At 55.4% G+C, this 57671-nt stretch carries 58 protein-coding genes, 1 pseudogene and 2 riboswitches (1 of these 61 running past the window's edge); of the genes and pseudogenes, 46 read left to right on the top strand and 13 right to left on the bottom strand.

What is annotated here, in order from left to right; all coding sequences use genetic code 11:
- Both SDD30_RS00295 and SDD30_RS00290 read left to right on the top strand, forming a co-directional pair.
- Positions 1 to 1209, top strand: partial view of an amidohydrolase gene (locus SDD30_RS00295; protein ID WP_434072927.1) — the 3' portion only. 78 nt of this gene lie to the left of the window's left edge; 1209 of the gene's 1287 nt are visible here — the last part of the coding sequence; the start codon falls outside the window, past its left edge; the stop codon is at positions 1207 to 1209.
- 119 nt (positions 1210 to 1328) lie between these two features.
- Positions 1329 to 1509: riboswitch (cyclic di-AMP (ydaO/yuaA leader) on the bottom strand.
- Positions 1510 to 1784: 275 nt separating this feature from the next.
- Positions 1785 to 2723, top strand: coding sequence for an aldo/keto reductase (locus SDD30_RS00290; protein WP_434072926.1), 939 nt, complete (start codon positions 1785 to 1787; stop codon positions 2721 to 2723).
- Between the two features lie 123 nt (positions 2724 to 2846).
- Here the strand turns inward: SDD30_RS00290 and SDD30_RS00285 are convergent, their stop codons facing one another.
- The 3 genes from SDD30_RS00285 to SDD30_RS00275 all read right to left on the bottom strand — a co-directional run bounded on the left by SDD30_RS00285 (position 2847) and on the right by SDD30_RS00275 (position 5917).
- Complete coding sequence (locus tag SDD30_RS00285; protein WP_434072925.1) at positions 2847 to 3071, bottom strand: UPF0158 family protein; 225 nt, start codon at positions 3069 to 3071, stop codon at positions 2847 to 2849.
- Positions 3072 to 3215: 144 nt separating this feature from the next.
- A complete protein-coding gene (locus tag SDD30_RS00280; RefSeq protein ID WP_434072924.1) occupies positions 3216 to 4898 on the bottom strand; it encodes a bifunctional lysylphosphatidylglycerol flippase/synthetase MprF in 1683 nt (560 codons plus the stop codon).
- Positions 4895 to 5917: a lysylphosphatidylglycerol synthase transmembrane domain-containing protein gene (locus SDD30_RS00275; protein WP_434072923.1), complete on the bottom strand. Its 1023-nt coding sequence runs from the start codon at positions 5915 to 5917 to the stop codon at positions 4895 to 4897. The genes SDD30_RS00280 and SDD30_RS00275 overlap by 4 nt, the downstream gene beginning before the upstream one ends.
- A 262-nt stretch (positions 5918 to 6179) precedes the next feature.
- On the opposite strand from SDD30_RS00275, the gene SDD30_RS00270 reads away from it, so the two are divergent.
- From SDD30_RS00270 to SDD30_RS00140, 27 genes are all read left to right on the top strand, one after another.
- Positions 6180 to 7094, top strand: coding sequence for an N-acetylmuramoyl-L-alanine amidase (locus SDD30_RS00270; RefSeq protein ID WP_434072922.1), 915 nt, complete (start codon positions 6180 to 6182; stop codon positions 7092 to 7094).
- 120 nt (positions 7095 to 7214) lie between these two features.
- Positions 7215 to 7380, top strand: a riboswitch (M-box (ykoK) riboswitch).
- A 146-nt stretch (positions 7381 to 7526) separates the two neighbouring features.
- Positions 7527 to 8816, top strand: coding sequence for a magnesium transporter MgtE N-terminal domain-containing protein (locus tag SDD30_RS00265; RefSeq protein WP_434072921.1), 1290 nt, complete (start codon positions 7527 to 7529; stop codon positions 8814 to 8816).
- A 2-nt stretch (positions 8817 to 8818) separates the two neighbouring features.
- Positions 8819 to 10075: an Nramp family divalent metal transporter gene (locus tag SDD30_RS00260; RefSeq protein WP_434072920.1), complete on the top strand. Its 1257-nt coding sequence runs from the start codon at positions 8819 to 8821 to the stop codon at positions 10073 to 10075.
- A 285-nt stretch (positions 10076 to 10360) separates the two neighbouring features.
- Complete coding sequence (ylxM, locus tag SDD30_RS00255) at positions 10361 to 10729, top strand: YlxM family DNA-binding protein (RefSeq protein ID WP_434072919.1); 369 nt, start codon at positions 10361 to 10363, stop codon at positions 10727 to 10729.
- A gap of 207 nt (positions 10730 to 10936) precedes the next feature.
- Positions 10937 to 12280 (top strand): signal recognition particle protein, encoded by a 1344-nt coding sequence (gene ffh, locus SDD30_RS00250; protein WP_434072918.1) that lies wholly within the window; start codon positions 10937 to 10939, stop codon positions 12278 to 12280.
- Between the two features lie 110 nt (positions 12281 to 12390).
- Positions 12391 to 12663, top strand: a complete 273-nt coding sequence (rpsP, locus tag SDD30_RS00245) for a 30S ribosomal protein S16 (protein WP_434072917.1) — start codon at positions 12391 to 12393, stop codon at positions 12661 to 12663.
- Positions 12664 to 12674: 11 nt separating this feature from the next.
- A complete protein-coding gene (locus tag SDD30_RS00240) occupies positions 12675 to 12905 on the top strand; it encodes a KH domain-containing protein (RefSeq protein ID WP_434072916.1) in 231 nt (76 codons plus the stop codon).
- 2 nt (positions 12906 to 12907) lie between these two features.
- Complete coding sequence (rimM, locus tag SDD30_RS00235; protein WP_434072915.1) at positions 12908 to 13438, top strand: ribosome maturation factor RimM; 531 nt, start codon at positions 12908 to 12910, stop codon at positions 13436 to 13438.
- A gap of 12 nt (positions 13439 to 13450) precedes the next feature.
- Positions 13451 to 14206, top strand: a complete 756-nt coding sequence (trmD, locus tag SDD30_RS00230; RefSeq protein ID WP_434072914.1) for a tRNA (guanosine(37)-N1)-methyltransferase TrmD — start codon at positions 13451 to 13453, stop codon at positions 14204 to 14206.
- Between the two features lie 284 nt (positions 14207 to 14490).
- On the top strand, positions 14491 to 14832 hold the full coding sequence (gene rplS / locus SDD30_RS00225; RefSeq protein ID WP_434072913.1) for a 50S ribosomal protein L19: 342 nt from the start codon (positions 14491 to 14493) through the stop codon (positions 14830 to 14832).
- Positions 14833 to 14919: 87 nt separating this feature from the next.
- Positions 14920 to 15474 carry a signal peptidase I gene (lepB, locus tag SDD30_RS00220; protein ID WP_434072912.1) on the top strand — a complete coding sequence of 185 codons (555 nt, stop codon included), beginning with the start codon at positions 14920 to 14922 and terminating at the stop codon, positions 15472 to 15474.
- A 9-nt stretch (positions 15475 to 15483) separates the two neighbouring features.
- Complete coding sequence (gene ylqF / locus SDD30_RS00215) at positions 15484 to 16296, top strand: ribosome biogenesis GTPase YlqF (RefSeq protein ID WP_434072911.1); 813 nt, start codon at positions 15484 to 15486, stop codon at positions 16294 to 16296.
- A complete protein-coding gene (locus SDD30_RS00210) occupies positions 16241 to 17479 on the top strand; it encodes a sensor histidine kinase (RefSeq protein ID WP_434072910.1) in 1239 nt (412 codons plus the stop codon). Before ylqF ends, SDD30_RS00210 begins: the two co-directional genes overlap by 56 nt.
- A complete protein-coding gene (locus SDD30_RS00205) occupies positions 17469 to 18137 on the top strand; it encodes a response regulator (RefSeq protein ID WP_434072909.1) in 669 nt (222 codons plus the stop codon). The genes SDD30_RS00210 and SDD30_RS00205 overlap by 11 nt, the downstream gene beginning before the upstream one ends.
- Positions 18138 to 18147: 10 nt before the next feature.
- A complete protein-coding gene (gene rnhB / locus SDD30_RS00200) occupies positions 18148 to 18774 on the top strand; it encodes a ribonuclease HII (RefSeq protein WP_434072908.1) in 627 nt (208 codons plus the stop codon).
- Positions 18775 to 18874: 100 nt separating this feature from the next.
- Complete coding sequence (locus SDD30_RS00195) at positions 18875 to 19234, top strand: NADH-quinone oxidoreductase subunit A (RefSeq protein WP_434073117.1); 360 nt, start codon at positions 18875 to 18877, stop codon at positions 19232 to 19234.
- A 5-nt stretch (positions 19235 to 19239) separates the two neighbouring features.
- On the top strand, positions 19240 to 19725 hold the full coding sequence (locus SDD30_RS00190) for an NADH-quinone oxidoreductase subunit B (RefSeq protein ID WP_434073116.1): 486 nt from the start codon (positions 19240 to 19242) through the stop codon (positions 19723 to 19725).
- A gap of 2 nt (positions 19726 to 19727) precedes the next feature.
- Positions 19728 to 20171: an NADH-quinone oxidoreductase subunit C gene (locus SDD30_RS00185; protein WP_434072907.1), complete on the top strand. Its 444-nt coding sequence runs from the start codon at positions 19728 to 19730 to the stop codon at positions 20169 to 20171.
- 22 nt (positions 20172 to 20193) lie between these two features.
- A complete protein-coding gene (locus SDD30_RS00180; protein ID WP_434072906.1) occupies positions 20194 to 21309 on the top strand; it encodes an NADH-quinone oxidoreductase subunit D in 1116 nt (371 codons plus the stop codon).
- Between the two features lie 29 nt (positions 21310 to 21338).
- A complete protein-coding gene (nuoH, locus tag SDD30_RS00175; protein WP_434072905.1) occupies positions 21339 to 22379 on the top strand; it encodes an NADH-quinone oxidoreductase subunit NuoH in 1041 nt (346 codons plus the stop codon).
- 1 nt (position 22380) lies between these two features.
- A complete protein-coding gene (locus tag SDD30_RS00170; protein WP_434072904.1) occupies positions 22381 to 22785 on the top strand; it encodes a 4Fe-4S binding protein in 405 nt (134 codons plus the stop codon).
- Positions 22778 to 23284, top strand: coding sequence for an NADH-quinone oxidoreductase subunit J family protein (locus SDD30_RS00165; protein ID WP_434072903.1), 507 nt, complete (start codon positions 22778 to 22780; stop codon positions 23282 to 23284). Before SDD30_RS00170 ends, SDD30_RS00165 begins: the two co-directional genes overlap by 8 nt.
- Complete coding sequence (gene nuoK, locus SDD30_RS00160) at positions 23281 to 23589, top strand: NADH-quinone oxidoreductase subunit NuoK (RefSeq protein ID WP_434072902.1); 309 nt, start codon at positions 23281 to 23283, stop codon at positions 23587 to 23589. The genes SDD30_RS00165 and nuoK overlap by 4 nt, the downstream gene beginning before the upstream one ends.
- A gap of 28 nt (positions 23590 to 23617) precedes the next feature.
- Positions 23618 to 25492, top strand: coding sequence for an NADH-quinone oxidoreductase subunit L (gene nuoL, locus SDD30_RS00155; protein ID WP_434072901.1), 1875 nt, complete (start codon positions 23618 to 23620; stop codon positions 25490 to 25492).
- A complete protein-coding gene (locus SDD30_RS00150) occupies positions 25489 to 27018 on the top strand; it encodes a complex I subunit 4 family protein (RefSeq protein WP_434072900.1) in 1530 nt (509 codons plus the stop codon). The genes nuoL and SDD30_RS00150 overlap by 4 nt, the downstream gene beginning before the upstream one ends.
- Positions 27018 to 28448: an NADH-quinone oxidoreductase subunit N gene (locus SDD30_RS00145; protein WP_434072899.1), complete on the top strand. Its 1431-nt coding sequence runs from the start codon at positions 27018 to 27020 to the stop codon at positions 28446 to 28448. The genes SDD30_RS00150 and SDD30_RS00145 overlap by 1 nt, the downstream gene beginning before the upstream one ends.
- Before the next feature lie 61 nt (positions 28449 to 28509).
- A complete protein-coding gene (locus tag SDD30_RS00140) occupies positions 28510 to 28872 on the top strand; it encodes a YraN family protein (RefSeq protein WP_434072898.1) in 363 nt (120 codons plus the stop codon).
- Positions 28873 to 29277: 405 nt separating this feature from the next.
- Here SDD30_RS00140 and SDD30_RS00135 read toward each other — a convergent pair whose 3' ends face one another.
- Together SDD30_RS00135 and SDD30_RS00130 are read right to left on the bottom strand one after the other, a co-directional pair.
- Positions 29278 to 30591, bottom strand: a complete 1314-nt coding sequence (locus SDD30_RS00135; protein ID WP_434072897.1) for a histone deacetylase family protein — start codon at positions 30589 to 30591, stop codon at positions 29278 to 29280.
- 309 nt (positions 30592 to 30900) lie between these two features.
- Positions 30901 to 32634 (bottom strand): hydantoinase/oxoprolinase family protein, encoded by a 1734-nt coding sequence (locus SDD30_RS00130; RefSeq protein ID WP_434072896.1) that lies wholly within the window; start codon positions 32632 to 32634, stop codon positions 30901 to 30903.
- A gap of 332 nt (positions 32635 to 32966) precedes the next feature.
- On the opposite strand from SDD30_RS00130, the gene SDD30_RS00125 reads away from it, so the two are divergent.
- The 4 genes from SDD30_RS00125 (at position 32967) to SDD30_RS00110 (ending at position 36383) form a co-directional block, all read left to right on the top strand.
- Positions 32967 to 33866 (top strand): N-acetylmuramoyl-L-alanine amidase, encoded by a 900-nt coding sequence (locus SDD30_RS00125; RefSeq protein WP_434072895.1) that lies wholly within the window; start codon positions 32967 to 32969, stop codon positions 33864 to 33866.
- On the top strand, positions 33859 to 34509 hold the full coding sequence (locus tag SDD30_RS00120; RefSeq protein WP_434072894.1) for a coenzyme F420-0:L-glutamate ligase: 651 nt from the start codon (positions 33859 to 33861) through the stop codon (positions 34507 to 34509). The genes SDD30_RS00125 and SDD30_RS00120 overlap by 8 nt, the downstream gene beginning before the upstream one ends.
- A gap of 151 nt (positions 34510 to 34660) precedes the next feature.
- Entirely contained in the window at positions 34661 to 35668 is a 1008-nt protein-coding gene (locus tag SDD30_RS00115; RefSeq protein WP_434072893.1) for an isocitrate/isopropylmalate dehydrogenase family protein, read from the top strand.
- A gap of 34 nt (positions 35669 to 35702) precedes the next feature.
- Positions 35703 to 36383 carry a metallophosphoesterase gene (locus tag SDD30_RS00110; RefSeq protein WP_434072892.1) on the top strand — a complete coding sequence of 227 codons (681 nt, stop codon included), beginning with the start codon at positions 35703 to 35705 and terminating at the stop codon, positions 36381 to 36383.
- 45 nt (positions 36384 to 36428) lie between these two features.
- Here SDD30_RS00110 and SDD30_RS00105 read toward each other — a convergent pair whose 3' ends face one another.
- The 3 genes from SDD30_RS00105 to murJ are packed head-to-tail and all read right to left on the bottom strand — an operon-like array spanning position 36429 to position 40094.
- Positions 36429 to 37169 carry a type 1 glutamine amidotransferase gene (locus SDD30_RS00105; RefSeq protein WP_434072891.1) on the bottom strand — a complete coding sequence of 247 codons (741 nt, stop codon included), beginning with the start codon at positions 37167 to 37169 and terminating at the stop codon, positions 36429 to 36431.
- Complete coding sequence (locus SDD30_RS00100) at positions 37129 to 38496, bottom strand: Mur ligase family protein (RefSeq protein ID WP_434072890.1); 1368 nt, start codon at positions 38494 to 38496, stop codon at positions 37129 to 37131. The genes SDD30_RS00105 and SDD30_RS00100 overlap by 41 nt, the downstream gene beginning before the upstream one ends.
- 14 nt (positions 38497 to 38510) lie before the next feature.
- A complete protein-coding gene (gene murJ, locus SDD30_RS00095) occupies positions 38511 to 40094 on the bottom strand; it encodes a murein biosynthesis integral membrane protein MurJ (RefSeq protein ID WP_434072889.1) in 1584 nt (527 codons plus the stop codon).
- Positions 40095 to 40498: 404 nt separating this feature from the next.
- On the opposite strand from murJ, the gene SDD30_RS00090 reads away from it, so the two are divergent.
- The 12 genes and pseudogenes from SDD30_RS00090 to SDD30_RS00035 all read left to right on the top strand — a co-directional run bounded on the left by SDD30_RS00090 (position 40499) and on the right by SDD30_RS00035 (position 51504).
- Positions 40499 to 40993, top strand: coding sequence for a MarR family winged helix-turn-helix transcriptional regulator (locus SDD30_RS00090; protein WP_434072888.1), 495 nt, complete (start codon positions 40499 to 40501; stop codon positions 40991 to 40993).
- Positions 40994 to 41150: 157 nt separating this feature from the next.
- Positions 41151 to 42422, top strand: coding sequence for an MFS transporter (locus SDD30_RS00085; RefSeq protein ID WP_434072887.1), 1272 nt, complete (start codon positions 41151 to 41153; stop codon positions 42420 to 42422).
- 43 nt (positions 42423 to 42465) lie between these two features.
- Positions 42466 to 43146 (top strand): DUF2680 domain-containing protein, encoded by a 681-nt coding sequence (locus SDD30_RS00080; protein WP_434072886.1) that lies wholly within the window; start codon positions 42466 to 42468, stop codon positions 43144 to 43146.
- A gap of 70 nt (positions 43147 to 43216) precedes the next feature.
- Positions 43217 to 43555, top strand: a pseudogene (locus SDD30_RS00075) (response regulator); the annotation flags it as partial.
- Positions 43556 to 43600: 45 nt separating this feature from the next.
- Positions 43601 to 43963: a winged helix-turn-helix domain-containing protein gene (locus SDD30_RS00070; protein WP_434073115.1), complete on the top strand. Its 363-nt coding sequence runs from the start codon at positions 43601 to 43603 to the stop codon at positions 43961 to 43963.
- A gap of 19 nt (positions 43964 to 43982) precedes the next feature.
- The gene (locus SDD30_RS00065) at positions 43983 to 45434 is read left to right on the top strand and encodes a sensor histidine kinase (RefSeq protein ID WP_434072885.1); all 1452 of its coding nucleotides are present in this window, start codon (positions 43983 to 43985) and stop codon (positions 45432 to 45434) included.
- A 15-nt stretch (positions 45435 to 45449) separates the two neighbouring features.
- On the top strand, positions 45450 to 46970 hold the full coding sequence (locus tag SDD30_RS00060) for a hypothetical protein (protein ID WP_434072884.1): 1521 nt from the start codon (positions 45450 to 45452) through the stop codon (positions 46968 to 46970).
- A gap of 42 nt (positions 46971 to 47012) precedes the next feature.
- Complete coding sequence (locus SDD30_RS00055) at positions 47013 to 47291, top strand: EscU/YscU/HrcU family type III secretion system export apparatus switch protein (RefSeq protein ID WP_434072883.1); 279 nt, start codon at positions 47013 to 47015, stop codon at positions 47289 to 47291.
- Between the two features lie 136 nt (positions 47292 to 47427).
- On the top strand, positions 47428 to 48267 hold the full coding sequence (locus SDD30_RS00050) for a DNA adenine methylase (protein WP_434072882.1): 840 nt from the start codon (positions 47428 to 47430) through the stop codon (positions 48265 to 48267).
- A 295-nt stretch (positions 48268 to 48562) separates the two neighbouring features.
- Positions 48563 to 49570 (top strand): extracellular solute-binding protein, encoded by a 1008-nt coding sequence (locus SDD30_RS00045; protein WP_434072881.1) that lies wholly within the window; start codon positions 48563 to 48565, stop codon positions 49568 to 49570.
- A gap of 72 nt (positions 49571 to 49642) precedes the next feature.
- Complete coding sequence (locus tag SDD30_RS00040) at positions 49643 to 50392, top strand: ABC transporter permease (protein ID WP_434072880.1); 750 nt, start codon at positions 49643 to 49645, stop codon at positions 50390 to 50392.
- Positions 50389 to 51504: an ABC transporter ATP-binding protein gene (locus SDD30_RS00035; protein ID WP_434072879.1), complete on the top strand. Its 1116-nt coding sequence runs from the start codon at positions 50389 to 50391 to the stop codon at positions 51502 to 51504. Before SDD30_RS00040 ends, SDD30_RS00035 begins: the two co-directional genes overlap by 4 nt.
- A 169-nt stretch (positions 51505 to 51673) precedes the next feature.
- Here the strand turns inward: SDD30_RS00035 and SDD30_RS00030 are convergent, their stop codons facing one another.
- Positions 51674 to 52492 (bottom strand): copper amine oxidase N-terminal domain-containing protein, encoded by an 819-nt coding sequence (locus tag SDD30_RS00030; RefSeq protein WP_434072878.1) that lies wholly within the window; start codon positions 52490 to 52492, stop codon positions 51674 to 51676.
- A 281-nt stretch (positions 52493 to 52773) separates the two neighbouring features.
- Positions 52774 to 53448, bottom strand: coding sequence for a sporulation membrane protein YtaF (gene ytaF / locus SDD30_RS00025; protein ID WP_434072877.1), 675 nt, complete (start codon positions 53446 to 53448; stop codon positions 52774 to 52776).
- Between the two features lie 166 nt (positions 53449 to 53614).
- On the opposite strand from ytaF, the gene SDD30_RS00020 reads away from it, so the two are divergent.
- Positions 53615 to 53851, top strand: coding sequence for a Sec-independent protein translocase subunit TatA/TatB (locus SDD30_RS00020; RefSeq protein ID WP_434072876.1), 237 nt, complete (start codon positions 53615 to 53617; stop codon positions 53849 to 53851).
- Between the two features lie 44 nt (positions 53852 to 53895).
- Here the strand turns inward: SDD30_RS00020 and SDD30_RS00015 are convergent, their stop codons facing one another.
- From SDD30_RS00015 to SDD30_RS00005, 3 genes are read right to left on the bottom strand one after another with little or no spacing between them, the layout of a single operon-like run.
- Entirely contained in the window at positions 53896 to 54663 is a 768-nt protein-coding gene (locus SDD30_RS00015) for an acyl-CoA dehydratase activase (protein WP_434072875.1), read from the bottom strand.
- A 28-nt stretch (positions 54664 to 54691) separates the two neighbouring features.
- Entirely contained in the window at positions 54692 to 55957 is a 1266-nt protein-coding gene (locus SDD30_RS00010; RefSeq protein ID WP_434072874.1) for a 2-hydroxyacyl-CoA dehydratase subunit D, read from the bottom strand.
- A complete protein-coding gene (locus SDD30_RS00005; protein WP_434072873.1) occupies positions 55957 to 57012 on the bottom strand; it encodes a 2-hydroxyacyl-CoA dehydratase subunit D in 1056 nt (351 codons plus the stop codon). Before SDD30_RS00005 ends, SDD30_RS00010 begins: the two co-directional genes overlap by 1 nt.
- Positions 57013 to 57671: the final 659 nt, after the last annotated feature.

Raw genomic sequence — 57671 nt, 5'->3', positions numbered from 1 at the left:
AACGACGATCGCCTCGATTATGTTGGTCCGGCGCAGGGGATAGCGGCGGACTGGCAGGCCGATACTGTCATTGCAGCCGGGGGGATGGTCGCCCTGCCGGGCTTGGTCAACGCCCACACCCACGCCGCCATGACTCTACTGCGCAGTTACGCCGACGACCTGCCCTTAAAGCAATGGCTGGAAGAAAAGATCTGGCCGCGGGAAGCAGAACTCGACCGGGAAGATATCTACTGGAGCACCCAGCTCGCCCTGCTGGAGATGATCCGCTCCGGGACCACCACCTTTGCCGATATGTATTTTTATATGGATGCCGTGGCGGAAGCGGTGGTGGCGGCCGGCCTGCGGGGCTGCCTCAGCCAGGGGTTAATTGGTATTCAGGATGGTGCTGGTAAGCGCCTGGCGACGGGCATCAGCCTGGTTAAAGAATGGCAGGGCGCCGGTGAGGGCCGGGTGACCACCATGCTGGGTCCCCACGCTCCCAACACCTGTGCGCCGGAATACCTAACTAAGGTGGCGGAAACCGCGGCCGGACTGGGAGTGGGCCTACATATCCACCTGGCGGAAACCCGGGGAGAGGTCGAAGAAATTAAAGCCCGTTATGGGGCTACCCCGGTAGCCCTGGTGAACAAGTTGGGCCTCCTGGACTTGCCTGTCCTGGGCGCCCATTGCGTCCATCTAACCACCGAGGATATCGCCATCCTGGCCGCGAAAAAGGTCGGTGTGGCCCACTGCCCGGAGAGCAACTTGAAACTGGCCAGCGGCGTGGCTCCGGTAAAGGAGATGCTGGCTGCCGGCGTCAATGTAGCCATCGGCACCGACAGCGCCGCCAGCAACAACAATCTGGATATGATAGCCGAAATGCGCACCTGTGCCCTGCTGGCTAAAGGCATTACCGGGGATCCAACGGCCATACCCGCCCACCAGGCCCTGACCATGGCCACTTTGAACGGGGCTAAAGCCTTGGGCTTAGATAAAAAAATCGGCACCCTGGAAGCAGGCAAGAAGGCTGACCTGATCCTGGTCAACTTGCGCCAGCCCCACCTGATGCCGCCCAACGACGTCGAGGCCAACCTGGTCTACGCCGCCCGGGGCAGCGATGTGGATACCGTCATCGTTAACGGGAGGATTCTCATGGCCGGGGGCGAGGTCAAGACCCTGGATGCGGAAGAAATTTATGCCATGGTTACGACGCGGGTAAAACAAGGGTAAAGATGCCCATACAGCCAGGTGGTGCAAGCACAAGGAAAATCACAGGGTAGACGCTTATGTAAGTTTGATAGTCTACCGGGGGAGGGGTAAGCTTCCTGCAGGCAATAAGGGCAAAAAAATTCCACCCCCTTCCACGCCTACGAGGTTAGCTGCCGGGTGCGGACCAAGGATGGCCCTACCTCGCCCTGGACTTCCTGGAGGAACCCTGTCAACTGGTTCCTGACTCACGGGCCGGGCGGGGATTAACCCCTCTTACCTGGTTCCCCCGTTTCCTACGAGGAAATTCGGCGATCTGGTGGAAGAAGTGGAATTGATGGCAGATATTATTGTAGCACTGGCACCAGGTTTTGTTAACATAAAACTTAATGGTAGATGTAGTTGGTTTATTCCAGGAGATCATACTTTACCCTTAGGTGATGCCGCCTCGGGCGCTACAGGGTCTTGCGCCGGAGGGGGGACTGGCCCCAATGAGAGGTTAATTATGAAAAAAGCCCTGTTTCTCTTTTCATTCTTATCGGTGCCGCGTAGACGGCATTGAAATCTTGTCTTAAATCTTACCTTTGGGGGAGAAACTGATGCAATACCGCCAGCTTGGTCGGACCGGCATGAAAGTTTCCGAGCTTTGCTTCGGGGCTCTGCCCATGGGGCCGCGCCAGAAAAACATAGATGTGGATACCTGTACCAGGATCATCAAGAAGGCACTGGACGGCGGCGTTAATTTTATCGATACAGCTCAAATTTATGAAACTTACGAGCCCATTCGCAGAGCTCTCCAGGGTCATAACAGGGAAGTAGTTATAGCTACCAAGTCCAGCGCCACTACCTACGATGATATGGAACAGGCCATCAGGGAAGCCCGGGAAAAGCTGGCAGTGGATTATATCCATATCTTCCACCTTCACGCCGCCCGGGCTACGGCAAACATTTTTGAGGAAAGGGCCGGCGCTTTCCGCTGCCTCCTGGACGCCCAGGAAAAAGGGCTGATCGGGGCGGTGGGCCTTTCCACCCACGGGGTGGCGGCCGTGCGCAAGGCAGCTACGGTAAAGGAAATAGAAGTCATCTTCCCCTTGTTAAATATCGCCGGCATGGGGATCATTGATGGCAGCCGGGAAGACATGCTGGCGGCCATAGCCGTCGCCGTCGACGCCGGCAAAGGGGTTTACCTGATGAAGGCCCTGGCCGGGGGCAATTTGCTGGGCCGTTACCACGACGCCATGGCCTTTGCCCGCCAGGTACCCGGCATTGCCGCTGTGGCCGTAGGCATGGTCAACGAGACGGAGGTGGATTACAACCTGGGCTACTTTAACGGCGCCGACCCCGGGCCGGTAGAAACCTCCACCAAGGGATTTGCTGTAGTGGAAAGCGTCTGTAGCGGCGACGGTGCCTGCCTGCAGGCCTGCACCAATGAGGCCATCACCATGGTTAACGGCAAGGCCAGGATTAACCCCGACAAATGCCTCCTGTGCGGCTACTGCACTGAAGTCTGTCCGCATTTTGCTATCAGGATGATTTAAACTTTAATGCTTTAATTTATTCTATGATGACAATTCCTTCCTCTTTCAGCCAATCCTTTACTCGCTGGATATCACGTTCTTCCTTGAATTTAAACCATTTTTACCGCCAAGCCGGGTAGCGGGCTAACACCTCCTTAAACCGACGAAAGGCACCCTTACCATTAATATAATAGCCACTTCCAGTAAATCGCGAACATGGGCATCATCTATTTCGCTGATAAAATCCTCCATATCAGCGTATCCCTCATAGCTTTCTATATAGGGAATCCGGAGGTAGTGTTCCAAATTGGCGTCGATTTCCTCCGTTAGTCGCTCATGTTCTTCTGGATCGGTGAAGCTATCGGGCACAGGCCACCGCCGTCCTCTTTACCTGTTCATCTACCGCGGCCAGGCCGTAGCTCCTGTCGATCTGCATCGCCAGGTATAACAACAACAAAATTATCTTTGGATCAAAAGCCTGGACAGAAAGTATTCCGGCTTGTCTACCAAATCTTAAACCAAATTGCGTTTCTTCCACCAGGCCTGTACGTAGCTCCACAGGCTACCGCCTGCATCGGCGGTGACAATAGCTACGGCAATTTTGGGCAAAACCAGGGGATGGGGGTAGATGAGATAGCGGGGCTCCCAGCGGGGAGCATACTTTTCTTTGAACTGGCGTAACCCTTTAAAACTGTAAAGCTGGTTAAAATTCTGGTATAAAAAATAAACCGCGCGTTCTTGCAAGCCGGCGCCGGGATGCTCGCCTACGTTGGCCAGCGGGCAAAGGCCCAGGTTAAAGGTATCATAGCCTTTTTCCTTAAAGTATTCTATGAGCCGGACAAACATAAAGTCGATCAGCCCCCTTTCCACTCCCCGCCGGCGCATAAGATCAATGGTTCCTTCCCGGCGCTGGTATTCAGGAATGATGTTGGCAAAGGCCTGAATTTCTCCCGCTGGGTCCTTAACCACAATCACGGGGCAGGAACGTATGTATTCCGGGTCGAACCATCCCAGGGAAAACCTTTTTTCCCCGCCTTTTTCTGTTCTTAACCATTCATCAGACACCTCTTTTAAGCTCCTTAAAATTTCATCCTTCAATGGCGGAAAATACAGTTCTGTTATATAGCCCTTACGCTCCATACGATTTACCGTTTGCCTCAGGCTCTTGCGACTTTTCCCGGCCAGGGTAAAAGTTGGTAGGTCGACCACTGCCTCTTCGCCAATTTTAAGGGTTTTATAGCCATGGGCTTGATAGACGGCTAAAAAATCAGGTAGAACTTGATAAAAAGCTGGGTACCAATCATTCCGGTTGCAAAACGCCGTGAATTCAGTTACTAGGTGCGGGATATCTTCCTGCGGGCCTACCGGGTCACCCAGAATTACAGCTACATTGCCTATCACCGTGTAGGCTACGAAGCTTTCTCCTGATTGGCTGAAATAATATACTTTGTCCGGCAGTAGAGTCAGGTGGACCAGGGAGGAGCGGCCGTATTTTTGAACGATTGCTGCCGCCCTTTTCCGCTCCGTTAACAGGACGGTACGGCGGTAAACCACCGGGCGTAGCACCATGCCGAGCCCGTAAACTAATCCCCCCATCTGGATAATCGCCAGGGAATCTAAAAACCACTTGGCCAGGCGATTGGGCCGTGCCAACTCCGGCGTACTGAGCCAGGCCAAGTAAGCCATTGTCTGACGTAAAGCCTCAGGGATACTAAAAAATTGGTGGAAATGTTTATCCAACAGGTAAAAACCTAAAAGGCCGTATAAGCAAGTAAAAAGGGTAGTGCCGACAAAAATCGCCAACCCGTGGCGCACTGAAGGCGGGTCACTGGCGGCGGTAAACTCGGACCTTAAAGCCAACAAGATCAGTAAAAGGATCAGGTTGATGGCGGCCATGCCGTAGTGCAAACCCCGTAGCAGGTTGGAACCCGTTGCTACAAGGAGCATAATTACGACAATCCCCCAGGCCTGTCTTTTCCGGCGGGCCAGGCTCCAGGAAAGAAAAAGTTGGACACTTCCGGCAACAATATTGCTGAGCCAGCTACCCCGTAAAACTGACCCTGTTAGGTATTGTCGCAGCCAAATCATCCGGGCCGGATGATAGAGAAGCCAGGCAGAAAGGATGTTACTCAAACCCAGCAAGCCGACGCTAATGGCTGCCAGGGTATGGTGACGAGGAAACTCCTTCCTTATCATTGGGCCACCGACCGTTTAAAAAGGATTAAGCCGCAGAACATCGGCAACCAGAAGCTTAAGCCGCGGTAGATGAAAGTGACCAAAACGGCTTGTTCTAGAGGGATGCCCAGGGAGGCATAAGCGGCAGTCATGGCTCCTTCCATGAGACCGACTCCCTGGGGCGTGAGAGAAACAATCATAAACAATACCCCTATGGCGTAACCAATAATTAAGCGGGCTAAACCGGGGTTTTGATGAAAGGCCAGGAAAAGGGCCTGGAGCTGGAGCAAGCCTATTCCTTCGACCAGCAGGGCGTGGCATGCCGCCCGCCCCAGAGCTGAGCGATCCCGGAGAATGGTCTGCAGTATAGAAGAAAGTCTGCCGGTGAATTCTTCTAGGATTTCGTCCCAGTTCATAGTTTGGGCTATCTTACCTGGTTGAAAACCATTAACTGAATGAACGAGTTTGCGGGCCATCTTTAAAAATATCCCCGGTCTTGTGGCTAAAAGGAGTAATCCTGAGGCCAGAGCGGCAATTAAGGCTACCAGGATGGCGGTGGCGACCAACTCGTATTTTTGCAGGTCGCTCCACCGGCAGAGGTAGATAAAGGCTATGGCGAGTACCAGAAAAAAAGCTAGGTAGTCGAAAAGGAAGAAAAGGATATTGGCTACCAGCACCCTGGCCATATCCCATTGCCGGCGCCGGGCATCATAGAGCATTAACCCCGTTCCCGCCATGGTGCCTCCGGGAACAACTGCCGCTACGAAAGCCGCTGCCACTACCAATGAAGAGAGGTGCCTCATCTTCGCCGGGAGCCCGGCCATCTGATAGACGGCGACATATAAGGCACTTTGATTTAAAAGGAATAGCAACTGCAAAAAGGTGGCCGGGGCTAGCCACCACCAGACACCTTGCTGGAGAGTCTGCCATATTAACCTGCCTTGTCCCAGCTTAATCGCAACTGTGCCGACAGCCAGAAAGAGTATCGCTATATAAAGCACCTTGGAAAGGGGGGCTGGAGAAAAATCCTTTGCGGCCATGATCTCCCTCCAATCTTAATCTCCTTAATCATATAATATTCTCGCGTCAGGCGTAAAGCCTATAATAAAGTTACCAGATAAAGTTACCAGGCCCCTGCCCGGCCACCATGGGAACGCCGCAATAGAAATATCAATAAATGTAGACAGGTTAGAGGACTGGCTTGCATTTGGCCTGGAAAAGGCTATAATTAGTACGGTAAAATACTCCTGTTATGGCCAGCGTTTTTATCATGAACGGGGCATATTTAGCGAGGTGAGGGAGTTGGCCCCCAGGGCCCACTTAACCAACTTGTACAGCAAAATAAAGGAAGAGGGCGGGGAGCAATTCAGTACCGTAACCATCGAGGCCACCGCCCCGGCAGAGGTGAAGCTCAGCTACCCGGCACCGACCCTCTGCCAGGTGCAGGTCCGGGCCGCCCTGACCATGGACCCCGGCCCCCTATACGTTCAGGACGGCATCATCAAAGGAGTAACTATTGCCTCCGGGGAGGAACTGGTAACCTTTAAAATCGACCTGAATGAAGAGGTCCAGGCCCGGCTAACCTGTACGGAAGGGATGCCCTACCGGATTGGCCTGAGCTTCAGCCGCCGGCCCCTGCAGGATTTCTATCAAGGCCGGGTAATCGTTGTCGATCCCGGCCATGGCGGTAGTGATACCGGCCAGCGCGGGCCGGTTAACCTTCTGGAAAGGGATATGGCCTGGAAAACAGCAGGCTACCTAGCTGGTATCCTGGAGGGGTTACAGGCCCGGGTGGTCATGACCCGCAGCCAGGATGAGAATCCCTCCTGGTGCGAGCGCCTGGCCAAAGTCCCTGCCGATGCCTTTTGCTTTATCAGCTGTGCAGCTGCCGTCCTGGGCCGTTTAATCAAGAAAAGGGGCCTTTTCTACGTTGTCGCCGGGCGCCAGTTGTCTTTGATTGACGATATTGCTGGGACCATGTACCCCTACGAGCGCCATATCGTCATGGGACCGAAAAACCCGGGGCAACTGGTGCGGGACATCAAAAAGGCCACCGGTGCCGAGGCGGTGATTGCCGATGTCAACGATAAAAAGTGCGTTGACATCCTGGGCATTACCGACAGGAGCTACCTTCCGGCCGTGACGGAGGCCCTGCGGGCTAACCCCTTTGGCAACGAGGATGAACAAACGCCCATCGTTATTCTCAAACGGCAGTAACTTTACCCAAGCCTTCTGTATTAACCTATGCGAAATAGCGAGGAGCCAAATTCTTTGTTTGGCTATCTTGACTTTTAGGTGTACGCCACGCTATAATTTTTATGGATAAAATTGAATAAGGCTTTCCTTCGTTAGGTGAGGCTTCTGTATAGACAAACGCCACTGCCCGGAAACGTCGAAAGACGCCAATGGGTCAACAGGTATTACCGGCTTAAGGTTTTACCTAATGTGGCTGAGAAAACTCTCTAGCTATGCACGTGCCAAAACTCAACGAGTGGGGGAGAGTAATTTTTTTGTGCATAAAAGACTTCCCCCTAGGGAAGTCTTTTTAATCGTTGTGATAATATGATTTAAAGCTTATCTCTTAATACACCCTGGCTACGGGGCATCCGTGTATTATTACCAACTTGCTCATTCGAGGAGGGAGAATAGATGGAAGGGGTTAAGATACTAGGTGAATTCTTTTTGAGCCAAGTTTTAGGTAAGGTTATCATGGATAAAGAAGGAAGAGTTGTTGGGCGGCTAAGGGATATGGCTATCCGTTGGGATACACTCTATCCGATAGTGACCGGTATCAAATATGCCAAGGATGTTCAGCAACATGTTAGTGTTGATCTAATCGAGCAATGGGATAAGAAAGGATTAAGACTCAAGTCTTCTTTGGCAGCAAGCCATTTGCGTCCCTTATGCGACGATGAAATCTATGTTGGTAAATGGTTGTTAGATAAACAAATCATCGATTTAAAGGGTTTCAAACTGGTACGGGTAAATGATATTAAACTTGCCTGGATCGATCGTGGTAACTCTCAGGATATTGTTTTGTTAGCGGTGGATATTGGCTTAAGAGGTTTGATGCGCCGGATTGGCCTGGAATCCCTGGCCAAAAAACGGGCCCAGCATTTAGTTGGCTGGCAATATATTAAGCCCCTGGAAACCAAAACGGCAAACTTGAGGCTCAACCTGGAACAATCCCAAATCAAAGAGCTCCATCCAGCTGATTTGGCCGATATTATCGATGACCTCGATAGTATCAGGCGTAACCAATTACTAGCTAACTTGGATAATAAGACCACAGCCGAGGCTTTAGCCGAAGCCGAGCTGGATACCAAAATAGAGATCATTGCCAATATGGATAGCACAAGAGCCTCAAAAATATTGGCGGAAATGCCCTATGACGAGGCAGCTGATATCCTGGGCGAACTTTCCGACGAAAAATCAAACGAATTGTTGGGGCATATGGCCCGGGAAAAAGCCCAGGATGTACGCGAACTCATGAAGTACCCCGAGAATACCGCCGGAGCGCTCATGACGACCGAATTTATTGCTTTTCCAGCCGAGATGACTGCAGAAGAAAGTATTGCTAAGTTAAGAGAACTGGCCCCTTCAGCGGAAACTATTTATTACCTTTACGTTATTGATGCCAAAGGGGTTTTAAAAGGGGTGTTATCCTTACGCGACTTGATTGTGGCTCCGCCCCAAACCCCCTTAGAGTCAATTATGCGGACCAAGGTAATAAGTGTTAAGGATCAGGATAATTACGACATAGTACTCGAGACTGTTACCAAATACAATTTATTAGCAGTGCCGGTGGTTAATGCAGATCAAATGTTAGCGGGAATTATTACTATTGACGATGTTATAGATATCATGAAACCTGACCGGAGTGGTTTAAATAATTTTACTGATTTTATGCTACGCAGAAAACCGGGTTGGAGGTTATAACCATGACGGATTTAAAAAAAGTAAGTTTTTGGAAAAACCTTTTTATCTTTTTAGCAGTGTTGGGACCGGGTATTATCACAGCAAATGTTGATAATGATGCGGGAGGTATTACTACCTACTCTGTAGCCGGAGCATCTTTTGGTTATAAATTGCTTTGGGTATTTATTCCCATGACCCTGGCCTTAGTAGTAGTCCAGGAAATGAGTGCCCGTATGGGTGCCGTGACAGGTAAAGGTCTGGCAGATCTAATCCGGGAACGTTACGGTGTTAAAATTATCCTGTTTGTGATGTTGGGGCTTATTTTTGCTGATCTTGGTAATACAGTTTCGGAATTTGCCGGTGTAGCTGCCAGCATGCAAATTTTCGGCTTGAGTAAATACATTGCCGTGCCTCTGGTAGCCCTTTTAGTTTGGTGGATTGTTATTAAAGGTTCTTACAAACAAGTGGAACGGATCTTTTTAATAGCTTCAGCCTTATATCTTTGCTATATCCCTTCGGCGATTCTTGCTAAACCTGCCTGGGGGCAGGTTTTTCAACAAATGGTTATCCCCCATCTTAATTTTAACAATAATTACCTGGCCTTATTAATAGGCTTGATAGGTACAACCATTGCCCCCTGGATGCAATTTTATCTGCAATCGGCTATAGTGGAAAAGGGTATTACCGTAAAGCAATATAACTATTCCCGCTTGGATGTTATCTTGGGATGCTTGATGACAGACATTATCGCCGTTTTTATTGTCGTAGCTTGTGCTGCTACTCTTTACCTTAACAATATCCATATTGAAACAGCGCGGGATGCCGCCCTGGCCCTGGAGCCCCTTGCTGGACACTGGGCTTCCCTCCTCTTTGCTTTTGGTCTCTTTAATGCTTCTGTTTTTTCAGCCTCCATTTTACCACTGGCTACGGCTTATTATGTATGTGAAGCCCTTGGTTTTGAAGCCGGCGTTGATAAGGAATGGCGCGAGGCGCCGGTGTTTTACTGGCTTTATACTTTCCTGGTCTTAGCGGGGGCAGGTTTTATATTAATCCCTGGTTTGCCATTGATCCAAGTTATGCTCTGGTCTCAAGTTGTCAATGGTATTCTCTTGCCGTTTATTCTGATATTCATGCTGATGCTAATCAATAACCGGGATATTATGGGTAATTTTATCAATTCCCCTGGTTTTAATGTTATTTCCTGGCTAACGGTAACGATCTTGCTTATGTTGACAGGCTTGCTTATCTTAATTTCCGTTTTCCCGGGTTTGATGGGGTAAAATATACGCTTGTGCCCACGGCCAAATAAAGGCTAACACGGGTATTCTCCATGCCAATAAAAAGAGAACAAAAAAGTGGTCACTTATACGAAATAGCGAGGAGCCATATATCTGCCCCTCGCTTGTAAACGATATTTCGCTAAAAAATCGTATAATCCTTTTAGCTCAAGATACAAAATTACCAGGATGGAGTAAAAGAGAATATTTTTATGCCTGTTAGAGCTGTCAAAGTCATACCCTTGACAGAGCCGGGTAAGTCCCCTATAATCTTTTATGGTGGTGCTTATGCTCGATGAGCTGGCCCGGGTAGCGCGCCTTTATGACTTTTACGGTCCTCTCCTTACCACCAAACAGCGGCGTTGGTTGGAACTCCACTATCACCACGACCTTTCCCTGGGGGAGATAGCCGACGAAGAGAGGATCAGCCGCCAGGCCGTTTATGACGGCCTGCAGCGGGCCGTCAAAGCCCTGGAGGATTATGAAGCCCGTCTGGGTTACCTGCAGCGGGAACTGACTTTGAGGAAACGACTGACGGAAGCTATCAGTCATCTCGAGAATTATCGCCGTGACGGTTGCCAGGGGGAACTGGTGCAGGTTGGCCGGATCCTGAAAGAACTACTGGATCTACCGGAAGGTTGTACAGGGAAAAATTAAACCCTTTGGTATGCATGTAAAATCAGGTGGGGGTCAGGATGCCCTGAGGAACAACACCAGGTTTAATTCTACTTTATTTAACTATTGTCCATAAAACGGAGAGGGAGCGGAGCAGGTTCGGAAGAAGGCCGGGGTAAATAGTTAAGTATAATTTAACCTGGATAACCCGTAGCTTTATAAATTACCAACTGAGGGGGTGAGCAACAGATGGCTGTCTTTGCTTCCCTGGCGGATAAGCTCCAGGAGACCTTTAAGAAACTGCGGGGAAAAGGGAAACTCACCGAAGCCGATGTGGCGGCGGCCATGCGGGAGATCCGCCTGGCCTTGCTGGAGGCCGACGTCAACTTCAAGGTGGTCAAGGACTTCATTAACCGGGTCAAAGAGCGGGCCGTTGGCCAGGAGGTCATGGGGAGCCTGACTCCCGGCCAGCAGGTGGTTAAGATCGTCCATGAGGAAATGACGGCTCTCATGGGCGGCGGCGAGAGCAAGATTGATTGGGCCAGCCAGCCCCCGACGGTGATCATGCTGGTCGGTCTGCAGGGCGCCGGTAAGACTACTACGGCGGCCAAGCTCGCCCGTCTGGTGCAGAACCAGGGTCGCCGGCCCCTGCTGGTGGCCGTCGACGTTTACCGGCCGGCGGCTATCAAGCAACTCCAAGTCCTGGGGGAGCAATTGCAGGTTCCCGTCTTCAGCATGGGTGAGGGCAGCAGCCCGGTGGCTATCGCCCGGGCGGCAGTAGAACATGCCCGCACCCACGGTAGCAACCCGGTGATCCTGGATACAGCCGGCCGTCTCCATATTGACGCAACCATGATGGGCGAACTGGCCGCAATTAAAGAAGCCGTCCGGCCTCAGGAGATCCTCCTGGTGGTGGATGCCATGACCGGCCAGGACGCTGTCCAGGTGGCCTCCGCCTTTAACGCGCAACTGGGTTTGACCGGCGTCATCTTGACCAAATTGGACGGCGATACCCGCGGCGGGGCCGCGCTATCGGTGCGGGCCGTTACCGGGTGCCCCATCAAGTTTATCGGCATGGGAGAAAAAACAGACGCCCTGGAGACCTTCCACCCGGACCGGCTGGCTTCCCGCATCCTAGGGATGGGGGACGTCCTGAGCCTGATTGAAAAGGCCCAAGCCAACCTGGATGTCGAGCGGGCGAAGGAGTTGCAAAAGAAAATCCGCCAGCAGGAGTTCACCCTGGAGGATTTTCTGGAGCAGATGAAACAGATGAAAAAGATGGGCCCTCTGGATGAAATCCTGGGTCTGCTGCCCGGCGCCGGTAAAATGAAACAGTTTAAAGACCTCCAGATCGACCCGAAAGAGATGCTGCACACGGAAGCCATCATCCAGTCCATGACCCCCGAAGAGAGGCGTAACCCGGCCATAATTAATGGTAGCCGCAAGCGGCGGATAGCTGCCGGCAGCGGTACCAGGGTCCAGGAGGTCAACCACCTGCTGCGCCAGTTCGAGGATGTCCGCAAGCTGATGCATATGTTTAGCGAAGGCGGCGGCAAGAAAAAGCTCAAGGGCCGCCCACCCTTTCCCTTTTAGCTGATTGGACTGCAGACGGTATCTGCATACAAGGTACTAGAATGTAGGGGGTTGGGTAAGGCTTCCAACCTCCCACTTCTCATATCTATCCTTTAGAGGAGGTGAGATGGATGGCGACAAAAATCCGCCTGAAACGAATGGGTGCCAAGAAAGCGCCCTTCTATCGTCTGGTAGTGGCCGATTCCCGTTCACCCCGGGACGGCCGGGTAGTAGAGGAGATCGGGTACTATAATCCCGTCAAGCAGCCGGTCGAGATCAAGGTAGACGAGGAAAAGGCCCTGCGCTGGTTAAACACCGGCGCCCAACCCTCGGAAACCGTCCGGGCCCTATTTAAAAAAGCCGGGGTATGGCAGAAGTATATGACTGCCCGGGAAGCTAAATAGGGGGAAAGCACATGAAGGAATTGTTAATAACCCTGGTCGAGGCCCTGGTAGATCACCCCGACCAGATCAGCGTCAACCAGATTGTCGGCGAGAAGTCAGTTATTCTCGAGCTCCGAGTGGCCCAGGAGGATATGGGCAAGGTAATTGGTAAACAGGGGCGGATAGCCCGGGCCATCCGCACCCTGGTCAAGGCTGCTGCCGCCCATGAAGGCAAGCGCGTTGTGGTGGAGATTATCCACTAGCCATGGCTCAGGAACTGGTCAGTGTCGGTAAGATTACCGGTACCCACGGCGTGCAGGGCGAGGTAAAAATCCTCCCGCTGACGGATTTCCCGGAACGCTTCCGGCCTGGAACCAGGTTAATCCTGGTCCCGGAGGGTGGGGAGGGCCGGGCCTTCCCCGTGACCGTCACCAGGTCTCGCCCTGGCAAGGGGGGCCTGATCCTGAAACTGGCAGAGATTAATGACCGCGATCAGGCCGCAGCCGTCCGGGGGGCAATTTTAAAAGTGGAACCCTGGGCTGTAGAACCCCTGCCGGAAGGGCACTACTATATTTACCAGCTAATTGGTTGCCGGGTCTATACCCAGGCCGGGGATTACCTGGGAACCCTGACCGACGTTCTGACCACCGGAGCCAATGATGTCTACGTAGTTCGGGAGCATGACGCCGGCAATGCCCGGGAGGTTTTAATACCGGCCCTGAAAGAGGTAGTGCGCCAAATAGACCTGAACACCAGGGAGATATGCGTCGCACTTCCGCCGGGCTTACTGGACTAGGGGGTCTCCAGGTTGCGGGTCGATGTCCTGACCATTTTTCCCGAGATGTTTGCCGGGTTTCTGGATACCAGTATGATCAAAAGGGCCCGGGAGCGGGGCCACCTGGAGGTAAACCTGGTCGATATCCGGGCCTATGCCCGGAATAAACATCGCAATGTTGACGATTATCCCTTTGGTGGCGGGCCGGGGATGGTTATGCAGGCCGAGCCTCTCTTCCTGGCGGTGGAAGCCCTGCTCCCTGCTGGTGAGTCAGGCAGGCCGCCTATTATCCTGATGTCACCTCAGGGGGAGGTCTTTAACCAGGAGCTGGCCGGACAGTTGGCCCGGCAGGAGCACCTCATCTTGATCTGCGGCCATTATGAAGGTATTGATGAGCGGGTCAGGATTGGCCTGGTAGACCGGGAGCTTTCCATTGGCGATTATATCCTTACAGGCGGCGAGGTACCGGCCATGGTCGTTATCGACGCCGTGACCAGGTTGTTGCCCGGGGTCCTGGGCGCTCCGGAAGGAGCCCGGGAGGATTCCTTTGCTATGGGCCTGCTGGAATATCCCCAATACACCCGCCCCCGTTCCTTCCGGGGCATGGAAGTCCCGGCAGTCCTCCTTTCCGGCAACCATGAAGAGATCCGGCGCTGGCGGCGGCAGCAGGCCCTGGAGCGGACCTGGCGGCGTCGCCCCGATTTGCTGGCCGGGGTAGAATTAAGCCCGGAAGATCGGCGTTTCCTGGAGGAAATTACCAACCAGGAAAGGGAGAGGGGCCAGGGCTGAAGAAGGGGCAGCGCCCACACCAGCGAGCAATGAAAACGTAGTTGAGGTAAGGGCTGGCGGGTACAGGCGGAAGGCGACTTGGTTCGAGGCGCCAGCAAACTCAGCGCAGTCTCAGCGAGGCGGCGGTGCACGGGATGAACCATTTTTAGTAAAAGCCTATTTACGAAGGAGCCGTTGGCGGGGCAACCAGCTTCGGCTGGAAGGGAACTCCTTAATGTTGTTCCGAAGGAAATATTTTGGTATAATAAGCGCTGGTTTAGCGGTAAGGAAAGGAGGGGTTTAAGGTGAATGTCATCGAAACCCTGGAACAGGAACAATTACGTAACGATATCCCGGATTTTCGACCCGGGGATACGGTGCGGGTGCATGTTAAAGTCGTCGAGGGCAACCGGGAACGGATCCAGGTTTTTGAAGGTGTGGTAATCGGCCGCCGGGGCCGGGGCATAAATGAGACCTTTACCGTCCGGCGGGTATCCTATGGTGTGGCGGTAGAAAGGATCTTCCCTCTGCACTCGCCGCGCCTGGAACGGATCGAGGTAGTGCGCCGCGGCCGAGTCCGGCGGGCCAAACTCTACTACCTGCGGGGTCTAGTCGGTAAAGCAGCCCGCATTAAAGAGGTACGCTAAATCACCCGGTACAGAAAGCCGGAAGAAGTTAAACAGCGGGACTGGTGCGCCATCAGTCCCGTGTTTGACTAATGGGGGGCGCAGCTTTTGCAGTCTTTGGCGGAAAGCAGAGAAGGCAGGGAGGGCAGGGAGACGAACTGGTGGTGGGATTTACTCCAATCACTGGTTGTAGCCGCCCTTTTGGCCCTGATTATCCGCGCCTTTCTTTTTACACCCTTTTGGATTCCTTCCCCTTCCATGGAACCGACTCTCTACCCCGGGGATCGCATTATTGTCAACCGCCTGGCTTACCGCCTGGGCGACCCCCAGCGGGGTGACGTGGTGGTTTTTCATTACCCCCTGGATCCCAGCCGGGATTATATCAAAAGGGTAATAGCAGTGGGCGGCGACACGGTGGAGGCCCGGAATAACGTTCTCTATGTCAACGGGCAACCGCAACCGCCGGCCAACTATCTGCCCCCCGGGGTGGTTTACAGTGATTTCGGTCCGATAAAGGTACCAGCCAACAGCTACTTTATGATGGGCGATAACCGCAATAACAGCGCCGATAGCCGGGTGTGGGGAACATTGGATCGCCGCTTGGTCATTGGCAAGGCTATGTTTATCTTCTGGCCGTTAAATCGCCTGGGACTGATCAGGTAGGTGGCAAAGGTGACCCTGGCCTTAAAATCCCTGCGCTCGTATTTAAAAGTAGTTGATGTAATCCTGGAGGTGGCCGATGCCCGGCTGCCCGCCTCCAGCCGTTACCCAGAGCTAGAGAAGGTTACAGGTTCCCGGAACCGGGTGCTGGTCCTGACCAGGGCGGACCTGGCCGACCCCGGCGCCACCGCCCGCTGGCTGGAAAGCCTGCAAGCCGGGGGCCTGCCGGCCGTTGCCCTGAACGCCCGGACGGGCGAAGGCAGCCGTTTTTTGTACCAGCAACTGAACTTTTTGGCCAGGGAGAAAAGGGCGGCTCGGGCCCGGCGGGGTTTGGGTGCGGCCCCTTTACGGGTTATAGCTCTGGGTATCCCCAATGTCGGGAAGTCTTCCCTGCTCAACCGCCTGGCAGGAAGGAGCGTAGTTCGTACCGGCAACCACCCCGGGATTACCCGCGGCCCCCAGTGGATCCGGATTAAAGATAACCTGGAATTACTCGATACTCCGGGGGTCATCTGGCCCCACTGGCGTGAACCGGCCACGGACCTCTGGCTCGGGGCCATTGGCTGTGCCCCGGAAGACGTCGTGCCGGTGCGGGAGGTAGCCCTCCTGGTAGGAGGTTTTTTGTTGCGGGAGGCCCCCGGGGCCCTGGCCGCCAGGTATGGGATCCAGGAACAGGGGACGGCAGAAGAAGTCTTGGACGCTATCGGCCGGGCCCGCGGCTATCTTCTTCCCGGGGGGGTAGTCGAGCCGGAAAAGACGGCCCGGGCCCTTGTTATTGATTTCCGGGAGGGTTACCTGGGACGCTTTACCCTGGAGATGCCTTGAAGGACGAAGGGGGGGATGTTCCCTGCCGGGGGAAGTTAAAACTGCCGCCACCCTGGAGCAGATAGTTAAAGAAACAGTAAGGACCCTGGAACAGAGCCGGGAGGCAATTTATAATATTGCCGAAACGGCCCGCCAGGAAGAAACCCGGCTACGCCAGGAACTGGACGAGGTACGGCGGGAATTCAGTGAGGCCGCGGCCCGGGTGGACAGGCTGGAAGCAGAAGAAAAGAGGGCCAGAACCCACCTGATGGAAGTCAGCCGTGACTTTATGCGCCATGGCGAAAAAGAGATGCAAACCGCCTATGAACGGGCCCGGGAGTGCCAGGTCCAGCTGGGGCTGTGGCGGGAACGGGAGACCCAGCTGCGCCAGCGCCGGGATCGCCTGGAAAGCAACCTGAAGAGCCAGCAGGAGATGGTCCGGCGGGCCGAGGAACTGGTCACCAATGTGGGAGCCGCCCTGGCCCTGCTGACGGGAGAGCTGGCCCGGGTCGGTAGTCACCTGGAAGAGATGGAACAGCGCCATGTGGTGGTCTTAAAAGTTCTGCAGGCCCAGGAGGAGGAACGCCAGCGCCTGGCCCGGGAGATTCATGACGGCCCGGCCCAGAACATGGCCGGCATCGCCTTTAAAGCGGAATTATGCACTCGGCTGGTGGATATTAAACCGGGGGAATTAAAGAATGAACTCCTGGCCTTGAGTAATCTTGCCCGGGATACCCTGGCGGAAATACGCAAGATTATCTTTTCCCTGCGCCCGATGATGCTCGACGATCTAGGACTGGTCCCGGCCCTGTATCGTTTTACCGGTGAATACCTGGAAAGGTACGGCCTGGAGGTGGAACTGACCATCATCGGCAATGAAGAACGGCTGGACAAGGCCGTGGAAATAGGGATTTTTCGCCTGATTCAAGAGGCGCTAAACAACGTCTGGAAACACGCCGGGGTCAACGGGGCCCGGGTTAAACTGGAGTTCCGGCCGGAAAAGATTAACCTGAATATCAAGGATGAAGGCTGCGGCTTTGACCTGGAAACGGCCCGGGGAGCCGGTTACGGCCTGGCGGGTATGCAGGAACGGATTAAACTTTTAGGCGGTAAGTTGACGATCAATACAGCCCCGGGGCGGGGTACGGAACTGGAAATGGTGATTCCACGGCAGCTAGGATGGAGTGGGGATCTTGCCGGATGAAGGGAAAATTACGGTCTTAATTGCGGATGACCACCCCCTGGTCCGGGAGGGTATACGCAAAATCCTGGAACTGGAGGCTGGCCTGCAGGTAGTGGGGGAGGCCGCCACCGGCCAGGAGGCCATTACCCTGACCAGGCGCTGCCATCCCCAGGTAATTATTATGGATATTAACATGCCAGGTCTCAATGGGATTGAGGCTACCAAAGTAATTAAAAGGGAATGGCCCCAGATTGCCATCCTGGCCCTGACCATTCATGATGATGAAGAGTATATAATTGAACTTTTACGATCCGGGGTTTCCGGTTATGTCCTCAAAGACATCGGTGCCGCAGAACTGGTGCAGGCGGTCTACCAGGTGGCCCGGGGTGTCCAGGTAATTCACCCCGGGGTGGCCCAAAAGGTAATTGGCTGTATCCAGAAACAGGAGACCTTTACGCCAGCACCGGTATCCATACCCTTGACGGAAAGGGAACAGGAGATTCTTATCCAGGTAAGCCGGGGCAAGTCGAACCGGGAAATCGCCCGAGAGTTGTTTATCAGTGAAAAAACGGTAAAAAACCATCTCACGCATATCTTTCATAAAATTGGTGTCGCTGATCGCACCCAGGCGGCCCTTTATGCCTTGAAACATGGCCTTACTAATGGTAAGCTAGAGTAGGTGGTCCAAGTTGCAGTCCTCTGTCGCTGAAAGGGAGCGGGTAGCGTCCCTTTATATCTGGGAACGGCGCTTGCAAAGCCAGGGGGCGACCAGGATCGCCGGCGTCGATGAAGCGGGGCGCGGTCCCCTGGCTGGTCCGGTAACTGCCGCCGCCGTCATTCTCCCGCGGGGGTTGTTTATCGCCGGCCTTAATGATTCGAAGAAAGTTTCCCCGGCTAGGCGTCGGGAACTGGCCACCATAATTAAAAACGAAAGCCTGGCCTGGGGTGTTGGTTGGGTTTCTGTCAAAGAGATTGATAGCCTGAATATCCTGGCGGCCTCCCGCTGGGCCATGTGGCGGGCTCTGACAAATCTAGCTATCCGGCCCGATCACGTGCTCATCGATGGCCTACAGTTACCGGGTTTGGGCATACCCCAGACTCCCTTGGTGGGGGGGGATGCCCTGAGCGCTTCCATTGCGGCGGCTTCGATACTGGCTAAAGTAGCCCGGGATGAACTGATGGTGGCCTATGACGCGGTTTTCCCGGGTTATGATCTGGCCGAAAACAAGGGTTATCCTACCAGGAGTCATCGGGAGGCAATACGGCGCCTCGGACCATGTAACCTGCACCGGCGTAGTTTTAAGGTAAAGGATTAAGTTTTTAACTGCCAGTAAGAAGGAATTTCCATCATGAAGACGAATATGTACTAGAGTATTTTTAAAACCATGGGGAATTTTTGACTGAAGGGGGTTCATGGTGTTGTCGCAATACGGAATTATAGCCGTATTCCTCCTTGGTGGGGCAGCCACGGCCATTGCCGCTCTAGTCGCCAACTGGCTGATTCGCCCGAAAAAACCTCCTGAGGGTGATAAGCTGGCTACCTATGAATGCGGCCTGGAGACCCAGGGGCCGACCTGGATCCAGTTTAAGGTCAGCTACTTTCTTTATGCCCTGATCTTTCTCTTATTCGATGTAGAAACTGTGTTTCTTTATCCTTGGGCCGTTCGTTTTCAAGCCCTGGGGCTTTTTGCCTTTGCCGAGATGATTATTTTTATCGGCATCCTGGTGCTTGGTCTCTGGTATGCCTGGAGGGAGGGTGCGTTGAAGTGGCTATAGCTCGACTGAAACCGCCAGAGCCGCAGATACCCGACAATGTAATTCTTTCTACAGTAGATGCTATGCTCAACTATTGCCGGGCCCACTCCTTCTGGCCGGTGACCTTTGGCCTGGCCTGTTGTGCCATTGAGATGATGGCCGCCGGTGGCGCCCGCTATGATATTGCTCGCTTTGGTTACGAGGTTTTCCGGCCCTCACCGCGACAGGCGGATTTAATGATTGTGGCCGGCACGGTTACCAGGAAGATGGCTCCCCTGTTACGGCGCATCTATGAGCAAATGCCGGCGCCGAAATGGGTGGTGGCCATGGGCAGCTGCGCCATCAGCGGCGGCCCCTTTGTTGACTCTTATAATGTCGTACCGGGCGTAGACACCATTGTGCCGGTTGATGTCTATGTCCCGGGGTGTGCCCCGCGGCCCGAGGCACTGATCAATGGCCTGCTGGAGCTAAAGAAAAAGGTTATTAACCCTAAAGTAGCGTTGGTGAAGTAGAAATGAAAACGGACAATTTTATTCAGGAAATACAGCGCCTTTTCCCGGACCTGGAGGTCAGGGAAGGGGTGGACATGCCGGCCCTGGTTGTACCGGCTGACCAGCTGGCGGCGGTAATGACGACCCTTAAAGAGCAACAGGGTTTTAACTTCCTGGCGGATCTAACAGCTGTTGATTTCCCGGAAGACGCACGGATAGAAATGGTATACCATTTAATGTCTGTACCGGGGATGGCTGAGCTCCGGGTGAAGGTAAACCTGGACCGCCGGCAACCGGAGGTGCCTTCCCTTACGACCCTCTGGCCGGCAGCCGATGTCCAGGAACGGGAAGCCTTTGATCTCATGGGGGTACAGTTTCGGGGGCATCCTAACTTGAAGCGCATCCTGTGTCCCGATGACTTTGAAGGGCATCCCTTACGGAAAGACTTTCAATTTAAAACGGATTAAAACGGAAGGAGGGGAGTAGAGCATGGCTGTCCCGGAGGAAAATTTGCGGACGGAAGAGATTCAGCTCAATATGGGTCCCCAGCATCCCAGCACCCATGGAGTCTACCGCGCCCTGTTAACCCTTGATGGGGAAAAGGTCGTCGGGGTAGAGAATATTATTGGCTACCTGCACCGGGGGATTGAGAAACTGGCCGAGGCCCGCACCTATACCCAGATTATTCCTTACACGGATCGCCTGGATTACCTGGCCGGGATGCTGAACAACTTGGGCTATGTCCAGACGGTGGAAAAGCTCATGGGCGTCGCAATCCCGGAGCGGGCCGAGTACCTGCGGGTAATCATGGCCGAACTCTCGCGGCTGGCCAGCCATATGATCATGCTGGCCTCCATGGCCCTGGATCTCTCCGGTTGGACGGCATGGTTCCCGCCCTTTCGGGAGAGAGAACGCATCCTGGATCTCTTTGAGATGACCTGCGGTTCGCGCCTGACGGTGAGCTATATGCGTATCGGCGGCGTAGCTGCCGATATACCGCCGGAGTTCCTGCCGGCCCTGGAGACTCTTCTCAATGACTTGCCGCGCCTGATCGACGAAATGAACGGGCTGCTTACCGGGAATGAGATCTTCAAGGCCCGCTGCCAGGGGGTGGGCAAAATCGACCTGGAAACGGCCTTGGCCTATGGGGTTACCGGGCCCAACCTGCGGGCCTGCGGCCTGCCCTTTGACCTGCGCAAAGCGAAGCCCTACGGGATTTATGACCGTTTTGACTTTGACATTCCGACTTTAAATAACGGTGATAGCTACGACCGCTTCGTTATTCGCCTGCTGGAGATGGAGCAGAGCGCCCGGATTATCCGCCAGGCTAAGGCTGCCCTGCCGGAAGGGCCTGTCCAGGCTAAAGTGCCGCGGGTGATTAAACTGCCCCAGGGCGAGGTCTATCACCAGATCGAGGGGGCCAAGGGTATCCTGGGGTTCTACCTGGTCAGCGATGGCGGCAGCAGGCCTTACCGCCTGCATATCCACAGCCCATCCTTTGTTAACCTGGGCGCCCTGCCGCAGATTGCGGCCGGTGGTATTATCCAGGATTTTGTTGTGGATATCGCCTCGATTGATATTGTCCTGGGTGAAGTTGATCGCTGAGGATGTAATTACGGGGGAGAGGATAGATAGTGGAAGGTATCTTTACCGGCATTGCCGCTTTCCTGCGGGGCTTCCTTGCCGGAGCACCTCCCTGGGTGATGACCCTGGTCATGGGTGTTTTGTACCTGATCGGCGTCCTGGCCTTTATCTTTTTGAATGCGCTTTATTTAATCTACCTGGAACGTAAAGTCAGCGCCTATATGCAGCAGCGCATCGGCCCCAACCGCCTGGGTCCCCATGGGCTCCTGCAGTCGGTGGCCGACGCGGTCAAACTCCTGGGCAAAGAGGATATCATCCCCCGGGGAGCCGACCGGTGGGTCTTTATCATCGCTCCGGTGCTAATCTTTATCCCGGCGACGATGCTGTATGCTGTCATTCCCTTCGGTAAGGGAATGGTTCCCGCTGATTTAAATATTGGCGTTTTTTACTTCCTGGCGGTGGCCTCAACGTCAACTCTAGCCATCTTGATGGGCGGCTGGGGGGCCAACAACAAGTATGCCCTGCTGGGCAGCATGCGGACGGTAGCCCAGATGGTCAGCTATGAAATCCCCTTGACCTTTTCCATCCTGGGGGTAATAATGCTGGCCGGGTCGTTACAGACCTCGCAGATCGTGGCGGCCCAGCAGCACACCTGGTATATTCTGCTGCAGCCACTGGCCTTTATCATTTACTTCATTGCGGCCACGGCGGAGGTCAACCGGGCCCCCTTTGACCTGGTAGAAGGGGAGCAGGAGATTGTAGCCGGTCCTTATATCGAGTATACCGGCATGCGCTATGCCCTTTTTTACCTATCCGAGTACGCCAACCTGGTCAGTGTTTCCGCCCTGGCGGTGACCCTGTTCCTGGGAGGCTGGCAGGGGCCATGGTTGCCGTCCTGGCTATGGTTCCTGATTAAGGTCTATATTATGATCTTTATCTTCATGTGGGTCCGCTGGACCTTTCCCCGGATCCGTATTGACCATTTATTGAGTTTTAATTGGAAGGTACTCCTGCCCCTGTCCCTGGCCAATATTGTTGTTACCGGGGTGGGTATCAAGATCTACCAGTTAATCAGCCTGGGGAGGTGGTAGGATGTTCGGGCAGGGTTTGCTAAAGGGTTTGAGTATCACCTGGCATTTTTGCTTCGGCAAGGCGGTAACGGAACAATACCCGGAGCGGCGGCCCCATTTGCCACCGGCTTCCCACGGCTCCCTGGTTCTGGACCGGGAGAAGTGTATCGCCTGCGGTATCTGCGCCAATGCCTGCCCCAACCATATCCTTACCGTCGAGAGCGAACGCGACGAGCAGAAGAAGCGCCACCTGACGGGATACAGGGCCAAAATGGGTCAGTGTCTCTTCTGCGGCCTCTGCGTGGAGAGCTGCCCCCAGGGGGCCCTGCACTGGGATGCTAATTTTGAACTGGCCTGTTACCGTCATGAAGATACGGAACATGATTTGCTGGCCGGCCCGGCGGTGGAGGTGAAGAAAGGTGCCTGATATCAGTGCCCTTTTATTCTGGTTACTGGCCGCCATTACCATCGCTGCTGCCCTGGCGGTAGTCTTATTAAAAAATATCGTGCACAGCGCCCTGTACCTGGTCCTGACCTTTGTCGGGGTTGCCGGCCTTTATATCCTCCTCCAGGCCGAGTTCCTGGCGGCGGTGCAACTCCTGGTTTATGCCGGCGCCGTGGCCGTTCTCATTGTCTTTGCCGTCATGCTGACCCGGCGGGGCGATATCAAGGCCAGCAACCTGTTTAATATTAACTACCTGGCTGCCGGTGTTGTCTCCCTAGCCCTCTTTGTTGTTATCCTCCTGGCTACCGGGCGCGTAACCTGGACGGGTAGTCCTGGGATGGCACCTGGCAGTAACGTTGGGGCCATTGCCGGTGCTTTTCTGGGCCGTTTTGCTATCCCCTTCGAAGTGGCGGCAGTTTTACTTTTAGTAGCCATGGTCGGCGCCATCCTGCTGGCGAGGGGAGGGAAACCGGAACGGTGATCACCCTGAATCATTACCTGGCCCTGGGCGGCCTGCTCTTTTGCATCGGCCTCTTCGGCGCCCTGGCCAAGCGAAATGCCATCGCCGTTTTGATGGGAATCGAACTCATGCTCAATGCCGTCAATATTAATCTGGTGGCCTTTAATCACTTCCTGGCGCCGGCTCAGGTTACCGGCCAGATCTTCGCCATTTTTGTCATTGTCGTCGCTGCGGCGGAAGTAGCCGTCGGCCTGGCCCTGGTCCTGAATATCTATCGCCGGCGCCTGGAGAGCAACGTGGACGACCTCGACTGGCTCAAGTGGTAATTTCTTCTAGAAGGCAGGTGATAACCCCGTGATTAATCATGCCTGGTTGATTCCGGTTTTTCCGGCCCTGGCGTTTCCGATAATTATTTTCCTGACCCGTAGAATGCGGCCCTTAAGCGCCCTGGTGGGCATTGCCGCCATCGGCGCCAGCTTTGTTATGGCGGTAGGGGTATTAAGGGAAGTCCTGCTTAACGGGATAACCATGGCCCGGCCGGTGGAGTTTGCCGCCACCTGGCTGGGGATCCCCGGCCTTTTGAAGATTGAAGCGGGCGTCCTGATTGATCCCCTGGCAGCGGTTATGCTCCTGGTAGTCACCCTGGTGGCCCTGCTGGTGGAAATCTACTCGGTGGGTTATATGCACGGCGATCCCGGGTTTTCTACCTTTTTCGGTTACCTGTCCCTGTTCGGGGCGTCGATGCTGGGCCTGGTCCTGGCCAATAATTACTTTATGATCTTTTTCTTCTGGGAACTGGTGGGACTTTGCTCCTACCTCCTCATTGGTTTCTATTATCATAAGCACTCGGCGGCCCGGGCCGGGCTCAAGGCCTTTGTCACCAACAGGGTGGCTGACTTCGGTTTCATGCTCGGCTTCTTTTTCCTCTTCGCCATCTTTGGGACCTTTAATTTCCGGGAGTTGGCGGCAGCCATTCCCACTTACCAGAATACCGGCTTCCTCGCCCTGGTTGCAGCCCTGGTCTTTATCGGCCCCATCGGCAAGTCGGCCCAGTTCCCCCTCCATGTTTGGCTACCGGATGCCATGGAGGGTCCTACTCCGGTGAGCGCCCTGATCCACGCCGCCACCATGGTCGCCGCCGGCGTCTATTTGCTGGCCCGCGCCTTTGTCCTTTTTGCCAGCCTGCCGGGAATTATGCTTGTGATCGCCTATGTGGGCGGTTTTACGGCCCTCTTTGCCGCTACCATTGCCCTGACCCAGCGGGACATCAAGCGTATCCTGGCCTATTCCACCATCAGCCAGTTGGGCTATATGGTCATGGCCATGGGGGTGGGCAGCATGACTGCCGGGATGTTCCACCTCATGACCCACGCCTTTTTCAAGGCCCTTCTCTTCCTGGGAGCGGGGAGCGTTATCCATGCCTTGGAAGAACAGGATATCTTCCGCATGGGCGGCCTGTATAAGGATATGCGGGTTACCGTAAGTACCTTTGTTATTGCCGCCCTGGCCCTGGCCGGGGTACCGCCCCTGGCCGGTTTCTGGAGCAAGGATGAGATCCTGGCCGGCGCCTTCGGCCACGGCTTTACCGGTCTCTATATCCTGGGTACCCTGGTGGCTTTCCTGACGGCCTTTTATATGTTCCGCTTGATCTTTGTCGCCTTTTTCGGCGACCGCCGCGCCGGGCTCCACGCCCACGAATCACCTTTGACCATGACGATGCCTCTGGTCATCCTGGCGGTCCTGTCAATTGTCGCCGGCTTCGTTGGTGCACCCTTTGTCGGCCACGGCTTCAGCAGCTTTGTTTATTATGGTACCCCCCATGAGGTAGAGCCCAACTATGTAGTCATGTTACTCTCAACCGTCGTCGCCCTGGCCGGCATCGGCCTGGCCTGGTTCCTGTACGGCCGTCCCAGCGACATCCCGGAGCAGCTGGTGCAACGCTACCGCAGTATCTATACACTCCTGATCAACAAGTACTATATCGACGAGGTCTATATGTGGCTCTTCCACCGCGTCGCCCTGGGGCTGGCAGAAGCCTTTAACTGGAACGATCGCCATGTAGTTGATGGCGTCTTTGACGGGGTCGGCGATGTAACGCGGTTCTCAGGACGCAAATTGCGCTTAATCCAGACGGGTAATCTCCAGACCTACGCCCTGGTTATATTTACGGCTGTAGTGCTTATCGCCCTCTGGATGGCAGCACCGGTGTTGGGAGGGGTGATCCAGTGAATTTTTCAATTCTGACAGCTATCATGCTGGCCCCGGTAGCCGGGTTGCTGCTGATCCTGGTTATCCCGGAGAGGGAACAGCTGACCATTAAAATTACAGCTGCTGCCGCTACCTTTGTGTCCCTGGTGCTGGCAATTATTGCCTATGTCCAGTATAATCACGCCCAGGGAGGACTGCAATTCTTGCAAGATGTCTCCTGGGTACCGGGTTTTGGCATTAACTATTCCGTCGGCGTCGACGGCATCAGTATGCCCCTGGTATTGTTGACGGCCATTGTTATCTTCACCGGGGTCTTCGCTTCCTGGGATATGACCAAGCGCATTAAGGAATTTTTTATCTTCCTGTTGATGCTGGTGACGGGAGTCTTCGGGGTCTTCATCAGCCGCGACCTCTTTTTCTTCTACCTCTTCTTTGAAGTAGCCGTGATCCCCATGTACCTCCTTATTGGTATCTGGGGCAGTACCCGTAAGGAATACGCGGCCATGAAACTGACCCTGTACCTCTTGGTGGGTAGTGCCTTTGCCCTGATTGGTATTATCGCCCTGTTCCTCTATGCCTCCCAGCAACTGGGCCATGCTACCTTTGACCTCCAGACCCTGGCTACGGTTAAATACGATCTGGGCTTCCAGAAGTTTGTCTTCTTCCTCATGCTTATCGGCTTCGGCGTCCTGGTGCCCATCTGGCCCCTGCACCTGTGGTCGCCGGACGGCCACGTGGCGGCGCCAACGGCTGTTAGTATGCTCCATGCTGGCGTCTTGATGAAATTGGGGGCCTACGGCCTTATCCGCGCCGGGGTGTTCCTTTTTCCAGAGGGAGCCAAATTCTGGGCGCCCTTGATTGCCGTCCTGTGTATTGTGAACGTAGTCTACGGCGCCATGATCGCCATGGTGCAGAAGGATCTGAAGTTCGTTATCGGCTACAGCAGCGTCAGCCACATGGGTTATGTCCTCCTGGGGATCGCCTCCCTGAATATCATGAGCCTGGACGGGGCTGTTTCCCAGATGTTCGCCCATGGCATCATGACGGCCCTCTTCTTTGCCCTGGTGGGTAATGTCTATCATAAAGCCCATACCAGGGAGATTGCCCGCTTCGGCGGCCTGGCCCACCAGATGCCGCGGGTGGCGGCCGGCTTTCTCATCGGTGGCCTGGCTTCCCTGGGCCTGCCCGGGCTGAATAACTTTGTCGCCGAGTTCCTCATTTTTATGGGCTCCTTTACCCGCGACCAGGCCCTGTTCGGGGGTATCCTCCCCTACCGCATCCTCTCGATCCTGGCCATCTCCGGTATTGTCATTACCGCCACTTATATTCTCCGAGTGGTCATGCATACCTTCTTTGGCCCCCGGAAGCCGGAATGGGATCACCTGGAGGATGCCCATGGGGTAGAGATGGTGCCGGTAGTAGTGCTGATTGCGACTTTATTGCTCTTCGGCCTGCTGCCCTCTCTCCAGATTGATATGATCAACAGCGGTATAACCCCGCTGGTAGCCAAGGTTCAAGCGGCGAAGGCGATTGGGGGTATCTTTTAATGGCGGAGCTGTATTTGTTGACAATTGAAATCCTGACGGCAGTTCTGGGTTTGGGCCTCCTGGCCCTGGGCCTCCTGGTCCCCCACGGCGATCGCCGCGGGATAGCCTATGTGGCTACAGCCGGCCTGGCGGGTATTCTCCTGGTAGCCTTCGGGATGCGGGGCACTACCGGTATGGTCTTGGGAGGTTATGCCATTGATCCCTTTGCCACTTATTTCAAGATCCTTTTCCTGGCGGCGGCCCTGCTGACAACTGTTTGTTCTTATGAGTATGTGGAAAAGATGGGATTTAACCAAGGCGAATATTATGCCCTGCTGGTCCTGGCCACCCTGGGGATGATGATCCTGGCCTCCTCAGGGGAACTGATCAGCCTTTACCTGGGCCTGGAACTCATGACCATCACCTTCTGTATCCTAGCGGCCTTTCACCTGGGTGACGCCAAATCGGCCGAAGCAGGCATCAAGTACGTCTTGCTGGGGGCCATGTCCTCGGCCATCTTCCTTTACGGCCTGAGCCTGGTCTACGGCAGCAGCGGGTCCACGGTGATCAAGGAAATCAGCCAGGTGATTGCCGCCAGTGGGGCCAGCCCGGCCCTGCTCCTGGGCACGATTTTCATCCTGGCCGGTTTCGCCTTCAAGGTAACGGCCGTGCCCTTTCACATGTGGTCCCCGGATGTCTACGAGGGCGCCCCGACGCCGGTAACGGGCTTTCTTTCGGTAGCCTCCAAGGCGGCCGCCTTCGCGGCCCTGGTGCGGGTCTTCTTCGGCGCCCTGCCGGACCTGCATAGCTTCTGGGTGCAGCTCTTTATCGCCCTGGCGGTCCTCACCATGGTCCTCGGCAACCTGGTAGCCATTCCCCAGACCAATATCAAGCGGTTGCTGGCCTACTCCAGTATCTCCCAGGCCGGTTATCTGCTATTGGGTATTGTTTCCTTCTCCGTCCTAGGGGTGGGGGCGGTCATGTACTATGCCATGCTCTATGTCTTTGGCAACATGGGCGCCTTCATGGCGGTGACGGCCTTTTATAATAATGGCGGCAGTGACGAGATCAAGGATTACACCGGCCTGGCCCGGCGTTCGCCCCTGGTGGCGGCCGTAATGCTCTTTTCCCTGCTCTCCCTGGCCGGCATCCCCCCCATGGCCGGCTTTGTCGGCAAGTTTTATCTCTTCATGGCGATAATTTCCCGGCAGTATTTCTGGCTGGCCATCCTGGGTATTTTGATGAGTATGGTGTCGGTCTATTACTACCTCCTGGTGGCCAAGGCCATGTACCTGGGCAACCCGCCGGAAGGTAGCAAGCCGTTACGGGTAGCTCCCGGCCTCCAGGTAGCCATGGTGGTATCCCTGCTAATCCTTTTCTTCCTGGGCATCTACCCGACACCCCTGACCAACTATGCCATGAATTCGGCTGTGGCCTTCTTTATGCCGTGATGGTCTCCAGTGCTTTTACTCTAGTGATGGAGGCCGATAGCTAACAGGAGGCTAAGGAATTATGACCATGGCAAGGCAGCGGCGCGGCCTCATCGGCGAGGCTGCCGCCACTGCTTATTTAGAGCAAAAAGGTTACCGGATTGTCGAGCGCAACTACCGCTGTCCCCTGGGGGAGCTGGATATAATTGCCCTTGACGGTAGGGAGATGGTTTTTCTTGAGGTACGGACGCGCTCTTCAACTGCCTTCGGTACCCCCCAGGAATCGGTTGATGCCCGCAAGCAGTTGCGCCTGCGCCGCCTGGCCGCCTACTACCTGATTGCTCGGGGGCTGGCCGGGCAAGCCTGTCGCTTCGATGTGGTGGCGGTAATGCTCGATGGCCGGGAGCAGGTGGCGAGCATAGAGATAATCAAAGGGGCCTTTTAGGCAAGCAAAAGCCAGGGTTTATTTCATCCCTGGCTTTTTAGTTAGATTTTGATTAATGACAGATTTGGTCACAATATGGTAAAATAACTCTCGGGAATACTGGGAAAGAAATGGGCCTCACCTGCCGGGGGATCAGAGATCCTCGAAAGGGGGTGGGGCGGATGCTTTCAGCATCAGATGCTATCCAGCTATTTATAGCGGTAGTACTGTTGCTCACCCTCATAGTGCATATGACCGACCGCCGTAAATAGTCGGCGACCCTTAAAACTGCAGCAACAGTTTTAAGGGACAAAGATTATACCCCGGTCAGGCGAGGCACAGTGAGCTATTTCTACTTTCAGTATTCCCATTTCTATATTTATTATCCCGCTCTTACTCTTTATCGTCAAGAGGTTACGCCCAAAATTATTTCTTTACCAGGCTATCTTCCACCCGGTCCTGGAGGTAGATGCCGTCCGGGTAATCAGTGGTCCGGCTTTTTTCGAAGCGGGCGTGGCCCTCATCCTGGCAATGCGGGCAGGCGCCCCGGGGGATCAGGATGGCCAGGATGTGGCACCCCTGGTCAGTACGGGAATCGATCCAGGTCAGGCCGCCGCAATCGTTACAGACGCGGGTTGTTTCCACCTGGTTTTCCATCAGCCCTTCGGTGTCGTAGAAAATACGGCGCTGGCGGCTGATTTCTTTTTTACCCCGGATATACTCCTCCCGCAGGCGGTCGCGTTGCTGCCAGGCCTGGTAGGTCTCGTCGCACAGGCGGGCGATATACTCGCTGACCCGGGGTGACTGGGCGACTTTTTCCGGGCTATAGTCCGGTTCCCGGATGCCGGAGTAATCGAGGCCGGCCAGAGCCAGGATGATGCCTACATTGACGTAGGGCAGGGCGCCCTCAATAGAATAGCCGCCCTCCAAGACGGCAATATCCGGCTGCAGGCGGTCGTTAAGGCGGGCGTATCCCTGGGCGGAAAAGCGCATGTTAGTTATGGGGTCGGTATAATGGTTATCCTGCCCGGCAGAGTTAATGACCAGGTCGGGTTGAAAGTCAGCCAGCACCGGCAGGATAAAATGCTCCAGGGCGTAAAGGAAGCCTTCCTCGCCGGTATCCGGGGGCAGGGGTAGGTTGAGGGTATAGCCAAAGGCGTTAGGACCGCCGAACTCGTTCAGGAAACCGGTACCGGGGAAGAGGGTGCGGCCGTCCTGGTGCAGGGAGATATACAGGGTATCCTTATCATGCCAGTAGATATCCTGGCTGCCGTCGCCATGGTGGCAGTCGGTATCGACGATGGCGATTCTTTTCGGGCCGTAGCGGCGGCGGATATGCTCCAGCATAATGGCTTCCATGTTGATATTACAGAAGCCCCGGGCGCCGTGGACGATGCGGAAGGAGTGGTGGCCCGGCGGCCGGATAATGGCGAAGGCTTTATCTACCTCCCCCCGTAAAACGGCGTCGGCGGCCACTATAGCCCCGCCGGCGGCAATCAGGTGGGATTCGGTAGTCCGGGCAGCCACATCCGGAACGCAGATATGCACCCGCTCCACATCGCTGCTGTCGGCCAGGCGGGGGCGGTATTCCCTGATGCCCTCGATATCCAGGATGCCTTCTTCGCAGACCTGGTCCAGAGTATAGAGGAGGCGTTCCTCCCTTTCCGGATGGGTGGGGCTAATGGCCCAGTCAAAGGCCGGAAAGAAGACCAGGCCCAGGCGGCGTTTGGCTTTATACATCTTTTATTCCTCCGAAAATAGACTTCTACCAAAAATGGTTACAATTTACAGTAACCGCTGCGGGGCTGGCGGGACAGGTCTCCAAGCTCAGTGGTTCTCGGCGAGCAAACTAGGCGCTCAGCCTTCCTCGGCGTCGGGGGTGGCTCGGCTGTATCTCTTTGAATAAATGCAGCGGGGAGCGGAACTCTTCGAGCCTCAACTTACGTTACGATCCCCATCCCGTTCACCGCCGCCGAGGCTAGCGGCTTCGCTGAGTTTGCTTGCGCCTCGAACCAAGTCGCCTTCCGCCTGTACCCGCCAGCCCTCTACTCAACCAGTATTTTTATATCTTCGTGGCGGGGGCGTCGCTCCCATGGGGGGCTCCTCTAGAAATTGGGTTCTATTTCCTGTATCCAGGGCGGTAACCCGCGGTTTAACCTGGACCTTGACGCGGATGTTTCTCCCGGAAGTATAGAAACCGGCTACCATATTAAAGGATTGTTCCTCTACTACCTCCAGTTCGGCGCCGGCGGCCGCCGGTGCCAGGCGCTGCAGGCGTTCCTGCAGCGCCTGCAGGGCGCGTTGGCGGGCCTGCTCCAGGGTGAAGCCCCGGGGGACCTTCTCCCTGATGCCCTCTTCGGGGATACTCAGGACACCCTGCTGGGTATCGGCCTGCAGGGTGAGTTCGGTGGTAGGCTGGCTGAGGGCGGCGCCAATGGCGTTGGCCACCCCGGCGAGTTCTGGCGCTAGTACCGGCAGGCCGAAGGCGGCTTCCAGGTCGTCTTTAAGGAGTGGTGCCGGGGCGCCGATGACGACGACCTGTGCCGGTTGCAACTTTTTATTTTCCAAGACTTCCCGGACGGTATAAACCGGGCGGCTGTTAATTCTATCAAGGAGGATTCGTGTTTGCGCGGCAATCTCAGCTGCCATTTGTTTAATAATGGCGGCTGCCATCTTTTCAGTACTAATGCCCAATTCATCACCTAAACGGGCTATACCCTGACGAGCGGCTTCCTGGTCCCCCAGGTCCAGGCGGCCCAGGGTAATCAAGGCATCAGTGGGGGTGGGTGCGGGGCCCCCTAGGGCCAGGGCCGGTCCTGAACGGTCAGGGCCAATGGCCAGCCTACCGTCCTGTACCCGCAGGCAGCTGTCACCGCCCCGGCCCAGGGAGTGGCTGTAAAGGGCGCGGACCAGGGTGGGATAACCGGCCAGGTTGATACCCCGGGGTTCAAAGAGGGGGATGCCGTCGGCCAGGAAAGCGATATCAGTGGTCGTCCCCCCGATATCGAGGATAATGGTATCCTGGGAAGAGGGTGCGAGGGCCAGGGCGCCCATAATACTGGCCGAGGGGCCGGACAAGATAGTCTCTACCGGCAGGGAACGGGAGGCCGCCAGGGAGAGGGTACCGCCGTCGGCCTTTAAAATATCGGGTTGTACCGGCAAGCCCCTCTTACCAGCATAAGTATTAATGGCCCTGGCAAAGGTGCCATAAATGGACGCCACGGCGCTGTTAAGGTAGGCGCTAAAGACCCGGCGGGGGTAATTCAAGCGCCCTGACAGGCGATGGCCTAGGGTTATAAAATCATAGGCCGGGGAGAGGGCTTGCTGGATTTGCAATTCATGCTCCGGGTTGCGAGTTGAGAATTTACCAACAATGGCCAGGTGCCGCAGGCCCCCTTGCTGTAGTTTGGCATCGGCAGCGGCAATCTCGGTGGTCACCAGGGGAGCAGTTGGCCGGCCCCGGTGGTCAATGGCGCCGGCGAGGATGAAGTTTTGGGTGCCGCAAGTGAGCTCGGCCGGATTTAAACCTGGTCCCGGTTCCAGGAGCAGGCCCACCGGGCTGATCCGGCCGGTGACAATGGCATTAGTACAAACAGTGGTGCTGAGGTTCAGGAGCTGGATGTTGCCGGTATCTATGCCCTTCAGGACCGCATCCAGGGCCCTGGTAACAGTATGGAGGTAATCTTCCTGGTTAGTCGGTATTTTGCAGTGGCGTTGTACCTGGCCACCGTCGATGAGAACGGCATCAGTATGGGTGCCACCCATATCCAGACCTACAAACATCTACCTCACCTCACGCTCTATTTTAGACCTGCAGGTAGGGGGTTGCAAGTCTTCCTCTTCCGCTAAGTGGCTAAGGAAAAGAACAGTTCGATGCCTGAACGAAGGGTTGGGGCACGAATAGAAACCTGTTGCCGGCAACCCGCCATCCTGGAAAGGCAAGACTGAACTGGCCGGACTTGCTGGTTTTTGCTGAATTGGATGGGGTTGGCTTGCATCTGGCGAAAAAAGGATTATAATTAGAACGGAAAATCCTGGTGCCGGCATTTTTCCTCCCACATCAGGCATAAGATTGATAACAGATGGGTAAGGGCATATTTAGCGAGGTGAGGAAGTTGGCCCCCAGGGCCCACTTAACCAACTTATACAGCAAAATAAAGGAAGAGGGCGGGGAGCAATTCAGTACCGTAACCATCGAGGCCACCGCCCCGGCAGAGGTGAAGATCAGCTACCCGGCACCGACCCTCTGCCAGGTGCAGGTCCGGGCCGTCCTGACCATGGACCCCGGCCCCCTATACGTTCAGGACGGCATCATCAAAGGAGTAACTATTGCCTCCGGGGAGGAACTGGTAACCTTTAAAATCGACCTGGATGAAGAGGTCCAGGCCCGGCTAACCTGTACGGAAGGGATGCCCTACCGGATTGGCCTGAGCTTCAGCCGCCGGCCCCTGCAGGATTTCTATCAAGGCCGGGTAATCGTTGTTGATCCCGGCCATGGCGGTAGTGATACCGGCCAGCGCGGGCCGGTTAACCTCCTGGAAAGGGATATGGCCTGGAAAACAGCAGGCTATCTAGCTGGTATCCTGGAGGGGTTACAGGCCCGGGTGGTCATGACCCGCAGCCAGGATGAGAATCCCTCCTGGTGCGAGCGCCTGGCCAAAGTCCCTGCCGATGCCTTTTGCTTTATCAGCCTGCACGAGTACGGCAGCCGGGATACGTCTATCCGGGGGACGGCGGTCCTGTATAACCCGGCCAGTCCGGGTAATAAGGAGCTGGCCGAGGCCGTGCTGGCCAGGATTGTGGCCAGGGTGAAGACCCCCAGCCGCGGTACCGGGCCAGCTGCCGAGCTGGCGCAACTGGAGCAACTACCGGCCCTGCGGCTGGAACCCGTGGCCATAACCAATTGGGTCGACGAGGGCCTGTTGCGTAACCCGTACTTTCATCAAAAAACGGCCCTGGCCACGGTGGTAGCCATTAAACAGTACTTCCGGCAGAGAGGTCAGGAACATGACTAGAGGAACGGGAGAGCTTTCCTTTGCTAAAATACCGGTGCGCACCCATATTGTCACCGACAAAGACGACGCCGTGGAGCTGGCCCGGAGGTACAGCCGCGGCATAGCCCGGCCGGGGGATGTCATCTGCCTGGCCGAGAGCGTCGTCGCTATTACCCAGCGCCGGGCCATCCTGCCGGAAGAGGTCAAGCCGGGGCGCCTGGCCCGCTTTCTCTGCCGCTTTCCGGGTAAAGACGGCAGCCTGGCCACACCGCCGGCCATGCAGCTGGCTCTGGAAGAGGTGGGCACGGTACGCCTCCTGGCCGGTTGTGCAGCCGCCGTCCTGGGCCGTTTAATCAAGAAAAGGGGGCTTTTCTACGTTGTCGCCGGGCGTCAGTTGTCTTTGATTGACGATATCGCCGGGACCATGTACCCCTACGAGCGCCATATCGTCATGGGACCGAAAAACCCGGGGCAACTGGTGCGGGACATCAAAAAGGCCACCGGTGCCGAGGCGGTGATTGCCGATGTCAACGACAAAAAGTGCGTCGACATCCTGGGCATTACCGACAGGAGCTACCTTCCGGCCGTGACGGAGGCCCTGCGGGCTAACCCCTTCGGCAACGAGGATGAACAAACGCCCATCGTTATTCTTAAACGGCAGTAACTTTAAGAAAACGCAATCGCCCGTGAGGGTGATTTTTCTTCGGTTTTTCGCTGCCGGCATAAAAAGTGCGGCCAGGCTATTTTCTACTTGTACGGAGACCGGAGAAAACTTTATAATAGGGAGGTGACGTATCAACTGGAGGTGGATTTTGTTGCCACATGTAGTAACCCTGATCCCCGGGGACGGTACCGGTCCGGAGCTGATTACCGCCGCCCGGCGCGTCCTGGAAGCCAGCGGTGTGGAACTGGAATGGGAGGTTATGGCGGCCGGGGAGGGTGCCCTGGAGCAATATGGCAGCGTCTTACCGGAGGAGACCCTGGCCTCCATCCGGAAAAACGGCGTCGCCCTCAAGGGTCCCATCACCACGCCGGTAGGCACCGGCTTTCGCAGCGTTAATGTCGCCCTGCGGAAAGAACTCGACCTTTATGCCAATGTCCGCCCTTTCCGCAACCTGCCCAACGTCCCTTCCCGTTATGCGGGAGTCGACCTGGTAATCTACCGGGAGAACACCGAGGACCTCTATGCCGGAGTTGAACATATGGTGGGGGAAGACGCGGCCGAGAGCATCAAGATTATCACCCGTAAGGGTTCGGAACGCATCGCCCGGGCGGCTTTTGAGTATGCCCGGAGCCAGGGCCGCCAGCGGGTGACGGCCGGCCATAAAGCCAACATTATGAAGTTTAGCGACGGCCTTTTCCTGCGGACTTTCTACGACGTAGCCAAGGATTATCCGGAAATAACAGCTGATGATCGCATTGTGGACAACCTGAGTATGCAGCTGGTGCAGAAGCCGGAGCAGTATGATGTCCTGGTGCTACCGAACCTCTATGGTGACATTCTTTCGGACCTCTGCGCCGGTCTGGTGGGCGGCCTGGGTGTAGCCCCGGGGGCTAATATTGGTGAGAAGGCAGCCGTTTTTGAACCCATCCACGGCAGCGCGCCTAAGTATGCCGGCCAGAATAAAGTCAATCCCCTGGCCACCATCCTCTCCGGGGTGATGATGCTGGAACACCTGGGCGAAAAAGAGGCTGCCGCCAGAATCCAGAAGGCCATCCTGGCGGTCCTGGCGGAAGGCAAGTACCTGACCTACGACCTGGGTGGCAGCGCCGGCACCAGCGATATGGCCGATGCCATTGTCCGGTATCTGACGGCAGCATAGTCGGCGTAGAACCTTATTGGCGGAGGAAATAGCAGTGGCCCTGTTTGTTATCGCCGATCTGCACCTGGGCCGCGATATGGCCATGTTCGGGCCAACATGGGAAAACCACCGGGAGAAGCTGGCGGATCACTGGCGGCGGGTAGTTACCCCCGGGGATACGGTCCTGATCCTGGGGGATATCAGCTGGGGGATGCGCCTGGAAGAGGCCCTGCCGGACCTGGAGTTCATCAAATCCCTGCCCGGAATCAAGCGTATCTTGAAGGGGAACCACGATTACTGGTGGCAGACGGAGCGTAAAATGCAAGCTACCATCTTGGATGCCGGTTTCGCCCTGTTAAAGCCGGAAATAATCGCCGGGGTGGCCGTTTGTGGCACCCGGGGTTGGCTGGTTCCCCAGCACCCCCTTTATAGTGAAGCCACTGACGGGAAGGTCTACCGGCGGGAGGTTTTACGCCTGGAGATGGCCCTGGACGGGGTGACCAGGCTGCGCCGGGATGAACCCTTGGCGGTAATGATGCACTACCCGCCGGCGGTAGGGGGCGAGATCACGGATTTTATCACTGTGATGCAGCATTATGGTGTTAAGGATTGCTACTACGGCCACCTCCACGGTACTGATCAGGAGCGAGCTCTGGTAGGTACAGAGTGGGGCCTGAACTTCCACCTGGTGACCGCGGATTACCTGAATTTCACGCCCCTGCTGGTAGCCTGCTAAAAAGGCCTGTCCGGCACCTTGCGGACAAGCCTTTACTATTACTTTTTACCACTTACCTTTCGTACTTAAAAAGCGCTGGTAAACAGCGGCATTGGTAGCCAGCTCCAGGGAGTCTTCCAGGGGTGGGAGCTCCACCTCGCCGTAACGGCGTTGCAGGGCCAGGCGCAGGAGGTAGTCGGCCAGGTGGGGATTTTTGCTTAACAGGGGGCCATGGAGGTAGGTGCCGATGGCGTTTTTATACCTGGCCCCTTCAGTACCATCACTGCCGTTGTTGCCATCACCGTAGATGACCCGGCCCAGGGGCCGGGCGCCTTGCAGGAAGGTGCGGCCGCCGTGGTTCTCAAAACCGATTACCGGGTGTTCTGTCCCCAGCTCCGCCACCTGAATGGCGATATTGCCCTTCAAGCGTTTCTTACCGGCTTCGGTATAAGCGGCAAAAAGGCCCACTCCGGGGAGGGTTTTTCCATTCGCGGTGCGGTAATACTCCCCCAGGAGCTGGTAGCCACCGCAGATGGCCAGGAGGGCAGTGCCCCCTGCGACGGCTTCCTTTAGGGCGGGGCCCTTGGCGAATAAATCGCTGCTGGCGACCCCTTGTTCTTGGTCGGGCCCGCCACCCAGGAACAGGAGATCAAAATCCCCGGGGTCCAGGGGATCGCCCAAGGAGATGGTAGTTACCTCGACATCTATGCCCCGCCACTCAGCCCGGCGGCAGAGGATTAAGATGTTGCCCCGGTCACCGTAAAGGTTAAGAAACTCGGGGTAGAGATGCCCCAGGCGTAACTTCACTTTGAGCCCCCCTTTCCAGGAGCAGGCGGCGGTACAGGGCCAGGTTGGTATAAGTGCAAAGAATCAAGACCTCATTCACCGGTTGGGCGAGTAAAGCAGCAATACTGGCCCCGGGATCGGGGATAACCTCCAGGCCGACCTCTTCCACGCCCTGGTATTTAAGGCAGATGGCCATATCCCCGGCCCGGAGGCCGGCGCAGATGATCCGGTTGCGGGGGGCTGCCAGCAGGGGCGAGAGGTCGGCATCCCAGAGCCAGGAGACATCGCGGCCGTCAGCAGCCAAGTCGTTAATGGCCAACAGGTAGGCCATTTTTTTCTGCCCGGAGGCCAGGGTCCGCAAGGCCACCCCCAAACCGGTGGGGTTTTTGACCAGCATTAGGGTGATCCGCGTGTCCCCCAGGTTGAAGGTCTCCGCTCGGCCTTGGCCGGGGAGGAAAGAGGCTACCACCTGGATGATGGTTTCCAGAGCAACGCCCAGGTAGAGGGCGGCGCCGGCGGCGGCCAGGATATTATATACGTTATAGAGCCCCCGCATGGGCGTCTCCAGGTCAACCGCGCCGTCCCGGTAAACGAGAGCGAACCGGGCGCCAGTAGGGTCTAGCTGGAGCTCGCGGCCTTCGTAATCCGCCCGGGGCCGCCGGTAGGAACAGCGAGGGCAGTAATAATCCCCCAGGTGACTGTAGTGGTAAAAATTAAACTGCAGGGGCTGGTGGCAGTGGGGGCAGATATGCCCCTCCAGGACCTCCCGGGTGGTTGTCTGGCTCCAGGGGGTCCGGGCCAGGCCAAAGTAACGGACACTACCCCGGCCCTCCCCCAGGGAGGTCACCAGGGAATCATCGGCATTGAGGATGAGGGTGGCCTCCGGGTGTCCGGCCAGGGCGCAGCCGATAACGGCGGCTAGCTGGTCTAGCTCGTGGTAACGGTCCAGCTGATCCCGGAGGAGGTTGGTTATGACCACCGCATCGGGTTGTACCTGGCGAGTAACCAAAGCCAGGGTCCCCTCGTCCACTTCCAGGACGGCGACTTCCCCCCGTTGTTCCAGCAGGGCCGTGGCCACACCGGCGGGCATGTTCGCCCCTTCGCTGTTGGTGACGACCCTCAACCCCGCGGCCTGCAGGATACCTGCCAGGAGGTTGGTAGTAGTGGTTTTACCATTGGTGCCGGTAACAATAACCACTTGCCGGTAGCGGTCGCTTAAGTGCTGGAGCAGCAGGGGATCCATCTTCAAGGCGATAAAACCTGGGAGGGACGTGCCACCCCTTTGCAAGCAGCGACATAATAGGGCCACCAGGCGACCAGCCAGGATAGCCAGGATATTCCGGAACATTCCTGCACCCCACTTTAACCTGCCGCCGGCCGGGAGCGATGCAGGCGGCGACCCAGGATATTTATTAACGCGACCAGTTCCTCCATGCGTAGCAGCCAGGCCAGGAGGCTGTAGCTGGCGGCACCAATAGTTACCAGCAGGGAGAGCTCCAGCCCTTCCTTTACCAGGCGGGACCAGGACCCCGGCAGGACCAGGTGGTGGGAGACCAGCACCAGGAGCAATCCCATGAGGGCAGCCGCCAGGATGCTCTTAGCGGCCGTCTGGGCCAGGCGCCGGGCCTCAAACCGGGTGCGAGCTTTCACCTGCAGGTAGTAGAAGAGTAGGGCAACATTGACAAACCCGGCCAGGGAGTAAGCCAGGGCCAGGCCGCGGATACCAAAGGCCGGTCCCAGGGTGAAATTCAAAGCCGTACCCACGGCCAGGGTAGCCAGGCCGATCCACAGGGGCGTAATGGTATCTTTAATGGCGTAAAAGGCCCGGCTTAAGATTTCATAGGCACCATAGGCGGTAATCCCCAGGGAATAAAAGACCAGGGCGGCAGTGGTGGCCGTGGTGTCGGCGCTGGTAAAGTTGCCGTGCTGGAAGAGAATCCGGACCACCGGTTGTCCCAGGACGACCAGGCCCACCGTTGCCGGAATAGAAATAAAGATTACCGCTCGCAGGGAAACGGAGAGGTAGTGGGTAAAGGCGACCTGATCCCGCTCTAGGAACATGCGGGTCAAGGCCGGCAGCAGGGTGATGCCGATGGAGGAGGCAAAAAGGATAGGTACCAGCACCACCCGGCTGGAGATGGTCAGGGCATTAATGGAACCCTTGGGCAGGTAAGAGGCGATAAAGGTCTGGTTAAAGAAAAGGTTCAGCTGGGCAATGGAGAGGCCGATGGTCACCGGTAACATCAGCTTGAATATTTTACGGATACCGGGATTTTGCCAGTCCATGGTCCACCGGTAGCGGGGCCGCAGGCGCCAGATGCCCCAGACCTGGACTAGGAAATTAAGGGCAGCGCCGATCAGGGTGGCGATGGCAAAGGCGGCGATACCATACCTGCCGGCCAGGATCAGGCCGAAGACGATGATGGCGGCGTTGTAGACCAGGGGGCCGATGGCCGTGCCAATAAAGGATTGGTAAGCATACTCGGTGCCAATCAAAACCCCGTTGAGGCAGTGAAAAAGGACGGCAATCAGGACAATCCTGGTCAAATAGGCAGTGTAAGCCACCTGGTCCGGGGTGAAACCGGGGGCTACCAGGTGCACCAGGGCCGGAGCCCAGATCATACCCAGGATAACAGCCAGCCCTACCACTGCCAGAACCAGGTTAAAGGCAATGCTCACCGTCTGCCAGACGGCGTCTTCGTCCTGCTCCGCCAGGTAGCTGGATAGTACCGGGATAAAGGCCGAGCTAACCCCACCGCCCACCAGGATTAAGTAAATGGTATCCGGGATCACAAAGGAGGTATTCAACATGTCTGTCAGGCGGTTCTGGCCGAAGAGGGCCGAGATGGCGGTGTTACGTAAAAAGCCCAGGATGCGGGAGATAGCCGAAGCCAGGCTTAAAATGGCCGCCGACCGGGCCAGGCCCATGGTCCTTTGTTTTGTCACCCTAACGCTTCCATTCCTAGCATATTATAGCATAAATTTATATTTTTCCATCGCTAGCATTGTTGACACACTATCAGTATTTTAATCGTTCCTGTGGTAAAAGGGAAGACCCCCATATCGCCACCGGATGCACCATTGTTTCCGATAGCTCCTCGTGGGGGCTGCCGCCCTGGCCACGAAACCAGATAAATGCTGGCTGGGGGGCTGGTGGGGGTACAGGTGGAAGGCAACCTGGTTCGGGGCGTAAGATGCTTCTATGAAGCAGCGGCGAGGCGGTTGTGAACGGAATGGGGAGCGGCAAGTGCTAAAATTATGGTTCATAAGGCCGGATGGCTGTTGACAAAAGGTGTGGTCAGGGGTATGATTTATTTTCGGGTTCCAAAATATACGGGAGGCGAAGGGCATTGGCCGGCCGGGCAGAGGCAAGCAGGGAGCTGGAGTACTTACTGCGGCAAATAAACCACCTGATGAACCATTACACCCGGAGTTACTTAACTGACCGGGGATTGACCATGGCCCGTTTCTGGGTCTTGAGCAACCTGCCCAGGGGGCAAAAATTGACCATGGGCGAATTGCAGCGACGGCTCCTCCTGGCTCCGGGGACGGTTACCGGCCTGGTAGACGGCCTGGTGGCCGAAGGCCTGGTCCGGCGCTGGCGGGATGAAAACGACCGCCGCCTTGTTTTCCTCGACCTGACTGCGGCCGGGGAGGAGTTCCTGGCGGGGATTCTAGATTTCCGTTCTGATGTTCTGGCCAGGGCCATGGCCGGGCCGGACGAAACCCAAGCCCTGGATGCCGGGCAGCTGAATGCCGCCCTGCGGGTAATCCTCACCAACCTGAGCAAGCAATGTAAAGGAGAAAGAGAGAGAGATGCTGGCTCGAACAAAGGAAAATTATAAGTGGTACGCCCTTTCCTGCACCACCCTGGGTGCCCTGCTGTCAGTTCTTAATGGTAATACCCTGCTGATTGCCTTGCCGGTTATTGCCAGGTCGCTGCATGCCTCTAAGGCTTGACCGCCGGGGATCCGGTTATAGATAAAGGGGAGTATTACGGGGATGGAGATTGAAGCGGCAATAGGGAAGAAGACCGGTCGCTGGCGAGCCCTGGCGGCCTTAAGGCATCGTAATTTTCGCCTTTTCTGGTCCGGGCAACTAATTTCCCTGATGGGCACCTGGATGCAAAATATGGCCCAGGGCTGGCTGGTCCTGCAGATGACCAATTCACCCTTCCTGCTGGGGGTGGTCAGTGCCGTCCAGTTTACGCCCCTGTTGGTCCTGGCCTTGGTAGCCGGGGTGGTGGCCGACCGGGTACCCAGGAGACGCCTGCTGATTTTTACTCAGACCAGCCTGATGCTCCTGGCCTTCATCCTGGGTGTTTTGACCCTCACCGGGGTGGTTCGTTTCTGGATGGTCTTAATCCTGGCTGGACTGCTGGGCACGGTCAATACCTTTGATATGCCGGCCCGCCAGTCCTTTGTGGTAGAGATGGTTGGTAAAGAGGATCTCATGAATGCCATCGCCCTTAATTCCTCGATCTTTAACGCCGCCCGGATTGTGGGGCCGGCCCTGGCCGGATTGGTAATTGGCCGCTTGGGGATGGCGGCTAGTTTCCTGCTCAATGGAGCCAGCTTTATCGCGGTTATCGCCGGCCTGTTGTTGATCCGTGTCCCGGAGAAAACAGATTTGGTGAACGCCCGGCGGCCAGCGGTGAAGCAGGTTGGGGAAAAGATTGTTGAAGGTCTGCGCTATATTCGCCGAACGCCTATTGTCTTGCATACCATTACCCTAATGGCCCTGCTGAGCATCTTTGCCATGAATTTTACGGTCCTGATTCCTGTCCTGGCCCGGGATACCCTGGGCCAGCAGGCCGAGGGCTATGGCCTGCTTATGTCGGCCTCGGGGGTGGGCGCTTTAGGCGGCGCGCTGCTTCTGGCGGTGCTCAGCAGCCGCGGCCCCCGGCTGCGGTTGCTTTTGGGTGGAGCTGCCGGCCTCTGCCTTTTCCAACTCCTCCTGGCCAGTACCCGTTCTTATAACTTGGCCCTTTTATTCCTGGGTTTTACCGGCTGGTCCATGATCACCTTTACCGCTTCGGTCAATACCACTTTACAACTGAATGTACCCGACAATTTACGGGGCCGGGTCATGAGCGTTTATTCCCTGGTTTTCGGCGGGGTAACGCCTATCGGCAGCCTGTTCAGCGGCAGTATCGCCCACCTATGGGGGGCCCCGGCTGGTCTGGCAGCAGGAGCGACGCTAGGGTTAATTAGCTTGCTGGCTGTTACCAGTGCCCTTCGCAAAACTAGGCTGACAATCTTAAGAAGTTCTTAACATTTTCTCGATAACATCCTGAAACTCCCGGGGTATCCTATCCTTGAACGGAACAACAGGCCTGGTTGTTTCCGAAAAACATATGAAGGGATGGGGTAAGATGATGATGACTAAAGGTGCCAAGATCCTGGCTGCGGTGGCAACTCCCCTGGTCCTGGGGGGATTGCTGATCGTCAGCCAGCCCGCTTCTTCCCGGGCTGATGCAAGCGCCCCGGCGCAAGCTGCCCCGGCTGTATCAACTCCAGCTTTTGGTGGCGCAGGTTTAGGCCCGGGCCAGGGCCTGGGGTTAGGCCTGGGGCGCTCCCTGGGGGGTATGATTACCACCCTCAGTAATACCCTGGGTATCGATGTGACGCAATTGCGGGCCGAGCGCCAGGCAGGCAAGTCCCTGGCCGATATTGCCGCCGAGCATGGGGTTGATAAAAGCCAGCTGGTGGCTAAGGTAACGGCCGCAAGGAAGCAGCTCCTAGAGGACAGAGTAGCTGCCGGCCAAATAACCCAGGAGCAGGCTAATTACTGCCTGGAGAATATGCAGCAGCGTGTAGAACAAAACCTAGAGCGGACGACGGTCGGTCCCAACGGCCAGGGCCGGGGCGGCTGGAAAGCCGGCAGCCAGGGTAATGGCGGCCCCCGCCGGAGAATAGCGGCTGGCTCAGGAGCCCAGGTTGGGCAGGGTGCCGGCTTCGGCCGGGGCCAGGCAGGTGGCCCAGCGGTAACCCAGTAATACAACTGATAAAGGGATACCCGGGGGTTAAACTCCCGGGTATCTTTACATCCGGCCAATAAAGGAAAAAATGCCGGCGATGGCGAAAGATTTATCGAGGGAAAATGTTATTTGGGAGGAGCCCATGGCGAAAAAGACGATCCTGATCATCGAAGATGAGGCTAAAATAGCCCAGATGATCCAGCAGCACTTGACCAGGGAGCAGTTTACAGCCGTGGTAGCTGCCGATGGAAAGGCAGGCCTGGAAGCAGCCCGGCAGGAAAACCCGGACCTGATAATCCTGGACCTGATGCTGCCGGGTTTGAGCGGTCTGGATGTCTGCCGGGAAATCCGCAAGGAGAGCCAGGTACCCATCATTATGCTTACGGCCCGATCCGAAGAAATAGACAAGCTCCTGGGGCTGGAGCTGGGGGCCGATGATTATATCACCAAGCCCTTCAGCCTGGCTGAACTGGTGGCCCGGATCCGGGCTGTCCTGCGTCGCACCGGCGGCCAGGAACAGCCGGTAGCCGGGAACGTCCAGGCCCGGGGCGACCTGACCATAGATTTTGACGGCCTGCAGGTGTATAAAAAGGGGCAACCGGTGAATTTAACCCCCACAGAATTCAACCTTTTGGCCGTTTTGTTCCGGCATCCAGGCCGGGTATACAGCCGCCTGCAGCTCCTGGACGCTGCCCTGGGCGAAGCCTACCAGGGATATGAGCGCTCCATCGACACCCATATCAGTAACCTGCGCCGGAAGATTGAAGCCGACCCGGCTGCACCACGCTACATTCTTACTGTTTACGGAATGGGTTATAAGTTTAATGATGTTTAAAATTCAAAGGGGTTTTAACGTGAAACTCCGGACGCGATTGACCCTGGCTTTAGTCCTGGTAACCTTCCTGGCGGTAGTTGCCCTGGCGGTGGCCGTGGGCTGGTCTACCCAGTCCTTTTTTCACGGTTATGTTAACGATGTTAACTCACGCCGCCAGCAGGTGTGGGCGGAGTTTTTTACGGCCTATTACCGCGACCGGGGCGGCTGGTCCGGGGTGCAGGACCTCCTGGGTACCCCCTGGCACGGTGGCCGGGGGCGGGGCTGGGGGCCGGCCCAGGGTATGGGTCAGGGCATCGGTCAGGGGCCGGGCCAGGGTATGGGCTTTGGTCGTCTGGCCCAGGAACGGGTGCTCCTGGCGGATAGCGAAGGTGTGGTAGTGGCTGATTCCTATGGTATCAGGCTGGGGGAAAGGGTTGCCGAACCGGAACTGGCCGGGGGGACGGCTATTAACGTTGGCGGCCGCCGGGTGGGAACCATGTGGCTGGCCACCACTGCGCCGCCGGGGGTCCTCTCCCAAGAGGATGAGTTTACCCGTGCGGTCACTTTGGCCATCATCCTGTCGGGGATAGGGGTATTGCTCCTGGCCGGCCTGGCCGGGCTTTACCTGGCAGGACGGATCGCCAGGCCATTAAGCAGGCTTACGGCGGCCGTCCAGGGACTGGCTGCCGGCGGTTATAAGCAACGTCTGGACCTGGCCGGCGATTATGAAATTGCCCGGCTGGTGGCAGCCTTTAACGAGATGGCGGCACGGCTGGAGAAATACGAGGCCCTGCGCCGTAATATGGTGGCTGATGTCGCCCACGAACTGCGTACCCCCCTGACGGTGCTGCGGGGACAATTGGAATCCCTCCAGGCGGGAGCCATCGAGGCCAAACCGGAGGTAATCATGTCCCTACATGATGAGATCCTGCGCCTGAACCGCCTGGTGCATGATTTACAAGAGCTGAGCCTGGCTGAAGCCCGGCAGCTGACCCTGCATCGGGAGACCCTCAACCTGGTAGAAGTGAGCCAGCGGGTAATAAATTTCTTTCAAGTAGAAGCCGAGGATAAAAATATTACCCTGGAGCTTGACGCCGGGAGTGAGAGCATCATGGTCAGGGGGGACAGGGATCGCCTCGCCCAGGTCCTCGTCAACCTCCTGGGCAATGCCCTGCGCTACACACCCGCCGGGGGTAAGGTGGTGGTAAGTGTCAGGCGGGAAAGAGGAGAAGCCTGCGTCACTGTGGCTGATAACGGGGCAGGCATCGATCCAGCTGACCTGCCCTATGTTTTTGAAAGGTTTTACCGCCCTGATAAGTCGCGGACCAGGGCCCAGGGGGGAGCGGGGTTGGGCCTGGCTATTGCCAAGGGCTTCATAGAAGCCCACGGCGGGAGAATCCGGGCCGAGAGCCACCCCGGCCGGGGTAGCCAGTTTACTTTCACCCTCCCGGCGCTGGCCGCTGGGAATAACATAAAGCCGATGTTCTATTAAAAAAGGTGGACGCCGATGAATATAATCCTAAGTGGTCTACCCAAGGGGATCGGTAAAGGTCAATCAGTTGCGGCCGGTTTAGCCGGGGACAGCCGGGGATTGACCTGGGAAGTGGGCGAGATCCTGCAGGGGCGGGTAAGCAGCCAGGTGGCGCAGGATGCCTTTTTCCTGGAGATCCAGGGCCGGGAGATCCTAGCTCGGTCCTCTCTGAGTCTGGTGCCCGGCCAGGCCGTCAGCCTCCAGGTTCAGGAGCGGCAGGGGAGCCAGTGGCTGGTAAAACTACTCGCTGCCGGCGGTCCAGTGTTAACTGACGACCTGAAGACCCTCCTTACCCGGCTGGGGCTCCAGGATACGCCCCTTTACCGTTCCCTGGTGGCAAAATTCCTGGCTTACCGGCTGCCTTTGCAACCGGAGTTACTGCGACAGGTAGAGCAGGTTTTAAGCCTCCCTCACGAAGGGGGTCAAGCAAAGATAGAAGCGAGCCTGCCGGAAGGCGCGACGGCCGCTAATGACCATGGTCTTCGTGCTATTGAGGGAGAGATAGAGGTAGCCCTGCAGGCCCTGAAGCTGGGGGTCCCGCCGCAAGCCGAATCTATCAATTACCTGCGCGCCTTTATGCTCCAGGAGCAGGAAAAAGGACAGGAGGGCATAACCAGCCTGGCCCGCTTTCTTTCCTCCCTGGCCGCGGTACTGGATGGGCTGGAAGGCGAGAAGGGCGGTGCGGCCCGGACCCTCTTCCAGCAGCTAAAGGCCATGGTGGCCTCCCTGATCCTGCAACCCGGGGCCGGTAGGGAAAGATTAGCAGGGCAATTACATAACCTGCTATTTTACCAGTTACCTGGAAGGGATGACGGAGATTTCTCTCCTACTCATAATGGCGGCGTCCTGTCCTTGCCTCCTTTACCCGAAAGCGCGGCGGGAAAAGAGCTCCAGCAGGGACCAACCCGGTATACCCGGTCTTGGTCCCTAAATGAGTTAACCACAAAACTAGATTCCCTGCTCCAGGCAGTCAAGGAGGCCGTCCGGGAAAACGGCCAGGAGACTGCAGCCAGGGATCTCCTGCATACCGGCGAAAAGATTGCCGGGCAACTGGCCGGGCAACAAGTATTCCAAACCAGCGGCAAGGACAACGGGCTGCAGGCTTGCCTTTACTTTACTTTACCCATCCAGCAGGAAGGGGAAGTAACTACCTGGGGACAGCTGGTAATCCGGAAAGAGGGCCAGGGAGCGAATCAGGTTGATAGCCGGAACTTTAATATGACTATCCTGTTACATACGGAAAACCTGGGCTCCTTATTGCTGGACATCAGGGCTGGGCAGGGGGAGGTCAGGGTGCAAGGACAGGTGGAAGAGGAGTGGGTGGGCGAGTTAATTGCTGCCTTCTGGCCGGATTTGCAGGAGGTTTTTACTGGCCTGGGCTACCGTTTACATAGCTATCAATGGCGGACCGGGGCTGTTCCCGGGCAGCTTTTACCGCTGCCGGTTGCCCCGGGGGAAATTACTATCGTGCCGGGCTTGCTGGATAAAAAAGTATAGGCGTATATCGTGCCTGCGCATAGCAAAGGAGGGTGGGACATCGTGCCCCATAAGGACGCGGTTAAAAAGGCGGTCGCCCTGCGTTATAATGACGACCAGGATCAAGTACCCCGGGTGGTAGCCTCCGGCAAGGGAGAGATAGCCGCCAAAATCATCGCTACAGCCACGGCAGCCGGTGTCCCCATCCACCAAGATGCCGGCCTGACGGAGATGCTGGCCCGCCTGGATATCGGCGCCAGCATTCCGGCTGAACTCTACCAGGTGGTGGCCGCAGTTTTAGCCTATATTTATGCTTTAGACAGGGGACAAACCAGGAAATAAATGAACAGCTAAGGCAAGGCCTATGACTGTTCCTGGGGTACCATCAGGCAGTAAAGGCATAAGGATGTTTTTCTGGCTAGTTATGTAAATTAACCCTGCAAACCAGTTAAGGGGTAAAGGAATGTAAATAGTAACGATGGTGAAGAACAATCTAGTGGCCCCGGTGCTAAAATGGGCGGGTGGCAAGAGGCAAATAGTCTACTGGATACTAAAATACGTGCCGCAGACCTTTACCACCTATTATGAACCCTTCCTGGGCGGCGGCGCCGTTTTGTTTGCCCTGCAGCCGGAAAAGGCTGTGGTCAACGACATCAATAGTGAGTTAATCAACGTTTACGAAGTTATCAGGGACAATGTAGAGGAATTGATTATCGACCTTAGGAAACACAGGAACGAAGAGGCCTATTTTTACGCCACCCGGAATCTGGATCGGGATAAGGAGAGATACAACCGGCTGACACCCATCCAGCGGGCTTCAAGAATGATTTACTTGAACAAGACCTGCTATAATGGTTTATTCCGGGTTAACAGGGCCGGGGAATTCAATGCTCCCTTTGGTAAGTATAAGCACCCGAATATCGTGAACGAGTACACCCTAAGAGCCGTAAGCGAGTATTTCAACCGGGCCCAGATTACATTTACTTGTAGGGATTTTGAGGAGGTTTTAAAGGGAGCGCAGGAAGGAGACTTTGTTTATCTTGATCCTCCCTATGACCCGGTTTCCGCTACGGCCATTTTTACCGGTTATAGCCGGGGAGGCTTTGGCCGGGAAGAGCAGCTAAGACTGAAAAAAACGTGCGAACAACTGAACGACCGGGGGATAAAATTCCTTTTATCAAACTCAGCGACGGCTTTTATTAAGGAACTTTACCGGGATTACCGTATAGAAATAATTCAGGCTAAAAGGGCCATTAACTCCGTCGCTGATAAACGCGGTGCAATTAACGAAGTCCTGGTGATGAATTTTAAAGATTAACTTTTGTAGTTTGTGCTCCCAGACCACCAGCAGGGTCGGGTAGAGAATTATCTGTTAAAATAATTCCAGAACTTTACTTGCCGGCAGCGGATGTTTGTAATAAAATACTTAATTAAGATAGTAGGAAGCCAATAGCAAGTGTCACAACTCCATACAGCATCCAAACAGGAGAGGTGGAGGTAGAAGGGTAGCCTGATAGCAATATCCTGATAGCGCCCTGGGGGAAGGCGAGCTTATTTTTTTAGTATCGTTATGCTTAAATGAACATAAAGCGTACAAGGGAGTGGAGAATTACATGCGTCGTTTTGTGACTATGATTTTAATCCTGGCTTTAACAGGCATCTTATTAACTGGGTGTGGGGGCAAGGCAAGCCAACCAGGTAGCCAATCAACAGGCGACCAGAAGACAAGCGGGAAAATTACCCTGCATCTTTACGGCGCTGGGACCCTGGCAGTTCCCTTCAAACAGCTTGACGAGGCCTTCCAGCAAAAATACCCGAACATAACCGTCCAGCCCCAATTTGGCGGCAGCGTCAAAATGGTGAAGCAGGTAACGGAAATGAAACAGCCGGCCGATATTGTAGCCGTTGCCGATTACAGCGTTATTCCCAAATATATGTTTGGCGAAAATGGGCAGCAGAAGTATACCGCCTGGTATGTCGGTTTTGCCAGTAATGCCATAACCTTTGTTTACACAAACAAGAGTAAAGGCCAGGATCAGATTAACAACAATAACTGGTACCAGGTACTGGCGGAAAAGGGCGTCCAGATCGGCCGTTCCAATCCGGATACAGATCCTTCCGGTTACCAGACCTTACAGATGCTCAATCTGGCGGAAAAATACTATCAGGCCCCGGGCCTGGCAGAGAAGATCCTGGCTAATGCGTCGGCTGCCAATATCCGCGATACGGAAACCGAGCTATTAAGCGCGTTGGCAGCCGGTCAGATCGATTACCTGGCGATTTATAAATCCGATGCGCGGCAGCACGACCTTAAATACCTGGATTTACCGGCACAAATTGATTTAAGCGCTCCCCAATATGCTGATACCTACCAGCAGGTAAAGGTAAAAACTAAAAATGGCGATATCACCGGCAAACCGATAGTCTACGCTGTAACTATACCGGATAACGCTCCCAACGCTGAATGGGCCAGGAAATATGTAGCCTTTTTGCTGGGGCCGGAAGGGCAAGGCATAATGAAGAAGAATGGTTTCGGTTTATTGGACAAGCCTTATGCTAATGACGTGGCGCAAGTACCGGCGGAATTGCAACAGCTGGTGAGTCCCTGGCCCCGGCAGTAGGTGGGCAGCATGGGGGAGGGTCAAGGTCTGAGAGGGCATTGGTTATTTCTGATCTTCTGGCTGCTGGGGGGTATGATGCTGGCCTTTATTCTGTTACCCTTGGGGCGGATGTTCGGCCAGCAATCGCCTGCAATGCTGGCCACCGTAGCTGCCATGCCGGATGTGCAGGGAGCCATCACCCTGAGCCTGGAAGTCGCCATGGCAAGTGCGGTTATTGCTGCGGTTTTTGGTACCCCCCTTGCTTATTTGCTGGCCAGGAGCCAGTTTCGCGGCCGGGCTTTAATAGAAGCTATAGTCGATTTACCCCTGGCCGTTCCCCATACGGTAGCCGGTATAGCTCTTTTGTTTGTTTTTGGCCGGAACGGTCCCATCGGCAAGATCGCAGGCCAGCTGGGTATCAGTTTCTGGGGTACGGCCTTGGGGATCCTCGTCGGCATGCTGTTTGTTAGTATCCCCTATATGGTCAACTCGGCCCGGGAGGGTTTTGCCAGCGTAGATTTACGCCTGGAGAAGGCCGCCAGGACGCTGGGGGCCTCCCCAGCCCAGGTTTTCTGGCAAATCTCTCTACCCCTGGCCTTGCGGGGTATCCTCAGCGGCGTAGTCCTTACTTATGCCCGGGCCATAGCCGAATTTGGCGCTGTTATCGTACTGGCGTATTACCCGGAGACGGCGCCGGTGAAGATTTATGAGCTTTTCCTGAGCGGGGGTCTGCAACAATCTTCAGCGGCAGCAGTCCTACTACTGTCCGTAACCCTTACTACCTTTATATTTTTTCGTTACCTGGCTTACGGGCGGGCGGCCCGGAAGGGGAGGAACCAGTGAACTTTTTTGAAATCGCCAATCTCCACCTGCAACTCCGTGAGTTTAGCCTGCATAACCTTTCCCTGCAATTACCGCGGGGGAAGGTTATGGTTATACTGGGGCCCAGCGGTGCCGGGAAATCAGTGCTACTGGAAACCATCGCCGGCTTTTATCATCCCGCTGAGGGACGCATTTACCTCGGGGGGCGAGATATTACCTTGCTGCCGGCCGAAAAACGGCGTGTAGGTTTTATGTTCCAGGATTACGCCTTATTCCCCCATTGGACCGTACAGCAAAACGTCCTTTCACCATTACGTTTCCAGCATAAAAATGAGGATCAGACCCACCTGGACCCCGAGCAAATTATGGATCTGTTGAATATTGCCCATCTCGCCGATCGTTACCCGGCAAATTTGAGCGGTGGGGAGAAACAGCGGGTGGCCCTGGCCCGGGCCTTGATGAGCAGCCCGGAATTACTTCTCTTTGACGAACCCATGTCCGCCCTGGACGCCCGGGCCAGGGAGGAATTGCGGGAGGAACTGGGGCAACTCCTGCACCAATGGTCCCTGACGGCGATCTATGTTACCCATGATCAGGCGGAAGCCCTGGTACTGGGGGATATTATCGGTATTCTCCAGGAAGGTCGCCTGGTACAATGCGGTTGCAGGGAAGAGGTGTTTAAGCGTCCAGCGACGCCCTTTGTAGCCAGGTTTGTAGGCATGGAAAACCTTTTCCCCGGTAACGTATTACAGGTACACCAGGAAGAGGACGGCTCTACGACCGTGGGGGTAGAAGTTGAACCCCTGGGGGTCCTGGTAGTCCGAGGGAATTATGAGGTGAAGGCCGGCGAAAAGGTCTGCCTGGGCATCCGCCCCGAAGATATTCTGTTGGTAGAAAGTGGGGGAGAAAGTGCGGCCGGTGCCGGTTACTGGGGCAATTTGCCGCCGCCTAATATCCTGCCCCTGACGGTTGCCGGCATCATTCCCTGGGGTCTCTTTTATAAGTTAAAGTTGCAGGGAAAGGTTCCCCTGACGGTTTTTGCGGTAAAGACAGGAATTGAAGGTAGGGGGATAGTCCCTGGCGCAGCCATTCAAGCCGTCCTGCCGCCGGCAGCCATCCATTTGCTTAAGTGATCATGCCGGTATTGACTGCGTCATTCTAGCCTACAGGCCTTTTGGCCACCGGCGGCTCCCGGCACCTGGTCTTCCCCGGTAGTTATAGAGAAGAACACTGTTGGTATTGCTCATCAGTTCTTCCTTCATTTAAAAAAAGCCGCCGGAAGGCGGCAATTAATTCAAGTTCCTACTCCCCAACAGTAACCAGCTGTCCCTCCGGATACCAGTTGACAGGCTTTTTGAACACCTGGCTTATAAACCGCAGGGGCACCATGACTCTATTATTATACATTTGTGCCGGCACGTCTATATTTTGGGCCTGGCCATTTACTGTAACCTGCGGGCTATTAACCGGAAGATTAATCACGGTATTGTTATTGTTTATTGTTACCGTGTTATCTTCTTGATTCCAGGCTATTGCCTGGTTACCGATGCCCAGGGCGTTGGCTACCGCCCTTAAGGGCACCAAGGTTCGGCCATTTTTAATTATCGGTTGAACATCTGACTGTAGCTCATTCCCGTTGGTAAAGATATGTATCCGACCACTTTTACCTGCCATGTGGTAAAGTTGGGCCAGATACTTAAAGGCCCACTGGGGATGTTCGATGCGTAAAATTTCTTTTACTACTTGCAAGGCTCCATCATAATCATCATTCTGAACATCATTCATTAGCTCCTGTTTCAAGGTTTCCAAACGGGTATCAATTTTTCCCTGGTTATTTAGTAATTTTAGCTGTTCTAAAATCCGGAGGGCCCGCACCATTTGGTTCTTACTCAGGGCATTGTCCAGTTCTTGCTTTAATTTTTCGATCTTATCCTGTAAAGCCGGCGGGCCATAAACATCCCCGCTAACGCTTTGCTCACCATAAACATTGTCGGTTACGCTTTGACTATCGCCCGGCATATTTCCCGCCATACTACCGGAATTTGTCGCGTCGGCATAGGCTGCCAGGGGTAAGAGGACCAGGGATATCACCAATAATATAGGGAGAAACTTTTTTTTCATTATACCTGTACTCCTTTCCCAATCGTCGTGGCGCAAGATTCTACGTAAGCTAGATTAAAATCTCAATTCGACCATCCCCTTTCCTGGCCTTCTATAACTTTCTTGCAGTTATAGTCCAGCAGAAATAAAGGGCAAAGGACTAAAAAAAGATAAGAATTTTCCTGGGTCAACAAGGGGTCCTGACGTCTTTGCTGCCCGGGTATTTAATCGTTCCTTCCTACATAATATATGTTCGGACAAATTAGCAAGAAATAGAGGGTAGTATTTTATTTTACCGTAGCTCAAATAAATAACTCATAAACCCCAATGAGGATTAACAATAGGCCGGCAGCGATGCCGGTTTTAGCGCCCAGCCAGCGGGAGGTATAGCGCCGGCCGATAGTTATGCCGGCTCCACAGGAAAAAAGGCTGAACAAGAAAACCATGGCTGTGGTTAGGGCCGGGTTTAAACCGGAAACGCCGGCGCCGAAGCCGGTGGCCAGGTTGTTTAAAGCTAAGGCCAGCCCCAGGACTGCTGCTTCTTTGCCGTCAATTATCCCGGAGCAATCGCGATCCACCTGTACCGGATCGCGGAGGATCTGGATCAAAATACCCAAAGAACAGAGATGGATGGTAAGTAGGCAGGAGGTTTCCTCTGCTGATGGCGAAGAGCGGGCTGTTATCTCCCTGTGGCTGGTGGGAGGGTAGGTTTCACGGCAGGATTGGAATAGCACCCAGAAACCTGCCGCCAGGATAATAGTAGCGCCGAGGTAATTGGCCATTTTTACTGTTAAGAGATAACCGGCGATATATTGGCCCAAAAACATTGTTGCCAGAGTCCCCGAGCTGGTTATCAACGCAATAACCATGTTGGACAGGAAGGGTAGCTTCATTCCCCGCGTGCCATAAGCGAGGGCTACCCCCAGGTTGTCAAGGTTGGCAGATAAGGCTAAAAAGAAGGTTGTTAAAAAGTGCATATCGTCTACCCCCCAGAGCATCTTTCCACGATAATCTATGAGGGGTAACCTACGAGGTTGCCTGGCAAAGGTTATAAGGTTTGGCCCTAATTGGCTGGATATGACTTTATAATGGTATTGACGCCAGAGGTTTTAAATTCTATACTTGAGCTAAGAGGTGATAGCCATGTTACCTTTCTCCCATTGGTTGGTGGCAGGTGAGATTTTTAGCCCTGCCGATATTGCCTTGATCTTAGCTATTGCATTACTAGTCTTTGGACCAGGGAAACTGCCGGAGATTGGTCGCAGCTTGGGCAAAACTATCCGGGAGTTCAAAGCCGAAACAAATAAGATTACCAACGAAGTAAATGAAAGCCTGAAAGTTGACAGCCAACCAACTGCCAAGACAGAGGATAAAAAGTAGTAGCCAAAAGGCCCGTCGTTAAGGCGGGCCTTTTCCTGGCTTTCCTACCGGAGCGCCAGCAGGGCCGCTCCCAGGGCACCGATTATTTGCGGATCCGGGGGTACGCGGATGCTGGTGTCCAGGTTTTCTTCCAGGCTTTTTACTACTCCTGAGTTTTTGGCCACCCCGCCGGTCATGGCCACCGGCTCTTCCCAGCCCAACCGCTGGGCCATGGCCACTACCCGCTGGGCGATGGCATTATGCAGGCCCCTGATTATTTCGGCCACCGGCCGGCCTTCGGCCACCAGGGAAACCACTTCGGATTCGGCAAAGACGGTGCACATGCTGGTAATATTAGCGCCCTGGCCTGCCTGCTGGGAGAGGGTCCCCATTTCTTCCAGTGGGACTTCCAGAGCACCAGCCATGATTTCCAGGAAACGGCCGGTACCGGCGGCACACTTCTCGTTCATGACAAAATCCCGTACCTTGCCCCCGGCATCCAGGAGGATGACCTTGCTATCCTGGCCGCCAATATCGATGACCGTGCGTACTTCCGGCCAGAGGTAGTAAATTCCCCGGGCATGACAGGTGATTTCGGTGACCCGTCTCCGGGCGAAGGGGACCCGGATACGGCCGTAGCCCGTGGCGACAATGCCGTCCAGGGACTCTAATCCGGCTCCGGCCTGTTCCAGGGCTGCCTGTAAAGCCTTTGCTGCAATCTCGGCGCTGTTTACACCACTCTTCAGAACGACGGCTCCTGCCACCCGGCCGTCCCGGACTACAACAGCTTTGGTCGTCAGGGAGCCGACATCTACTCCCGCAGTCAAGCTCAAGGGCATAGCCTCCCGTATTCTTTTATATTTATAATAGTGTTTCCAGAAACCCCTCCAGGCGTGTTCTGGTAGCGCCGGGGGCATACTTGCTTTGATCGACACAATCGCCCTCCAGGTTGAGAAAGGGTATTTCCCTTTCGCGCAGGGCATCCTGTAACAAGCGTAAACCGGCGGTGCTCTGGCGGCAACCCCAGTGGGCGAAATGGATAACCCCGCCAGCCTGGTAGGCGTCGATCATATCCAGGATGGCCTCTATCCTCCTGGACATGGGACCCAGGCCATGGTGGCTTAAAACCTTACGGGCCAGGCTATAAAAGGGCCTTTCCGGGTCCAGGGGTTGCCAATAAACATGACTCATTTCTTCAAAGACAACTACCGCCCCGGCTTCCTGTTCGAGCAGGTGAAAAATGGTGTTGGGGTAATAGGGCCGCAAGTGCAGCCATAATAAACGGGCCTTTTCTTCCGGTACGGCCCGGCGCTGTTCCCGGTAACGCCGGCCCAGTTCGGCCGCCAGTTGGCCGTAGACCTCCACCGAAGTTGCCGCGCCAAACCCCGCCAGCATGGGGTAAATGAAACTGTGGGCTTCTTCCCCCCGGATGCAGGCCGGGCGCTGCTGGCGCAGGCGGTTGACGGCCAGCAGGCGTTCCCGGGCCGCGTTAGAATTAACTATGGCCTCCTGAAAACGTTCCCCGTCCCACTCCAGGCTGAGGGATTCTACCAGGGAAAAGGTTATGGACTTAAGCTGGCGGGCCACGTAGTTCAGGGCTGCGGCATCCTGCCGGTGGGGCACGTCTAAAAGGTAAAAGGGTACCTCGTGGTAGGCTGCCACCGTTGCTAAGGATTGAGGGGCCGTATCACACAGGTGGGAGCTGCAGACCACCGCCCCCGGTGGCGGGAAGTAACCTTCCCGGTCGCAACCGTGGGCCAGGCGGTGAAAGGAGCAGGCCTCGCTGCTGACCCAGTCACTTTCAGCCCGCCGTAAAGCTTCCCCTCCTATCCCCAAACCGGTAGCAACTACAGCGGCTGCTTCGGGGGCGAAGGGAATTGCTCCCAGGCCATAGAGGATCTCGGCGGGGAAGAAAACGTTGTGCCAGACCACCGGCCCCTTTTGGAGAAAGGCGGCTGCTGTCTGGTCGATGGTATTGAGCAGCAACCGGTGGGCCGCCTGCCAGGGATAATGCTTCTTTTGGGCCGCTACGGCCTGCCTTAATATTCGATATGTCCAGGGAGATTTAAAGGCACGCCGGCGGAGGGCGTTTCCCAGGTGGGAGCGTAAGAGCTGGTAGATATCCATTACCGCACCTCTAGCATTTCTAAAAAGGCTTCCAGCCGCGTCTGCCACTGGCCGCGATTACCGCCGCTGAAATCCCCGTCCAGACGGAGGAGGGGTAGCTCTCTTTTTTCACAAAAAACCTTCAGGTCGAGAAAGTCGTACAAAGCGGCATCGCAGAACTTCATGACATGGTAAATAATACCCTGGATGGGAAACTGGTCTACAATAGCGGCCCAGTACCGGCGGCGCTTTTCGCGGTCGCTTACCATCCGGGGACAGGGGGGGCTTTCCAGGTAAAGCCTGGCCAGGTAGAGGTACGGGTCACCTTCCCCTATGGCGGTGATGGTTGGGTCCAGTAAAAGCCGCCGTCCATTGCAGCTATCCTCGAAAACAGATAAACCCCCGTACTCTTCCACTATGGTAATCAATTCCCACGGCAGGATACTACCGACCAGCAGCAGGCGCGGCTGCGAGGTGGCCTTCCCCCGGAGATGGTGGGCAGGCCGGGTAATTACATCCTCCAGCTTATCTACCTCCTGGAGACTAAGGGAAGTTTGCCACCTGGATAGCCCATCCATGATTGCTTTTCCTGCGGGCGGTTCTTCTCCCGCAGCCCGGCGGGTTAAAAGCCGGCGCCAGGTCGTCCTTTGTTCTTCCCACCAGGTAATGGCCGCCCATAAACGTTTTTCATCTAATTGATGCTGCCCGGCGAGAGCGGCCTCGACTGTCAACTGGCGTAGATTCTGGCTGAAATAAAAAATCGCGTCTTCATTTAGCCGGCGGGGTACATCGAGGACTATGGTCTTGCCCCCTGCACCATAATGGGGCCAGATATTAGCCAGGTGAATCATAGCGTTGCAGGAGCGGGCGATTACAACACCATCCAGGGGCGGCAACTCCTGCCTGATGGCTGCCTCAAGGCAACTCTGGACATAGGGGCAGAGGTTACCTACCAGGTATGTAGTGGCAAGCGGGTTATTGCCCTCGCGACCTAGCAGCCGGTAAGGGGTATACCCCAGGGCCGTTAAAATTTCCACCGGTGTATAGTGGCACAACCAACCCATTAAATGGCTCATATCTTGCTCCCGTCAATCCAGGCCTGCCGGGCCCCGTAGTATCATGTTACAACTCTTTTCTGCAACCTCGTTTGTCAAACGCTGGCCTACTTCAGGCAGCTTGATGAGAAACGGTTTCAGCCTTTCCCGTTGGTCCGGTTTCCCGCCTGTCGCTGACCGGCCAGTATCTGATACTCGACTATACTTGCCGGCACATAGCCATAAAATCCAGGGATTCCATTTTACCATCACCCCCATGGATTATTACCATCCTCCTCAGCTATAACTATACCGCGAATCCACGATAACAACAAGACATTTACCTGGAACCGCATGCCAGCCATTGGCAATTCCGTCGTCCTCGTGGGCCTGGAAAGGCAAAGCGTACGGGTAGAAGTAGATATTAGCAATGGTTTGCCTGTTTGCGAGAGTGCCGGTCAAATTGTACAGATTAAAAGCTAAATCTAGAAGCGGAAAAATCTGCAGTTTTATCTTTTAATATTCATTGGAGGAACAATAACTTGAAGGAGGAATCCGTCAATGTATGTCGAAGTTTATCTATATTAGTAATTCCTGGTTTGGAGGATCAACCAATGTCGATTAAAACAAAGGTAAAAAATAACCATATTAACCAATTAATCCCTCGGGGGGGGGGGGGGGGGGTATTTTATTTATTAAAT

The sequence above is a fragment of the Moorella naiadis (nom. illeg.) genome (assembly GCF_051020825.1).
GTDB lineage: Bacteria > Bacillota > DSM-521 > Neomoorellales > Neomoorellaceae > Neomoorella > Neomoorella naiadis.
The sequence above is the reverse complement of the archived record's forward strand: the minus strand, read 5'-3'. Positions and strand labels throughout refer to the sequence as shown.

Coding starts and splice junctions, on each gene's coding strand:
- SDD30_RS00290 (WP_434072926.1), top strand. CDS start 1,785: ATGCAATACCGCCAGCTTGGTCGGACCGGCATGAAAGTTTCCGAGCTT.
- SDD30_RS00280 (WP_434072924.1), bottom strand. CDS start 4,898: ATGATAAGGAAGGAGTTTCCTCGTCACCATACCCTGGCAGCCATTAGC.
- SDD30_RS00275 (WP_434072923.1), bottom strand. CDS start 5,917: ATGGCCGCAAAGGATTTTTCTCCAGCCCCCCTTTCCAAGGTGCTTTAT.
- SDD30_RS00265 (WP_434072921.1), top strand. CDS start 7,527: ATGGAAGGGGTTAAGATACTAGGTGAATTCTTTTTGAGCCAAGTTTTA.
- SDD30_RS00260 (WP_434072920.1), top strand. CDS start 8,819: ATGACGGATTTAAAAAAAGTAAGTTTTTGGAAAAACCTTTTTATCTTT.
- ylxM (WP_434072919.1), top strand. CDS start 10,361: ATGCTCGATGAGCTGGCCCGGGTAGCGCGCCTTTATGACTTTTACGGT.
- ffh (WP_434072918.1), top strand. CDS start 10,937: ATGGCTGTCTTTGCTTCCCTGGCGGATAAGCTCCAGGAGACCTTTAAG.
- rpsP (WP_434072917.1), top strand. CDS start 12,391: ATGGCGACAAAAATCCGCCTGAAACGAATGGGTGCCAAGAAAGCGCCC.
- SDD30_RS00240 (WP_434072916.1), top strand. CDS start 12,675: ATGAAGGAATTGTTAATAACCCTGGTCGAGGCCCTGGTAGATCACCCC.
- rimM (WP_434072915.1), top strand. CDS start 12,908: ATGGCTCAGGAACTGGTCAGTGTCGGTAAGATTACCGGTACCCACGGC.
- SDD30_RS00185 (WP_434072907.1), top strand. CDS start 19,728: ATGAAAACGGACAATTTTATTCAGGAAATACAGCGCCTTTTCCCGGAC.
- SDD30_RS00180 (WP_434072906.1), top strand. CDS start 20,194: ATGGCTGTCCCGGAGGAAAATTTGCGGACGGAAGAGATTCAGCTCAAT.
- SDD30_RS00170 (WP_434072904.1), top strand. CDS start 22,381: ATGTTCGGGCAGGGTTTGCTAAAGGGTTTGAGTATCACCTGGCATTTT.
- SDD30_RS00145 (WP_434072899.1), top strand. CDS start 27,018: ATGGCGGAGCTGTATTTGTTGACAATTGAAATCCTGACGGCAGTTCTG.
- SDD30_RS00140 (WP_434072898.1), top strand. CDS start 28,510: ATGACCATGGCAAGGCAGCGGCGCGGCCTCATCGGCGAGGCTGCCGCC.
- SDD30_RS00135 (WP_434072897.1), bottom strand. CDS start 30,591: ATGTATAAAGCCAAACGCCGCCTGGGCCTGGTCTTCTTTCCGGCCTTT.
- SDD30_RS00130 (WP_434072896.1), bottom strand. CDS start 32,634: ATGTTTGTAGGTCTGGATATGGGTGGCACCCATACTGATGCCGTTCTC.
- SDD30_RS00120 (WP_434072894.1), top strand. CDS start 33,859: ATGACTAGAGGAACGGGAGAGCTTTCCTTTGCTAAAATACCGGTGCGC.
- SDD30_RS00100 (WP_434072890.1), bottom strand. CDS start 38,496: ATGTTCCGGAATATCCTGGCTATCCTGGCTGGTCGCCTGGTGGCCCTA.
- SDD30_RS00085 (WP_434072887.1), top strand. CDS start 41,151: ATGGAGATTGAAGCGGCAATAGGGAAGAAGACCGGTCGCTGGCGAGCC.
- SDD30_RS00060 (WP_434072884.1), top strand. CDS start 45,450: ATGAATATAATCCTAAGTGGTCTACCCAAGGGGATCGGTAAAGGTCAA.
- SDD30_RS00050 (WP_434072882.1), top strand. CDS start 47,428: ATGGTGAAGAACAATCTAGTGGCCCCGGTGCTAAAATGGGCGGGTGGC.
- SDD30_RS00045 (WP_434072881.1), top strand. CDS start 48,563: ATGCGTCGTTTTGTGACTATGATTTTAATCCTGGCTTTAACAGGCATC.
- SDD30_RS00040 (WP_434072880.1), top strand. CDS start 49,643: ATGATGCTGGCCTTTATTCTGTTACCCTTGGGGCGGATGTTCGGCCAG.
- SDD30_RS00030 (WP_434072878.1), bottom strand. CDS start 52,492: ATGAAAAAAAAGTTTCTCCCTATATTATTGGTGATATCCCTGGTCCTC.
- ytaF (WP_434072877.1), bottom strand. CDS start 53,448: ATGCACTTTTTAACAACCTTCTTTTTAGCCTTATCTGCCAACCTTGAC.
- SDD30_RS00020 (WP_434072876.1), top strand. CDS start 53,615: ATGTTACCTTTCTCCCATTGGTTGGTGGCAGGTGAGATTTTTAGCCCT.
- SDD30_RS00010 (WP_434072874.1), bottom strand. CDS start 55,957: ATGGATATCTACCAGCTCTTACGCTCCCACCTGGGAAACGCCCTCCGC.
- SDD30_RS00005 (WP_434072873.1), bottom strand. CDS start 57,012: ATGAGCCATTTAATGGGTTGGTTGTGCCACTATACACCGGTGGAAATT.